At 61.4% G+C, this 57,671-nt stretch carries 48 protein-coding genes and 3 tRNA genes (1 of these 51 running past the window's edge); 22 read left to right on the top strand and 29 right to left on the bottom strand.

Going from position 1 to position 57,671, the window contains the following annotated elements; translation table 11 throughout:
• The 3 genes from AC1D1Z_RS07175 to AC1D1Z_RS07185 all read right to left on the bottom strand — a co-directional run.
• Positions 1-178, bottom strand: a 178-nt coding sequence (locus AC1D1Z_RS07175; RefSeq protein ID WP_477850018.1) for a GTP-binding protein, incomplete at its 3' end; no start/stop codon positions are given.
• Between the two features lie 348 nt (positions 179-526).
• Positions 527-600, bottom strand: a tRNA-Gly gene (locus AC1D1Z_RS07180).
• A gap of 24 nt (positions 601-624) precedes the next feature.
• Positions 625-709 (bottom strand) — tRNA-Tyr (locus AC1D1Z_RS07185).
• 201 nt (positions 710-910) lie between these two features.
• Between AC1D1Z_RS07185 and rlmB the strand changes: the two genes are divergently transcribed.
• The 3 genes from rlmB (at position 911) to AC1D1Z_RS07200 (ending at position 2,483) form a co-directional block, all read left to right on the top strand.
• The gene (gene rlmB, locus AC1D1Z_RS07190; RefSeq protein WP_477849972.1) at positions 911-1,795 is read left to right on the top strand and encodes a 23S rRNA (guanosine(2251)-2'-O)-methyltransferase RlmB; all 885 of its coding nucleotides are present in this window, start codon (positions 911-913) and stop codon (positions 1,793-1,795) included.
• Between the two features lie 327 nt (positions 1,796-2,122).
• Positions 2,123-2,281 (top strand): hypothetical protein, encoded by a 159-nt coding sequence (locus AC1D1Z_RS07195; protein WP_003558513.1) that lies wholly within the window; start codon positions 2,123-2,125, stop codon positions 2,279-2,281.
• A gap of 64 nt (positions 2,282-2,345) precedes the next feature.
• Positions 2,346-2,483 carry a hypothetical protein gene (locus AC1D1Z_RS07200; protein ID WP_003547501.1) on the top strand — a complete coding sequence of 46 codons (138 nt, stop codon included), beginning with the start codon at positions 2,346-2,348 and terminating at the stop codon, positions 2,481-2,483.
• 32 nt (positions 2,484-2,515) lie between these two features.
• Here AC1D1Z_RS07200 and AC1D1Z_RS07205 read toward each other — a convergent pair whose 3' ends face one another.
• The gene (locus tag AC1D1Z_RS07205; protein WP_172643992.1) at positions 2,516-2,935 is read right to left on the bottom strand and encodes a hypothetical protein; all 420 of its coding nucleotides are present in this window, start codon (positions 2,933-2,935) and stop codon (positions 2,516-2,518) included.
• Between the two features lie 193 nt (positions 2,936-3,128).
• Positions 3,129-3,204, bottom strand: a tRNA-Thr gene (locus AC1D1Z_RS07210).
• Between the two features lie 158 nt (positions 3,205-3,362).
• Between AC1D1Z_RS07210 and AC1D1Z_RS07215 the strand changes: the two genes are divergently transcribed.
• From AC1D1Z_RS07215 to AC1D1Z_RS07225, 3 genes are read left to right on the top strand one after another with little or no spacing between them, the layout of a single operon-like run.
• Complete coding sequence (locus AC1D1Z_RS07215; RefSeq protein WP_168298171.1) at positions 3,363-4,136, top strand: NAD kinase; 774 nt, start codon at positions 3,363-3,365, stop codon at positions 4,134-4,136.
• Between the two features lie 4 nt (positions 4,137-4,140).
• On the top strand, positions 4,141-4,656 hold the full coding sequence (locus AC1D1Z_RS07220) for a hypothetical protein (protein ID WP_047622607.1): 516 nt from the start codon (positions 4,141-4,143) through the stop codon (positions 4,654-4,656).
• Positions 4,657-4,689: 33 nt separating this feature from the next.
• Positions 4,690-5,706 (top strand): alpha/beta hydrolase family protein, encoded by a 1,017-nt coding sequence (locus AC1D1Z_RS07225; protein WP_477849976.1) that lies wholly within the window; start codon positions 4,690-4,692, stop codon positions 5,704-5,706.
• Positions 5,707-5,763: 57 nt separating this feature from the next.
• Here AC1D1Z_RS07225 and prfB read toward each other — a convergent pair.
• The 3 genes from prfB to AC1D1Z_RS07240 form a co-directional block, all read right to left on the bottom strand.
• Positions 5,764-6,895 (bottom strand): peptide chain release factor 2 gene (gene prfB, locus AC1D1Z_RS07230; protein ID WP_112902571.1). Its coding sequence is split into 2 segments (ribosomal slippage): positions 5,764-6,825 and positions 6,827-6,895, totalling 1,131 coding nucleotides; the frame shifts between segments, so codons are not numbered across the junction.
• 100 nt (positions 6,896-6,995) lie between these two features.
• Positions 6,996-9,455: a penicillin-binding protein 1A gene (locus AC1D1Z_RS07235; protein ID WP_018241626.1), complete on the bottom strand. Its 2,460-nt coding sequence runs from the start codon at positions 9,453-9,455 to the stop codon at positions 6,996-6,998.
• A gap of 376 nt (positions 9,456-9,831) precedes the next feature.
• A complete protein-coding gene (locus tag AC1D1Z_RS07240; protein ID WP_028733679.1) occupies positions 9,832-11,088 on the bottom strand; it encodes an N-acetylmuramoyl-L-alanine amidase in 1,257 nt (418 codons plus the stop codon).
• A gap of 624 nt (positions 11,089-11,712) precedes the next feature.
• Between AC1D1Z_RS07240 and AC1D1Z_RS07245 the strand changes: the two genes are divergently transcribed.
• Both AC1D1Z_RS07245 and AC1D1Z_RS07250 read left to right on the top strand, forming a co-directional pair.
• The gene (locus AC1D1Z_RS07245; protein ID WP_477849979.1) at positions 11,713-14,586 is read left to right on the top strand and encodes an Rne/Rng family ribonuclease; all 2,874 of its coding nucleotides are present in this window, start codon (positions 11,713-11,715) and stop codon (positions 14,584-14,586) included.
• Between the two features lie 144 nt (positions 14,587-14,730).
• On the top strand, positions 14,731-14,841 hold the full coding sequence (locus tag AC1D1Z_RS07250) for a type II toxin-antitoxin system VapB family antitoxin (protein ID WP_018447561.1): 111 nt from the start codon (positions 14,731-14,733) through the stop codon (positions 14,839-14,841).
• Between the two features lie 162 nt (positions 14,842-15,003).
• On the opposite strand, the gene AC1D1Z_RS07255 is transcribed toward AC1D1Z_RS07250, so the two are convergent.
• Complete coding sequence (locus AC1D1Z_RS07255) at positions 15,004-16,662, bottom strand: acyl-CoA dehydrogenase family protein (RefSeq protein WP_018241623.1); 1,659 nt, start codon at positions 16,660-16,662, stop codon at positions 15,004-15,006.
• A gap of 179 nt (positions 16,663-16,841) precedes the next feature.
• Between AC1D1Z_RS07255 and AC1D1Z_RS07260 the strand changes: the two genes are divergently transcribed.
• The 9 genes from AC1D1Z_RS07260 (at position 16,842) to rpmG (ending at position 28,683) form a co-directional block, all read left to right on the top strand.
• On the top strand, positions 16,842-17,798 hold the full coding sequence (locus tag AC1D1Z_RS07260; protein WP_018241622.1) for an aspartate carbamoyltransferase catalytic subunit: 957 nt from the start codon (positions 16,842-16,844) through the stop codon (positions 17,796-17,798).
• Positions 17,795-19,084: a dihydroorotase gene (locus AC1D1Z_RS07265; protein ID WP_446961275.1), complete on the top strand. Its 1,290-nt coding sequence runs from the start codon at positions 17,795-17,797 to the stop codon at positions 19,082-19,084. The genes AC1D1Z_RS07260 and AC1D1Z_RS07265 overlap by 4 nt, the downstream gene beginning before the upstream one ends.
• A 293-nt stretch (positions 19,085-19,377) precedes the next feature.
• Complete coding sequence (gene plsY, locus AC1D1Z_RS07270; RefSeq protein WP_446961274.1) at positions 19,378-19,998, top strand: glycerol-3-phosphate 1-O-acyltransferase PlsY; 621 nt, start codon at positions 19,378-19,380, stop codon at positions 19,996-19,998.
• Positions 19,998-21,140: a DNA-processing protein DprA gene (gene dprA / locus AC1D1Z_RS07275; protein WP_018447560.1), complete on the top strand. Its 1,143-nt coding sequence runs from the start codon at positions 19,998-20,000 to the stop codon at positions 21,138-21,140. Before plsY ends, dprA begins: the two co-directional genes overlap by 1 nt.
• 243 nt (positions 21,141-21,383) lie before the next feature.
• Positions 21,384-24,038, top strand: a complete 2,655-nt coding sequence (gene topA, locus AC1D1Z_RS07280; RefSeq protein ID WP_047622599.1) for a type I DNA topoisomerase — start codon at positions 21,384-21,386, stop codon at positions 24,036-24,038.
• A gap of 1 nt (position 24,039) precedes the next feature.
• Positions 24,040-26,412, top strand: a complete 2,373-nt coding sequence (gene rnr / locus AC1D1Z_RS07285) for a ribonuclease R (RefSeq protein WP_477849983.1) — start codon at positions 24,040-24,042, stop codon at positions 26,410-26,412.
• Between the two features lie 118 nt (positions 26,413-26,530).
• Positions 26,531-26,983, top strand: a complete 453-nt coding sequence (locus tag AC1D1Z_RS07290) for a DUF983 domain-containing protein (protein ID WP_018447557.1) — start codon at positions 26,531-26,533, stop codon at positions 26,981-26,983.
• Between the two features lie 255 nt (positions 26,984-27,238).
• On the top strand, positions 27,239-28,423 hold the full coding sequence (locus AC1D1Z_RS07295) for an MFS transporter (RefSeq protein WP_018241615.1): 1,185 nt from the start codon (positions 27,239-27,241) through the stop codon (positions 28,421-28,423).
• 92 nt (positions 28,424-28,515) lie between these two features.
• Positions 28,516-28,683: a 50S ribosomal protein L33 gene (gene rpmG / locus AC1D1Z_RS07300; protein WP_003547442.1), complete on the top strand. Its 168-nt coding sequence runs from the start codon at positions 28,516-28,518 to the stop codon at positions 28,681-28,683.
• 747 nt (positions 28,684-29,430) lie between these two features.
• Here the strand turns inward: rpmG and AC1D1Z_RS07305 are convergent.
• Entirely contained in the window at positions 29,431-30,804 is a 1,374-nt protein-coding gene (locus tag AC1D1Z_RS07305; protein WP_477849986.1) for a PleD family two-component system response regulator, read from the bottom strand.
• Between the two features lie 18 nt (positions 30,805-30,822).
• Positions 30,823-31,194: a response regulator gene (locus AC1D1Z_RS07310; protein WP_003547430.1), complete on the bottom strand. Its 372-nt coding sequence runs from the start codon at positions 31,192-31,194 to the stop codon at positions 30,823-30,825.
• A gap of 133 nt (positions 31,195-31,327) precedes the next feature.
• On the opposite strand from AC1D1Z_RS07310, the gene AC1D1Z_RS07315 reads away from it, so the two are divergent.
• Together AC1D1Z_RS07315 and AC1D1Z_RS07320 are read left to right on the top strand one after the other, a co-directional pair.
• Positions 31,328-31,636, top strand: coding sequence for a DUF3572 domain-containing protein (locus AC1D1Z_RS07315; RefSeq protein ID WP_018241613.1), 309 nt, complete (start codon positions 31,328-31,330; stop codon positions 31,634-31,636).
• 2 nt (positions 31,637-31,638) lie between these two features.
• Positions 31,639-32,313: a hypothetical protein gene (locus tag AC1D1Z_RS07320; protein ID WP_018447554.1), complete on the top strand. Its 675-nt coding sequence runs from the start codon at positions 31,639-31,641 to the stop codon at positions 32,311-32,313.
• Here the strand turns inward: AC1D1Z_RS07320 and AC1D1Z_RS07325 are convergent.
• A complete protein-coding gene (locus AC1D1Z_RS07325; RefSeq protein ID WP_018447553.1) occupies positions 32,288-32,875 on the bottom strand; it encodes a GNAT family N-acetyltransferase in 588 nt (195 codons plus the stop codon). The two genes, AC1D1Z_RS07320 and AC1D1Z_RS07325, sit on opposite strands and share 26 nt — an antisense overlap.
• 76 nt (positions 32,876-32,951) lie before the next feature.
• On the opposite strand from AC1D1Z_RS07325, the gene AC1D1Z_RS07330 reads away from it, so the two are divergent.
• Together AC1D1Z_RS07330 and AC1D1Z_RS07335 are read left to right on the top strand one after the other, a co-directional pair.
• A complete protein-coding gene (locus tag AC1D1Z_RS07330) occupies positions 32,952-34,244 on the top strand; it encodes a DNA polymerase IV (protein ID WP_028733671.1) in 1,293 nt (430 codons plus the stop codon).
• Between the two features lie 191 nt (positions 34,245-34,435).
• The gene (locus AC1D1Z_RS07335) at positions 34,436-35,695 is read left to right on the top strand and encodes a L,D-transpeptidase family protein (protein WP_477849990.1); all 1,260 of its coding nucleotides are present in this window, start codon (positions 34,436-34,438) and stop codon (positions 35,693-35,695) included.
• A gap of 236 nt (positions 35,696-35,931) precedes the next feature.
• On the opposite strand, the gene dnaE is transcribed toward AC1D1Z_RS07335, so the two are convergent.
• On the bottom strand, positions 35,932-39,429 hold the full coding sequence (gene dnaE, locus AC1D1Z_RS07340) for a DNA polymerase III subunit alpha (RefSeq protein ID WP_018447550.1): 3,498 nt from the start codon (positions 39,427-39,429) through the stop codon (positions 35,932-35,934).
• A gap of 502 nt (positions 39,430-39,931) precedes the next feature.
• On the opposite strand from dnaE, the gene AC1D1Z_RS07345 reads away from it, so the two are divergent.
• A complete protein-coding gene (locus AC1D1Z_RS07345) occupies positions 39,932-40,396 on the top strand; it encodes a DUF5680 domain-containing protein (RefSeq protein ID WP_477849992.1) in 465 nt (154 codons plus the stop codon).
• 111 nt (positions 40,397-40,507) lie between these two features.
• Here the strand turns inward: AC1D1Z_RS07345 and AC1D1Z_RS07350 are convergent, their stop codons facing one another.
• The 16 genes from AC1D1Z_RS07350 to AC1D1Z_RS07425 all read right to left on the bottom strand — a co-directional run.
• Entirely contained in the window at positions 40,508-41,191 is a 684-nt protein-coding gene (locus AC1D1Z_RS07350) for an ABC transporter ATP-binding protein (protein ID WP_018241607.1), read from the bottom strand.
• Positions 41,192-41,205: 14 nt separating this feature from the next.
• Entirely contained in the window at positions 41,206-42,510 is a 1,305-nt protein-coding gene (locus AC1D1Z_RS07355; RefSeq protein WP_477849995.1) for a lipoprotein-releasing ABC transporter permease subunit, read from the bottom strand.
• A gap of 14 nt (positions 42,511-42,524) precedes the next feature.
• Positions 42,525-43,847, bottom strand: coding sequence for a proline--tRNA ligase (proS, locus tag AC1D1Z_RS07360; protein WP_018241605.1), 1,323 nt, complete (start codon positions 43,845-43,847; stop codon positions 42,525-42,527).
• A gap of 588 nt (positions 43,848-44,435) precedes the next feature.
• Complete coding sequence (locus tag AC1D1Z_RS07365) at positions 44,436-44,711, bottom strand: DUF1467 family protein (protein WP_018241603.1); 276 nt, start codon at positions 44,709-44,711, stop codon at positions 44,436-44,438.
• 131 nt (positions 44,712-44,842) lie between these two features.
• A complete protein-coding gene (gene mce, locus AC1D1Z_RS07370; RefSeq protein ID WP_446983329.1) occupies positions 44,843-45,247 on the bottom strand; it encodes a methylmalonyl-CoA epimerase in 405 nt (134 codons plus the stop codon).
• Positions 45,248-45,249: 2 nt separating this feature from the next.
• On the bottom strand, positions 45,250-46,920 hold the full coding sequence (locus AC1D1Z_RS07375; protein ID WP_018241601.1) for a ribonuclease J: 1,671 nt from the start codon (positions 46,918-46,920) through the stop codon (positions 45,250-45,252).
• A 17-nt stretch (positions 46,921-46,937) separates the two neighbouring features.
• Complete coding sequence (locus AC1D1Z_RS07380; RefSeq protein WP_327209630.1) at positions 46,938-47,702, bottom strand: biotin--[acetyl-CoA-carboxylase] ligase; 765 nt, start codon at positions 47,700-47,702, stop codon at positions 46,938-46,940.
• Positions 47,702-49,147, bottom strand: a complete 1,446-nt coding sequence (gene nuoN / locus AC1D1Z_RS07385; protein ID WP_018241599.1) for an NADH-quinone oxidoreductase subunit NuoN — start codon at positions 49,145-49,147, stop codon at positions 47,702-47,704. Before nuoN ends, AC1D1Z_RS07380 begins: the two co-directional genes overlap by 1 nt.
• Positions 49,148-49,165: 18 nt before the next feature.
• On the bottom strand, positions 49,166-50,677 hold the full coding sequence (locus AC1D1Z_RS07390) for an NADH-quinone oxidoreductase subunit M (protein WP_446983328.1): 1,512 nt from the start codon (positions 50,675-50,677) through the stop codon (positions 49,166-49,168).
• Positions 50,677-52,677: an NADH-quinone oxidoreductase subunit L gene (gene nuoL, locus AC1D1Z_RS07395; RefSeq protein ID WP_193444406.1), complete on the bottom strand. Its 2,001-nt coding sequence runs from the start codon at positions 52,675-52,677 to the stop codon at positions 50,677-50,679. Before nuoL ends, AC1D1Z_RS07390 begins: the two co-directional genes overlap by 1 nt.
• A gap of 7 nt (positions 52,678-52,684) precedes the next feature.
• Complete coding sequence (gene nuoK / locus AC1D1Z_RS07400) at positions 52,685-52,993, bottom strand: NADH-quinone oxidoreductase subunit NuoK (RefSeq protein WP_003547388.1); 309 nt, start codon at positions 52,991-52,993, stop codon at positions 52,685-52,687.
• Positions 52,994-53,016: 23 nt separating this feature from the next.
• Positions 53,017-53,631 (bottom strand): NADH-quinone oxidoreductase subunit J, encoded by a 615-nt coding sequence (locus AC1D1Z_RS07405; RefSeq protein ID WP_003547387.1) that lies wholly within the window; start codon positions 53,629-53,631, stop codon positions 53,017-53,019.
• 144 nt (positions 53,632-53,775) lie between these two features.
• Complete coding sequence (nuoI, locus tag AC1D1Z_RS07410; protein WP_003547385.1) at positions 53,776-54,267, bottom strand: NADH-quinone oxidoreductase subunit NuoI; 492 nt, start codon at positions 54,265-54,267, stop codon at positions 53,776-53,778.
• Positions 54,268-54,307: 40 nt separating this feature from the next.
• Positions 54,308-55,351: an NADH-quinone oxidoreductase subunit NuoH gene (gene nuoH, locus AC1D1Z_RS07415; RefSeq protein ID WP_018241596.1), complete on the bottom strand. Its 1,044-nt coding sequence runs from the start codon at positions 55,349-55,351 to the stop codon at positions 54,308-54,310.
• A gap of 12 nt (positions 55,352-55,363) precedes the next feature.
• The gene (gene nuoG / locus AC1D1Z_RS07420; RefSeq protein WP_446951640.1) at positions 55,364-57,445 is read right to left on the bottom strand and encodes an NADH-quinone oxidoreductase subunit NuoG; all 2,082 of its coding nucleotides are present in this window, start codon (positions 57,443-57,445) and stop codon (positions 55,364-55,366) included.
• A 223-nt stretch (positions 57,446-57,668) separates the two neighbouring features.
• A protein-coding gene (locus AC1D1Z_RS07425) for a 5' DNA nuclease (RefSeq protein WP_065276886.1) crosses the window boundary here: on the bottom strand, positions 57,669-57,671 show its 3' end. Its footprint extends 696 nt past the window's final position; only the last 3 of its 699 coding nucleotides appear in the window; its start codon lies beyond the right edge, outside the window; the stop codon is at positions 57,669-57,671.

Below are 57,671 nucleotides of genomic sequence, written 5' to 3' on the forward strand. Positions count from 1 at the left end.
TCGAGATGGTGATGCCACGGGCCTTTTCTTCCGGAGCCGCGTCGATCTGATCGTACGCCTTGTACTCACCGAAGTACTTCGTGATCGCTGCCGTCAGAGACGTCTTGCCGTGGTCAACGTGGCCAATCGTGCCAATGTTGACGTGCGGCTTGTTGCGCTCAAACTTACTCTTTCCCATTTGAATGCTTCCTGTGAACGAAAATGGTGGCCCCGGCGAACCGGTTTAGTGCCGCCGTTTAAGGCTTTCGGCGACATTGCGCAAGACTTAATTGCAGACGCCATTCTTGGCCTGAGAGCGCATATGGGAGACAATTCGCCGCCTGCAAGGCGATTCGCCAAAGCCCCCTCGAAAATCGCTGAAATCTTAAAGAAAATCGCATTGACCGCCGGAGACGCGCCATAGCCGTTCCGCGTCGAGCGCCCTTCCCTGCCAGTCGACAATCGCAATCGTCAGCTTCTCCGCTAGCGCCGGAGACATCTCGGGGACTACGGCAGCAGCGGTCGAATAAAATAGTGTAACGGAAACTGGAGCGGGTAGCGGGAATCGAACCCGCGTATTCAGCTTGGAAGGCTGCTGCTCTACCATTGAGCTATACCCGCGGGGTGGTCCGATCCGATGACGAATGGTGGAGAGAGTTGGATTTGAACCAACGTAGGCTGAGCCAACGGATTTACAGTCCGTCCCCTTTAACCACTCGGGCATCTCTCCAGTTTTCGTCCGGATCGCAAGACCAAGTTCGTCAGACTTCGAAGCGTTGCCGCCCGTCGTCTGCGCCGCGTATATGACCGGAGCATTTCAGTCTGTCAACACGATGACAACGGAAAAAACACGAAAAATTTCATTCGCCACCGAAAGCCGGCATATGAAAGAAAGCCTATGCGGCAGCGAGCGCCATGGCTATAAAGCTGCATGAGCAAAGACAACAAATCCGGCGGCAAGACCGCGACAGACCCATCCGCCAAGGATACGCATTACGCCACTCTGCGGCGCGCCCACCGCGACGCCAAGCGCGAACGCGGGGAGATTCCGACGCCTCAGCCGCGAAAGCGCGGCGGCGAAGACTGGAAGCCGCCGGCGCTTGCGCCCGACCAGGTGCATCTCTATGGCCTACATACGGTGCGCGCGGCGCTCGATAATCCCGAGCGCAAGAAGATCAAGCTGTTCGTGACGCAGAACGCGCTCGCGCGCCTCGAAGTCGACGTCGAAACGCTCGGCATGCCTTTCGAGATCGTCTCGCCGCAGGATATCGACAAGGTGCTCGGCCCCGAGGCGATCCATCAGGGCGTGATGCTGGAAACAAGGCCACTCCCGGTACGCCGGCTCGAAGCTCTGAAGGACAGCCCCCTCCTGCTCGTCCTCGACCAAGTCACGGATCCGCACAATGTCGGCGCGATCATGCGCTCGGCCGTCGCCTTCAATGCGGGTGCGGTGATCACCACACAGCGACACAGCCCGACCGAATCGGGCGTACTCGCCAAGTCCGCCTCGGGCGCGCTGGAACTGATACCTTATATACAGGTTACCAATCTCGCCGATGCGCTCGGTGAATTGCACAAACTTGGCTTCTCCACCATCGGCCTCGATTCGGAAGGACCGGCGCCGCTCGAAGGCACCTTCTCCGGCGAGAAAGTGGCGCTGGTGCTTGGCTCGGAGGGCAAGGGGCTTCGGCAGAAGACGCGGGAAACCGTCAACGCACTTGCCCGTCTCGACATGCCGGGCGCGATCAAATCTCTCAACGTCTCCAATGCGGCGGCGATCGCACTTTACGCGGCGCGGCTCCACCTGAAGGCATAGGCCGGCCCAAGCAAGGGCAGCGGGTCGGATCCGTCCATCGGCCCGCGCCGTATCGCCTGCATAGGCCAGTTCGACGGGATAGGCGATCATCCGTGACATGCCGGCGTCGCGCGTCTTTTCTGACGCGCTATCGATTCGGATTTAAGGAGTTACGCAGGAGCTCGATCCGGCGCGACAAACGGAAACGGACACGCACAACGCTCGTGCAACGCCCGACCGATGCCAGAAAAATCCATTTTTGCCTTGGAATGACGCCCCGGGGCACTATGATCGGCCGATGATCGGTTGTAGCGACCGGCTCAGCAGCAAGAAGGAACGATCCCTATCATGGCCATTCGACCGCTGATTTTCGGTATCCTCTTCATCGCGGTCTTCGTCGTGATTATCATCAGTATCATCTGGGTGGACACGTCGCACCCCATCCACCAGCCCGATCCTCTGTCGCCGACGGCGCCCGGCCCAGCAACGCCGGGACAGGTGCAATAATACTGGCAGGAACGCCGACGGCGATCATGCGTTAATCCCGGAATCGAACGAGGATTGAACGCTTATGCGCATAATGATCGCCGTCGTCGCCTTCATGGTCGCCTCCGTGCTTAGCATCGCAATGATGTCGCCCTCCGGCGCCGGACAGACCGGCAATGGCGATCGGATCGAGGCGAGCGTCAACGAACCCGTCACTCATTAAAATAACGGCCCGGATCACCCGGGCCGTTATTGTCAACCGCGGTAGAGCCAGAACGGCATACCGCGATCACGATCACGCCACTCGCGGCGCTCCTGCCAACGCTCGGCACGCCACCGCCGCCAGTGACGGCGATCATCGCGCCAGTCGGACCGGCGCCAATCGCGCTCATCGCGCCAGCCACGGTCGTCACGGTCGCGATCACCTCGCCAGCCACGGTCGTCGCGGTCGCGATCACCTCGCCAGCCATCACGAATTTGAACGATATCGCCCTGCGCCGTCACCGCCGGCCGCTCGGCCGGCATGGCGGCAGCCGGTGCGACGGACGCGAAAGCCGCACCGACGGAAATGGTTGCGGCGAGAAAGAGATGTGCGAGCTTCATGGCTGTTTCCTCATTGCTGATGAGGCGAAGATAAGCGGTCGCGGCTGAATTGGCGGTGAAGCAGCCCTTCAGACGCGGTTCATCAAGCGATACGTGCCATCTGAAAAGCCGGTGCGATTGAGCGAGGCAGCCGTGAACCCAGCTCTGTTTAGAAAGACGGTATCGTGGGGGAAGATGGTGCAGCTAACGGAGCATTCTCGAACCAGTCCGCCTTCGCTTAGTTGCTCTCTTCGGCTCGCCGAGCCGAAGCTCACAGAGCGTAGGCTGGTGCCCCCGCCAGGGTTCGAACCCGGGACCCCCTGATTACAAATCAGGTGCTCTACCAACTGAGCTACAAGGGCAATAGTTGCCCAACTAGCAGATTCTGTGATTCTGTAAAGGGAAAATCCGTGCCTGCGCGGACAGTTCGGCTGCAGCTCAAAACGCTTCGCGATAGAAAACGTCCTTGTCGCGCAAGGCCTTTATCCTTTAGCTAGGGCAACATCATAAAGGGCATTGCATGGGCCGTTCATTTCAGACGCTTTCCTTTCTCGCCTCACCAACGACGGAGGCGCTTGCCGCGCGCGAGGAGTTGATTCGCATCTATGGCGACGTCCCGGCCGACGAAGCCGACGTCATTGTCGCACTCGGCGGCGACGGATTCATGCTGCAGACGCTGCACAACACCATGAACTCCGGCAAGCTGGTTTACGGCATGAATCGCGGCTCGGTCGGCTTCCTGATGAACGACTATCGCACCGACCAGCTTCAGGAGCGCATCTGCGTCGCCGTCGAAAACGTCTTCCGGCCATTGCAGATGACGACGGCCAACGCCGACGGCACCAACTCGACGGCGCTCGCCATCAACGAGGTCTATCTTTTTCGCCAGTCCTATCAGGCCGCGAATCTAAGGGTTATGGTGGATGGGCGCGTCCGTCTGGAAGAACTGATCTGCGACGGGCTGATGGTGGCGACACCTGCCGGATCGACGGCGTATAATCTTTCCGCCCATGGCCCGATCCTGCCGCTCGAGGCGCCGCTGCTCGCCATGACGCCGGTCAGCGCTTTCAGGCCTCGGCGCTGGAGGGGCGCTCTGCTTCCGAACAAGGTGACCGTCGATATCGACATTCTCGAGCCGGAGAAGCGACCGGTGAACGCAGTGGCCGACAATACCGAGGTCAAGTCGGTGCTGCATATTCGCATCGCCCAGTCGGAGCATGTGACGGCGCGCATCCTTTCTGATCCCGACCGCTCCTGGTCCGACCGGATTCTAGCCGAGCAGTTCAAGGATTGAGACGATGGCAATGCGACGGATATTGATGACCAGCCTCCTGCTTGCGGGATGGAGCATTGCAGCGGAGGCCGGCCCGGCGCAGGATGCCCTCCTGCCGGCATCGGTGATTTTCGCGACCAGTACCGGCTACTGGGAGGACGATGGCAACGCACCGGCGGTCGAGCGGGTGCCGACGAGCGCCGAGAGCGTCGCCAATCCCGAGGGAAAGGCCGCGCAGCGCCACGGCTACTACAAGCTCTTTGCCGTCCGCCAGCCGGACAGGACCTCGAAGATCTATCTGCAGCAGATTGCCCAGACCGAGACCGGCCCGGCGATCGCCTCAACCATCGAGCTGCAGGAGTTCAGCGACCTGAAGCCTTACGTTACCGATATACGCCCCGAGAATTCGAACGGCATCATCAAGGAACCGGGGCTCTTCGCCACAGTCTATCTGAAGACCGACCCTGCCGCGGAGCCGGATGGCTGGACCGTGCTGATCGACGAATTCGGCGACATCACCGTCGAGAAAGCGACGAATTGAACGGCTGGGACGTGTTCGAAGGGCATTCAAGAGATGAAACTGGGCTTTCGCGACGGCGTCCTCTACGACGAGAAAAGGTCGAACTGGGACGCCGCCGGCCCTAGACCGATCAGTTGGTCCCTCTGGTACCCCGCCGCCGATGACGCACAAAGCGACGTCCCGGAAAGAAGCTGGTTCCAGAGGGCGGCCGTCGCCTGCGATGCACCCATCCGGCCGGAGGCCGGGCCCTATCCCCTCGTTCTGTTGTCGCATGGCACCGGCGGATCCGCGGCCGGGCTGGAGTGGCTGGCGCGACGCCTGGTCGATCGCGGGTTTGCAGCGCTCGGCGTCAGTCATCACGGCAATACCGGCATCGAGCCTTATCGCGCTGAAGGCTTTGCCTGCCTTTGGGAGCGGGCGCCTGACCTAAGCTACATGCTCGACCACCGCGATGCATGGCTCAGCGATCTCTCTGGCGATATCGATACGAACAGTGTCTTCGCAGCCGGATTTTCGGCCGGGGCCTATAGCGTGATGCTGCTTCTTGGGGCTGTCGCACAGTTCTCGCAGTTCGAACCATCGAGGATGAAGCCTGGTGGCGCGCGCGGACCAAGGGAATTTCCCGACCTTGCAGACTATATCCCGGCATTGCTGCGCACCAGCGATGTGTTTCGCGATTCATGGTCCCGGATGTCGAACTCCTACCGAGACGACAGAATCAAGGCCGCACTCATCTGCGCGCCAGGTCGGTCGGTTCTCGGTTTCAGCGAGGAAAGCCTGAAAGCTGTCGATGCGCCTGCCCTTATCCTGGTCGGTGACGCCGACAGGGCGGCACCGGCCGAAGAATGTTCGTCGTGGCTGCATGCGCGGCTCCGGCGCAGCGCCCTTAAAATCTTCAGCGGCGGCCTTGGACATTATGTCTTCGTGCCAGAGGGCACGGCGCTCGGCCTTGCCTTTGCGGCAGAACTCTTTACCGATCCCCCAGGCATCGAGCGCGCAGTCATTCATGAGGAGATTGCCAATCTGTCGGCAGCGCTGTTTCAAGTCAGCGGTATAAGCGCGATGGCTTGAGCAAAACAAAAGCCCCGTCTCCGGGGCTTTTGTTATCTCAATGCATCGATAATCCGATCAGTCGACATCCTCGACGACCGCGTCGGCGGCGCCGCTGATGCGGTGGGCAAGTGCTGCTTCCATAAACTCGTTCAGGTCGCCGTCGAGAACGTCGTCCGGCGCGCTGCTGGCGACACCAGTGCGAAGGTCCTTGACCAGCTGGTAGGGCTGCAGCACGTAGGAGCGGATCTGGTGACCCCAGCCGATCTCCGTCTTCGAAGCGGCTTCGGCGCTGGCAGCGTCCTCGCGCTTCTTCAGTTCCGCTTCGTACATGCGGGCGCGCAACATGTCCCAGGCCTTGGCACGGTTCTTGTGCTGCGAACGCTCCTGCTGGCACTGCACGACGATGCCCGTCGGGATATGCGTGATGCGCACGGCCGAGTCGGTGGTGTTGACGTGCTGGCCGCCGGCGCCCGACGAACGGTAGGTATCGATGCGGCAGTCGCTTTCGTTGATCTCGATCTGGATCGAGTCGTCGACAACCGGATAGACCCAAATCGACGAAAAGGAGGTGTGGCGACGCGCATTGCTGTCGTAGGGCGAGATCCGCACCAGGCGGTGCACGCCCGATTCCGTTTTCAGCCAGCCATAGGCATTGTGGCCCTTGACGAGCAGGGTCGCGGACTTGATGCCAGCCTCTTCGCCGTCATGAACTTCGAGAAGCTCGACCTTGAAACGCTGGCGTTCAGCCCAGCGGGTGTACATGCGCAGAAGCATGTTCGCCCAGTCCTGGCTTTCGGTGCCGCCGGCGCCGGAATGGACTTCGAGATAAGTGTCGTTGCCATCGGCTTCGCCGGAGAGCATGGCTTCCACCTGGCGGCGTGCAGCCTCGGCCTTCAAGGCCTTCAGCGTGTCCTCGGCTTCCTTGACGACGCTCTGGTCGCCCTCTTCCTCGCCAAGCTCGATCAGCTCGATATTGTCGTTCAGCTGCTGTTCGAGCTGCTTGACACCGTTAATGCCGTCATCCAGCTGCTGGCGCTCGCGCATCAGCTTCTGCGCTTCGGAAGCGTCGTTCCAGAGGTTCGGATCCTCTGCCTTGTTGTTCAACCAGTCCAGCCGTCTTATCGCCTGGTCCCAGTCAAAGATGCCTCCTCAGCAGGGTGATAGCCTGCTTGGTTTCATCGACCACGTTTTCGATTTCCGCTCGCATTTTCCTGCTTCTCTGTCGGTCTTATTCAGGTGCTGGTGACATAGAGACGCCCGCCGCGGATGTAAAGGGCCGCGGCGGGCGTGCAAAATTCAGGCCTCGGTCAGAACAGGCCGGGCGTGCCGGTCTGGACGGCCTGGTTCGCCTGCGGCGAGGTCTTCAGGATCTCTTCCGGCGCCATGGTGCTGTCCATGCCGATCACGGAGAAGCTGTCGGCCGGGCCGGTGCCGGGCTTGAAGGCCTCGACGATGGTGTTCGGATCGCCGTCGCCAGCCGCCATGCCGGTTTTGCGGTCGATCGAAATCAGGTTCATGCCTGACGGAATGACGAACTTCGATTCCGGCGTGTCCTTGACGGCAGCCTGCATGAATTCGTTGAAGATCGGGGCGGACAAGACGCCACCGGTGCCGCCGCGGCCGAGCGGGGCCGGCGTATCGAAGCCCATATAGAGGCCTGCAACCAGATCCGGCGTGAAGCCGACGAACCAGGCATCCTTCTCGTCGTTGGTGGTGCCGGTCTTTCCGGCGACGTCGCGACCGCCGAGATCAATCTTGCCGGCAGCGGTGCCGCGCTGGATGACGCCCTGCATCATCGAGGTGATCTGGTAGGCGGTCATCGGGTCGAGAACGGTTTCCCGATTGTCGACCACATTCGGCTCTTCCTGGTTCTGCCAGTCGCCGGCATTGCAGCCCTCGCACACACGCTCCTCATGTTTGAAGATCGTCTTGCCGTAGCGGTCCTGGATGCGGTCGATCAATGTCGGCTTGATCTGCTTGCCGCCATTGGCGATGACCGAATAGGCCGAGACCATGCGCAGCACAGTCGTGTCGCCGGCGCCGAGCGACATGGAAAGAACTGGCAGCATGTGATCGTAGATGCCGAAGCGCTCGGCATATTCGGCGACGATGTTCATGCCGAGATCGTTGGCGAGGCGCACCGTCATCAGATTGCGCGAATGCTCGATGCCCGAACGCAGCGTCGACGGGCCGCCGGATTCGCCGCCGTAGTTTTCCGGCCTCCAGACCTGGCCGCCCGAGACGATTTCGATCGGCGCATCCATGATGACGGAGGCCGGCGTATAACCATTGTCCATTGCCGCGGCGTAGACGAAGGGCTTGAACGAGGAGCCTGGCTGGCGCATCGCCTGGGTGGCGCGGTTGAATTCGGACTGGGCGTAGGAGAAACCGCCGACCATGGCGAGCACGCGGCCGGTCTTTGGGTCCATCGCGACCAGTCCACCCTGGACCTTCGGCGGCTGCTGCAGGCGGTAGGAAGTCGACGCGTCGTCGCCGAGCTTTGCGACATAAACGACGTCACCAGGCGCTACGGCGCCGACCGGCGATTTCGTGGTCTTGCGGGCGCCGTCGGCCGAACGGAAGGCCCATTGCATGTTCTTGGCGTCGATGGTGCCGCGTTGACGGTCGGCCGCAACCTTGCCGCTTCCATCCTTGGCCGGCTGCAGGCCGATGTCGACGGTCGAGTCGGACACGGCGAGCACGACGGCAAGCCGCCATTCCGGAACGTCGGACAGGGTGGGAATATCGGCTAGCGCCTTGCCCCAATCACCGCTTGCATCGATCTGCTTGATCGGGCCGTGGAAACCGCGGCGCTCATCATAGGTGACCAGACCGTCCTGCAGGGCCTTGCGGGCAGCGAGCTGCATCTGCGGATCGAGCGACGTGCGCACCGAAAGTCCGCCCTCATAAAGGACCTTTTCGCCGTACTGGTCGATCAGCTGGCGGCGCACGGCTTCGGCGAAATAATCCGAAGCAAAGAGCGATGGGCCAGTGGTGCGAGCGGTGACGCCGAGCGGCTGCTTCTTGGCTTCCTCGCCGTCGCTCTGGCTGACATAGCCGTTCTCAACCATACGGTCGATCACCCAGTTGCGGCGCTCGAGTGCAGCCTCGGGATGGCGGAACGGATGATAATTGGCAGGCCCCTTCGGCAGCGATGCCAGATAGGCGGCTTCGGCGACGGTCAGTTCGGTGACAGATTTGTTGAAATAGGTGAGTGCTGCGCCGGCGATGCCATAGGAATTCAGACCGAAGAAGATCTCGTTCAGGTAGAGTTCGAGGATCTTGTCCTTGCTGTAGGCCTGCTCGATACGGAAGGAAAGGATCGCTTCCTTGATCTTGCGGTCGATGGTCTGGTCCGAGCTCAGAAGGAAATTCTTGGCCACCTGCTGGGTGATTGTGGAGGCACCGACCGGGCGGCGGCCGGAACCGAAATTCTGCAGGTTGACGAGAATTGCGCGGCCGAGGCCGGTGAGATCAACGCCCGGATGATTGTAGAAATTCTTGTCTTCGGCCGACAGGAAAGCGGCCTTCACGCGGTCGGGAATAGCCTGGATCGGCAGGAAGAGACGCTTTTCCTTGGCGTATTCGGCCATTAGAGCGCCGTTTCCGGCATGGACGCGGGTCGTCACCGGCGGCGCATAGCTGTTCAGAACGGCATAGTCCGGAAGATCCTTCGCGACATTGGCGAGATAGATGGCAATACCCGCCGCCGCGACCAGAAACAGGACGCAGGCCATTCCGAAGAAATATCCAAAAAGTCTAACCATATTTCAGCTACCGGTCTTTCCGATCTTCAATCGGCGCAGCCGCAACGATTGTACAGATCAAGGCAATTTGCACGTTGCGCGGCTTACTCCATGAGCGTTACCGCCACAAGCCGATTCCGCGCTCAAGGCTTACGAAACATAAGCCGGAGTAACGGCGCGAATGTGAGCAAAATAGGGCTGTCTGCGCCGCATTCACCGCTGCCGCCGCGTTTCATTAGAACTGTCACATCCAAGCAACGCCTGTCGCCGCCGCCAACCTGAGGTATCTTCCTCAGAATTTGATTCATGCAGCGCACTTAAATCTTTGTTTTTATGAATCTTTGTTTTTATGCAGGCCGCCGCGCCGCAACCGCTGCAGATTTTTAGGCGGTGACCGTCAGCCGCCATTCGCCATGACGGCGGCGCGGTATCGCTTGACCGCGTCGGTCAAGAGACCGGCAATCTTCCCGCGCCAGGCCTCGTCGAGCAGCAGTTTCTCGTCCTCGGCATTCGAAAGGAACCCGATCTCGAGAAGGATCGATGGCACGTCAGGAGCCTGCAGTACGCGGAAGCCGGCATGACGGTGCGGATTGTTGATGGTGCCGACCTGATCCTTGAAAGAATTCAGCACGCTCTCGGCCAGGGAGATCGAGAAGGCCTGCGTTTCGCGCCGTGTCAGATCGAGCAGGATGTCGGCAACCTCCGGCGGCTCGGCAACCGTCTCCTTCCCGGCGATCTGGTCGGAGAGGTTTTCCCGTTCGGCAAGGTCGGCGGCGAGCTTGTCGGATGCCTTGTCGGAGATCGTGTAGACGGTGGCGCCGCGGATATCCTTCTGCTTCAGCGTGTCGGCATGCAGCGAAATGAAAAGGCCGGCATGGTTCTGGCGGGCGATCAGCACACGCTGCGAAAGCGACAGGAACTCGTCATCCTCACGCGTCAGGAAAGCCTTGATGCCCGGCTCCTTGTTCAGCCGGTCGGTCAAAGCCTTGGCGAAGGCAAGCGTCACCTGCTTTTCCTCGGTCTTGGTGTCGACGCCGATCGCGCCGGTGTCGATGCCGCCATGGCCTGCATCGACGGCGATGACGAAATCGCCGGGAGCAGCTTTTTCCGGTGCCGGAATGGCGCTGGTCGTCTGAGCCGCCTCACCTCGATCGCTCCAGGATTGCGTCTTCACTAGTTCGGCAAAGGCCCGCTTGTCGATCATCTCGGCATCGAGCACGAGGCGATGACCCCTGCCGGCCTCGTCGGCCTGCACTTTGGCAAGCGCCAGCTTCACCGGCCCTGCCGTCGTCAGCACGATACGGGCGCTCTCCTCGTCCATCTTGCCGTAGCGGATATCCTTGAACAGGCCGCGGGCGGCAAGATCCTTCGCCGGAAAACCGAAGGCGGTCGCCGGAAGGTCGACGACGATGCGTTCCGGATTGGCGATATAGTGGACCGAGAAGCGCGGCTCGCGATCGAAATCGATGACGATGCGCGTCCTTGCATCGTCGCCGACGATGCGCGCGCCATAGGCAAGCAGCGGATCCCCGGCCTCGACGGAGCTGGCAGCGACCGGCAGGAGACTAGCAGCCAAAAGCGCCGCCAGAACCCGCCTTGCGATTGTCGATCGCCGCGCTGCGGATTTCGCCGCGATCTGAGCCCTCTTAAACAATAAACCGCCACACCCTATTTGTATTGCGATGGACCCGACGCAGCTGCGGCCAGCGTCCCTGTGACGAAACACCCGCTGTGGCCTGCCGAATCGCGATCACTTTATCCCCAGTTTCTATGCGTTGCGAAATCCATCAATATTATGGCACATTTGGCTTTTCCCTTGCTATTGTGACACAGAAAACATACAACGAATTTCAGGGTAAAGTGTTGACGGGATAGAGTCGCCGCAAAGGCTGCCAGCCAGATCAGGACCTGGCGCCACACCGGTCATCGTCCGCCGTCTCATGCGCTTAATCCCTAGAACTGGATCCTGATTTTCCGGCTCATTGTCGGAATTCATTGGTGGATCAGCCACCACGCTCTCAGGGAGCAAACTCATCGGACCCGAACGGGTCTTCGTATTTGTCGATCACGCTTGGTTGTTGATGGTTTCGCAGCAGGTTTTATCTGAAGTGTACAGGCCCCGGACCGAAATGGTTCCGGTTGCGGTCTGGCTGCTGCCCTCCCCCTCGCATCAGGCGCGACTTTCATTATCCGGCGCGGCCACTGCGGACCGCATTCTTTCTGTCTCAACAGCAGTCGGGAATGCGCTCTCGCGGCCACGCCGAGGAGCACAGCTTACATGGCAGACAAAATGCTTATCGATGCGTCTCACGAGGAAGAGACGCGCGTCGTTGTCGTTCGCGGGAACCGCATAGAAGAATTTGACTTCGAGTCCCAGCACAAGAAGCAGATCCGCGGCAACATCTATCTTGCAAAGGTAACGAGGGTCGAGCCCTCGCTGCAAGCCGCCTTCGTCGACTACGGCGGCAACCGGCACGGCTTCCTGGCCTTCGCCGAAATCCATCCCGACTATTATCAGATACCGCTTGCCGACCGTCAGGCATTGCTTCGGGCCGAAGCCGAGGAGCATCGCCGCGACGAGGACGTCGAGCATGTCGAAACCGCACCGATGGTCGATCTTTCCAAGCAGGATCAGCCGGATGTCGGCATCGTGCCGGCAGAGGCGCCGGAAACGGCTGCCGTAACGGAAGAGACGGCAGCGGTAGAAGCCGCAGCATCTCCCGCGGCCGCCGAGGAAGCGCCGGCGAAGAAGGCAAGGCCGCGTCGCAGCCGCAAGAAGGCCGTAGAACCGGCCGCCGAAACGACGGCGACCGAAGACGCTGTTCCCACAGACGTTGAAGCCGAAGGCGCGTCGAGCGTCGACAACGAGGATGACGGCTCGACCGGCGGCGCGATGGCCGCCATGGTGGAAACCGACTCGATCTCCGAGGACGTCGATACCAGCAAGCGTCGCCACGATGATGACGACGATGATGACGATCACGGCGAAGAGGAAGTCATCGAATCCGTCGGCGCCGAAGACGCCATGGAAGAAGTGCCGGACCGCGTGCAGCGCAAGCCGCGCAAGCAGTACCGCATCCAGGAAGTCATCAAGCGCCGCCAGATCCTGCTCGTGCAGGTCGCCAAGGAAGAGCGCGGCAACAAAGGTGCAGCCCTTACCACCTATCTCTCGCTCGCCGGCCGCTATTCCGTCCTGATGCCGAACACGGCGCGCGGCGGCGGCATTTCCCGGAAGATCACCAATCCTGCCGACCGCAAGCGCCTGAAGGAAATCGCGCGCCTGCTCGAGGTGCCGCAGGGCATGGGCGTCATCCTTCGCACCGCCGGTGCCAACCGCACCAAGGTCGAGGTCAAGCGTGACTTCGAATATCTGATGCGCCTGTGGGAAAATGTGCGCACGCTGACGCTGGCGTCGACCGCTCCCTGCCTCGTCTATGAGGAAGGCTCGCTGATCAAGCGCTCGATCCGCGACCTCTACAATAAGGATATCAGCGAAGTCATCGTTTCCGGTGAAGAAGGCTATCGTGAAGCGAAAGACTTCATGAAGATGCTGATGCCGAGCCATGCCAAGGTGGTTCAGCCTTACCGCGACATCCACCCGATCTTCTCGCGCTCCGGCATCGAAGCTCAGCTCGATCGCATGTTGCAGCCGCAGGTGACGCTGAAGTCCGGCGGCTACCTGATCATGAACCAGACCGAAGCGCTGGTCTCGATCGACGTCAACTCCGGCCGCTCGACCCGCGAACATTCGATCGAAGACACCGCGCTGCAGACGAATCTCGAGGCTGCAGACGAAGTCGCCCGCCAGCTTCGCCTTCGCGACCTTGCCGGCCTGATCGTCATCGACTTCATCGACATGGAAGAGAAGCGCAACAACCGCGCTGTCGAGAAGAAGCTGAAGGAATGCCTGAAGAACGACCGCGCCCGCATCCAGGTCGGCCGGATCTCGCATTTCGGCCTGCTCGAAATGTCGCGACAGCGCATCCGCGCGTCGGTTCTCGAATCGACCACGCAGGTCTGCTCGCATTGCGGCGGCACCGGGCATGTGCGCTCGCAGTCCTCCGTCGCGCTGCATGTCCTGCGCGGTATCGAAGAATATCTGCTGAAGAACACCACGCACAACATCACCGTGCGCACCACGCCTGACATTGCGCTCTATCTGCTCAACCACAAGCGCCAGACGATCATCGATTACGAAAGCCGTTTCGGCGTCGCTATCGTCATCGATGCGGACGGTTCGGTCGGAGCACAGCATTTCGCGATCGATCGCGGCGAGCCGGTGGAAAACCCGGTCAAGATCGAAACGCTCTTCAACTTCGCAGCCATTCCCGAGGATGACGACGACGACATCGTCATCGAAGTGGATGAGGAGGAAGACGAGGAACTCGAGGAAAAGCCGGCCGTTGCCGAACGGCCGGTCGCAGCACGCTCGGAAGGCGAAGCTGACGGCAACCGCAAGCGCAAGCGCCGCAGGCGCCGCCGTGGCCGCAACGGCAATGCCGAGCAGCCGGCATCGGCAGCAGGCGAAGCCGGCGACGAGGATGAGGACGGTGACGACGAGGGCAGCGAAGGTGATGAAACCACCGAAGCTACGCCCGAGACAGGCGCTGAAAGCGAAGAATCGCAGCGCCGCAAGCGGCGCCGTCGCGGCAAGCGTGGCGGCCGTCGCAATCGCGCCGAAGATGGCTCCGAACTGACAGCCGGCGAAGCCGGTGAAGACAATGGCGGCGACGAGGAAGAAGGCGACGACGTTTCGAACGACGGCGCTCCAAGCGAAGCCGTAGCGGTCGAGGCGATTGCCGAGCCGGCCGACGAAGGCCAGGCAGCGATGGCAGCCGTCGAGAGCGCAACCGTCATAACCGAAGATGTGAAGCCCGCCCGCAGCCGCGGCCGCCGCAAACCGGCCGCAGCGCCGGTCGAGGAACCGGTTGCCGAGACTGCACCTGTGGCCGAGGCCGAACCGGAATTGGTTGAAGCCTCCGCCGATCTCGAAACATCCGTTCAGGAAGAGGCAAAGCCGGTTCGCGCCAACCGCGAATCCAACATTTCCTCCTCCGAGCCGACGGTGAAATCCACCCGCGTCGAGAATGGCGAAGGCGATGACGGCAAGCCGAAGAAAGCCGGCTGGTGGCAGCGCCGTGGCTTCTTTTGAACGCTGATTTTCGGACGTAAACACTGAAATCCGGCCGCGGCGACGCGGCCGGATTTTCGTTTATGGCGATGACATCGTCGCCGAGCTTGGACCGCCGTGACGTGGATGTGTATCTCTTATGATGATTACACTTGGGGCGCGATCATGCGGACGAATATCGATATCGATGATGCCTTGCTCGACGCGGCAATGACCGCCACGGGGATTGGCGACAAAAAAGGCCACCGCCGACCGGGCCTTGCGAAGTCTCGTTGAGAGGCACCGCCGGAAAATGCGATCGCAGATCTCGCAGGGATAGATTGGGAAAGCGACCTCGGCGCGATACGTCGCGACCGGCCGGAGACGATCTGTGATCGTCGTCGACAGGGCCCGATGGTCGAGCGTCGCGGCCTCGGGACCGCCTCAGCGCACTTGCGATCAGGCCGCCGGCGGATAGAGCAGGTCGACGATGTAGCTGGCGTCGAAGCGGGAATCGAGCATGCCGTAGGTGGAGCGCCAGCCGCCGGCAAGACGCGTCTCGATGAAGGCATCGGCAATGCGCCCAGCGCCCAGCCGATAGAGTTCGGCGGCACCGGCGGCGAGCGCCAGCTGCTCGACGAGCAGGCGGGCGGCGCCCTCATCCTGTTCACAGAGCGCGATTGCGGCGCGCAGCACGTCGATCGTCTTCTTGCCGGCAGGGCCGAGATCGCGGGCTAGGCCGGCGAAGACCGTTTCGAACAGATCCTTGCCGCGGTTGAGCACGCGCAGCACGTCGAGCGCCATGACGTTGCCGGAGCCTTCCCAGATGGCGTTGACGGGAGCCTCGCGGTAATGGCGGGCGATCGGGCGTTCTTCGATGTAGCCGTTGCCGCCAATACATTCCATCGCCTCGTAGATCAGCGCAGGCGCGATCTTGCAGCACCAGTATTTGGCGACCGGCGTCATGACACGGGCATAGGCCGCTTCCTCGGCATTGCCGCGCGCCTTGTCGAAGGCGTCGGCTAGACGGAAGGACAGTGCCGTCGCGGCGGCGACGTCGAGCGCCATGTCGGCGAGCACCCTCGTCATGATCGGCTGGTTGACGAGCATCTTGCCGAAGACGCTGCGGCCGCGGGTGTGGTGCACGGCTTCGGCGAGCGAGGCGCGCATGATGCCTGACGAGGCCAGCGCGCAGTCGAGCCGGGTGAGCGTCACCATATCGAGGATCGTGCGGATGCCGGCATCCGGACCACCGAGCAGGAAACCGAAGGTGTCAGTAAACTCGACCTCGGAAGAGGCGTTGGAGCGGTTGCCGACCTTGTCCTTCAGCCGCTGGAACTGCAGCCCATTGGCGGAACCATCCTCCAGAAGACGCGGCACGAGAAAGCAGCCCATGCCCTCCTTCGTCTGCGCCAGCATGATGAAGGCATCGCTCATCGGCGCCGACATGAACCATTTGTGCCCGGACAGCCGGTAGATGCCCTCGCTGACCTTTTCGGCAGCACTCCTGTTGGCGCGCACATCCGTGCCGCCCTGCTTTTCCGTCATGCCCATGCCGATGGTCACGGCGGATTTCTGCATGGCGGGCTTGTTCGACGAATCATATTTGCGCGAGAGAATTTTGGGCGCCCAGTCCTTCTGGACCGCGGGCGAGGCCGAGAGTGCCGCAACGGAGGCGCTCGTCATCGTCAGCGGGCAGAGATGGCCGGATTCCAGCTGCGACGTCAGATAAAACCGCGCGGCGCGAACCTTATGGGCCTCGTCCTTGGCATCGGTATCGGCCTGGGGATCCCAGACGGAGGAATGCAGGCCGACCGACATGGAGCGGCGCATCAGCGCATGCCAGGCGGGGTGAAACTCGACGACGTCGACGCGCTCACCGCGCGGACCGTGGGTGCGCAGCTGCGGCGCGCCCTGGTTCGCCATGCGCGCCATCTCCTGCGCCTCCGGCGAGGTGACGTAGCGGCCCATGTTTTCCAGGTCTTCGCGGATGCCGCGTGGCAGGGCCGCCGTCAGGTCGACGATCAGCGGATCGGACCGATAGGCGTTGATGCCGGACCACAGGCTCGGCTGGTTGAGTTCTGCGAGTTTGTCGTCAGTCCGGTTGGCGGAGGTCATAATTCGCTTCTAGTGTAAGAACCCGGCAAAGGGAAACCGGAAGTTATGATTCGGTTCATTCTGCTCTATCGGAATTCGGGCGAAAATGCATGGGGACATAAGCCTTTGCCCACAGCACATGCTTGCCCCGGCGGGCAGCACTCTTTATAGACCCGCCAGAGACAGCAAGAGGCAGGGTCATGGTCTTTTTCCCCCACCGCCACCTCATCGGCATCAAGGGCCTCACCGAGCAGGATATCACCTATCTTCTCGACAAGGCGGACGAGGCCGTCAAGATCAGCCGCCAGAGAGAAAAGAAAACGTCGACGCTCCGCGGGCTGACGCAGATCAACCTCTTCTTCGAGGCATCGACCCGCACGCAGGCCTCCTTCGAGCTTGCCGGCAAGCGGCTCGGCGCCGACGTCATGAACATGTCGGTCGGCAATTCCTCGGTGAAGAAAGGCGAAACGCTGATCGACACGGCGATGACGTTGAATGCGATGCGCCCAGATGTGCTGGTGATCCGCCATTCAAGCGCAGGTGCGGCCGCCCTTCTCGCCCAGAAGGTCTCCTGCTCGGTCGTCAATGCCGGTGATGGGCAGCATGAACATCCGACCCAGGCGCTGCTCGACGCGCTGACGATCCGCCGCGCCAAGGGCAAGCTGTCGCGCATCATCGTGGCGATCTGCGGCGACGTGCTGCATTCGCGGGTGGCGCGCTCCAATATCCTACTGCTCAACGCGATGGGCGCCCGCGTGCGTGTCGTCGCGCCTGCGACCCTCCTGCCGGCCGGCATCGCCGAGATGGGCGTCGAGGTCTTTCATTCGATGCAGGAAGGGCTGAAGGACGCCGACGTCGTGATGATGCTGCGGCTGCAGCGCGAGCGCATGTCCGGCGCCTTCGTGCCTTCGGTGCGCGAATACTATCACTTCTACGGGCTCGACGCCGAAACGCTGAAAGCGGCGAAGGACGACGCGCTGGTCATGCATCCCGGCCCGATGAACCGCGGCGTCGAAATCGCTTCGGAAGTGGCGGACGGGCCGCAGAGCGTGATCGCCGAACAGGTGGAGATGGGGGTCGCAGTGCGCATGGCCGTCATGGAGACGCTGCTCGTCTCGCAGAACCAGGGTCCCCGAAGCGATGGAATGATGGCATGAGCAACCCGATCGTCCTCAAGAACGTCCGCATCATCGATCCGTCGCGCAATCTCGACGAAGTCGGGACGATCATTGCCGAAAACGGCGTGATCCTTGCCGCCGGCGGCAAGGCGCAGAACCAGGGTGCACCGGAAGGCGCCGTCATCCGCGACTGCACGGGCCTTGTCGCCACGCCCGGGCTCGTCGACGCGCGCGTCCATGTCGGCGAACCCGGCGGCGAGCACCGTGAGACGATCGCCTCGGCGAGCCGGGCGGCGGCGGCCGGCGGCGTCACCTCGATCATCATGATGCCGGACACCGATCCTGTTATCGACGACATTGCGCTTGTCGAATTCGTCAAGAAGACGGCGCGGGATACGGCCGCCGTCAACGTCTATCCGGCGGCCGCCATTACCAAGGGCCTTTCCGGCGAGGAGATGACGGAGATCGGCCTCTTGATGCAGGCAGGCGCCGTCGCCTTCACCGATGCCCATTCCAGCGTCCACGACACGCAGGTGCTGCGCCGGATCATGACCTATGCGCGCGAATTCGGCGCCGTCATCTCCTGCGAAACGCGCGACAAATATCTCGGCGCCAACGGCGTCATGCATGAGGGGCTTTTCGCCAGCTGGCTCGGGCTCTCCGGCATTCCAAGGGAAGCCGAGCTCATCCCGCTCGAACGCGATCTCAGGATCGCGCAGCTGACGCGCGGCCGTTATCACGCCGCGATGATCTCGGTGCCGGAATCGGTCGAGGCGATCGAACGCGCCCGCAGCCGTGGCGCCAAGGTGACCTGCGGCATCTCGATCAACAATCTGGCGCTCAACGAAAACGACATCGGTGAATACCGCACCTTCTTCAAGCTCTATCCGCCGCTGCGCCCGGAAGATGACCGGGTGGCCATGGCCGACGCCCTTGCGAGCGGCGCGATCGATATCATCGTCTCCTCGCACGACCCGCAGGATGTCGATACGAAGCGCCTGCCCTTCGGCGAGGCGGAGGACGGCGCGATCGGCCTCGAAACCATGCTGGCGGCAGCCCTCAGGCTTCACCATGGCGGCCAGGTGAGCCTGATGCGCCTGATCGACGCCATGTCCACCCGCCCCGCGCAAATCTTCGGCCTCGCCGCCGGCACGTTGAAGCCGGGCGCTGCGGCCGATATCGCGCTGATCGATCTCGATGAGCCTTGGCTTGTCGCCAAAGACATGCTTCTCTCCCGCTCAAAGAATACGCCGTTCGAGGATGCGCGTTTCAGCGGGCGGGCGGTCGCGACTTACGTCTCGGGAAAGCTTGTCCACGCACTCTAGAGCAATTCCTGATTTCTCTGAGTGACGGAAATGCTCTATCTTTTTGTTTTTACGCAATTCGGCACGCAAAACCGCTGCGCAGTTTTGCTGGAATTGCTCTAGAATTGGATGGTTTTAGGCCGGGTCGGCCTAAAATCTGAATCCTCTTCTAAATTATATAGTTAGAGCATGAGGTCGTCCGAAAACCGCTCACAGTTTTCGGCATCATGCTCTAGGATCGACACCATCGCCGTCCATCCCGAAGCGGGAGAAGGCTGACTCGAGGATAGGCCACGGAGGGGCTGAGGGGGCATATGTTATCCAATCTCATGTCATGGCAGATCACGCTGCCGATCGCGCTTGCCGCCGCCGTTATCGGCTATCTCTTCGGGTCGATACCCTTCGGCCTGATCCTCACGCGTGCCGCCGGCCTCGGCGACGTGCGCAGCATCGGCTCCGGCAATATCGGCGCAACCAATGTGCTCAGAACAGGAAACCGGACGCTCGCCGCGGCGACGTTGCTGCTCGATGCGCTGAAGGCATCGGCCGCAGCCTGGATCGTCGGCTATTTCCTCGGTGACGAGGCCGCGATCATCGCCGGCTTTTTCGCCTTCATCGGCCATCTCTTCCCGGTCTGGATCGGCTTCAAGGGCGGCAAGGGTGTCGCCACCTATATCGGTACCCTGCTCGGCGTCGCGCCGATCATGGTCGTGCTCTTCGCCGCCGTCTGGCTAGCGGTGGCTTTCACCACCCGCTACTCCTCACTGTCGGCGTTGGTTGCCATGCTTGTCATTCCGGTTGCACTGTGGATACTGGGCAACGAAAAGGTTGCGGCAGTGATGGCGATCATGACCCTCATCTCCTACTGGAAGCACAAGGCGAATATTTCGCGCCTGATGAGCGGGACGGAAAGCAAGATCGGGGCAAAGGGATAATGGATGCGCTGAGCGCCGGACCAAAAGGCGTTGTTCTGACCGAACGGCAAAGAATTGCCTGGTTGCGCCTCATCCGTTCCGACAATATTGGCCCTGCCACCTTTCGCGACCTCATCAATCATTTCGGTTCGGCCGAGGCAGCACTTGCCGCACTGCCGGAGCTTTCGGCGCGTGGCGGCGCCACGCGGGCAATCCGCATCGCCAGCGAGGCCGAGGCACATCGGGAACTCGAGGCGGCGCGTCGCTTCGGCGCCCGCTTCGTCGGCATCGGCGAGCCGGACTACCCGCAAGCTCTGAAGCAGATCGACGGCGCGCCGCCGCTTCTGGCCGTCAAGGGCGCGCTTGCCGCCGCCAAGCGACCGGCCGTCGGCATCGTCGGCTCGCGCAACGCCTCGATCGCCGGTGCGAAATTCGCGGCGATGGTGGCACGCGACTGCGGCCGGGCTGGATATACCGTGGTCTCCGGCCTGGCGCGCGGCATCGATACATCAGCCCACCGGGCAAGCCTCGACACAGGCACGATCGCGGCGCTCGCCGGTGGCCTCGACCAGCCCTACCCGCCGGAGAATGTCGGCCTACTCGAAGAGATAACCGACGGCAACGGCCTGGCGGTGAGCGAGATGCCCTTCGGCTGGGAGCCCCGCGCCCGCGACTTCCCGCGCCGCAACCGGCTCATCGCCGGCATCGGGCTCGGCCTCGTCGTCATCGAAGCGGCATCGCGTTCGGGCTCGCTGATCACGGCACGGCTTGCCGGCGAGTTCGGCCGTCTGGTGTTTGCCGTGCCCGGCTCACCGCTCGATCCGCGTTGCCATGGCACCAACGGCCTGCTGAAGGACGGTGCTTCGATCGTCACCGCACCCGCCGATGTCATTGAGGCCCTGGCGCCGCTTGCGCAATTCGACCTGTTCCCGTCATCGATGGCGGAAGAGCCTGCGCGTGACGGCAAGTCGATATCGGTGCCACCCGGCGATTCCGATCGAAACCGCATCATCGATGCGCTCGGGCCGACGCCGGTCGAGATCGACGACGTCATCCGCCATACGGGCCTGTCGGCATCCGCGGTCTATCTGATCCTTCTGGAGCTTGATATTGCCGGCAGGCTGCACCGGCAGCAGGGCGGCCTCGTCTCGCTTTCCGATTGAACCTTGCGCGACATCAGGCGGCGGCTACGCGAATTGCCGAACCCTGTATCGAAATGATAACCTATCTAAAATTGTATTTTCCCGATAATCTCCCCTCGGCTGCAACAGATGCAAGAGGTAAAATTGTAGCAAACCCCTTGACCGCGGCGATTTCCCTGTCCATGTCGGAGGGCCGATATCCAAGTTGCGGTATGTGTTGCGCTGGTTTCAACGCTGGCGTCGCTTCCTTTTTAGAGAATCATCATGAATGTTGTAGTGGTGGAATCGCCTGCCAAGGCCAAGACGATCAATAAGTATCTGGGTCCGGGATACAAAGTGCTCGCCTCCTTCGGTCATGTGCGCGATCTGCCTGCCAAGGATGGCTCAGTCCTCCCCGATCAGGATTTCGAAATGCTTTGGGAGGTCGACAGCGCCTCCGCCAAGCGGATGAAGGACATTGCCGACGCGGTGAAATCCGCCGATGGCCTGTTTCTCGCAACCGACCCGGATCGCGAAGGCGAAGCGATTTCCTGGCACGTTCTCGACATGCTGAACAAGAAGCGCGTGCTGAACGGCAAGCCGGTCAAGCGCGTCGTCTTCAATGCGATCACCAAGAAGGCGGTGCTCGACGCGATGGCCGATCCGCGCGACATCGACGTGCCGCTGGTCGACGCCTATCTCGCGCGCCGCGCGCTCGATTATCTCGTCGGCTTCAATCTTTCGCCAGTGCTGTGGCGCAAGCTGCCCGGTGCGCGGTCGGCCGGCCGCGTTCAGTCTGTGGCGCTTCGCCTGGTCTGCGACCGCGAATCCGAGATCGAGCGCTTCATTTCCGAGGAGTACTGGAACATCTCGGCGCTTCTGAAGACGCCGCGCGGCGACGAGTTCGAGGCAAGGCTGGTTTCGGCGAACGGTAAACGGCTGCAGCCGCGCGCAATCGGCAACGGCGAAGATGCCGGCCGGCTGAAGGCCTTGCTCGAAGGTGCGAGCTATGTCGTCGACACGGTCGAGGCGAAGCCGGTCAAGCGCAACCCCGGACCGCCGTTTACGACCTCGACGCTGCAGCAGGCCGCCTCCTCCAATCTCGGCTTCTCCGCCTCGCGCACCATGCAGATTGCCCAGAGACTCTATGAGGGCGTCGATATCGGCGGCGAGACGGTGGGTCTCATCACCTACATGCGAACCGACGGCGTTCAGATGGCACCCGAGGCGATCGATGCGGCTCGCAGCGCCATCGTCGACCAGTTCGGCGAACGCTATATGCCGGAAAAGCCACGCTTCTACTCGACCAAGGCGAAAAATGCCCAGGAGGCGCACGAGGCGATCCGCCCGACCGATTTCTACCGCTCGCCCGACCGTGTGCGCAAATTCCTCGATGCCGACCAGATCCGGCTCTACGAGCTGATCTGGAAGCGCGGTATCGCCAGCCAGATGGCGTCGGCCGAGATCGAGCGCACGACGGCTGAAATCACCGCCGACAACAAGGGTGAGAAGGCCGGGCTTCGCGCCGTCGGCTCCGTGATCCGCTTCGACGGCTTCATCGCCGCCTATACCGACCAGAAGGAGGATGGCGAGCAGAGCGACGATGGCGACGAGGATGGCCGCCTGCCGGAGATCATTGCGCGCGAAACGCTCGCCAAGCAGAAGATCAATTCGACCCAGCATTTCACCGAGCCGCCGCCGCGTTATTCGGAAGCCTCGCTCATCAAGAAGATGGAAGAGCTCGGCATCGGCCGCCCCTCCACCTATGCTGCGACCCTCGCGACGCTGCGCGACCGCGACTATGTGACGATCGACAAACGCAAGCTGATCCCGCAGGCCAAGGGCCGGCTGGTGACGGCTTTCCTCGAAAGCTTCTTCACCAAATATGTCGAATACGACTTCACCGCCGACCTCGAGGAAAAGCTCGACCGGATTTCGGCCGGCGAGCTGAACTGGAAGCAGGTGCTGCGCGATTTCTGGAAGGATTTCTTCGCCCAGATCGAGGACACCAAGGAACTGCGCGTCACCAACGTGCTCGATTCTCTGAACGAGGCGCTGGCACCACTCGTCTTCCCGAAACGGGAAGACGGCAGTGATCCCAGAATCTGCCAAGTCTGCGGCACCGGCAACCTGTCGCTGAAACTCGGCAAATACGGCGCCTTCGTCGGCTGCTCCAACTATCCGGAATGCAACTACACCCGCCAGCTCTCTTCTGAAAACGGCGGAGAAGCAGACGGCGCAGCACTTAACGAGCCGAAGAACCTCGGCACCGATCCGACCACCGGCGAGGAGCTGACGCTGCGTTCCGGCCGCTTCGGCCCCTATATCCAGCGCGGCGACGGCAAGGAAGCCAAACGCGCTTCGCTGCCGAAGGGTTGGAAGCCCGAGGACATCGACTATGAAAAGGCGATGGCGCTGATCTCGCTGCCGCGCGATATCGGCAAACATCCAGAATCCGGCAAGATGATCTCGTCCGGCATCGGCCGCTATGGGCCGTTCCTCCTCCATGACGGTTCCTACGCCAATCTGGAAACCGTCGAGGACGTGTTCTCGGTCGGCCTCAACCGCGCCGTGACTGTTATCGCCGAAAAGGCAAAACAGGCCCCGGGCCGGGGCGCGCGCGGCACGCCGGCGGCGCTGAAAACACTCGGCGATCATCCTGATGGCGGCGCCATCACCGTTCGCGACGGCAAGTACGGCCCCTATGTCAACTGGGGCAAGGTCAACGCCACACTGCCGAAGGGCAAGGATCCGCAGGCGATCACCGTCGAGGAGGCGCTTGCGCTGATCGCCGAAAAGGCCGGCAAGGCACCTGTGGGCAAGGCGGCCAAGGCGAAAGCCAAGCCGAAGGCGGCAGCCGCGGAAGCCAAGGCCACCAAGACGGCCGCCAAGCCGAAGGCAACGAAGGCGAAAGCGCCCGCGAAATCGAAAAAGAGCTGACGTGAGCAGGATACCGCGCGACAGAACGAACCCTGCGGGCAAGCGTCCGGGCAAGATCGGCCGCGCCGGCAAGGATGCCCCCGCCGTCGAGCCGCTGAACATCGTCCACGGCGCGCTGCCTTCGCGCGAGGTGATCTTGCGCTTCATCGCCGATCACCCGCAGAAAGCGTCTAAACGCGAACTCGCCAAGGCTTTCGGCCTGAAGGGCGACAACCGCGTCGAGCTCAAGCACATGCTGCAGGAGCTCGAGCAAGAAGGCATGCTGCAGAAGAACCGCAAGTCGCTGATCCGTCCCGGTGCGCTGCCGCCCGTCACGGTTCTCGATATCACCACGCGCGACAAGGATGGCGATCTGATCGGCCGGCCGGCGGAATGGCCGGAAGACCAAGGCGTAGCACCCGCCGTCGCCATCCGCCAGCAATCGCCCGCAGGCCGCCAGGGCAAGGGCAAGGCGCCCGTCGCCGGGCTCGGCGACCGCATCCTGGCGAAGATCTTCCCGGCTGTCGATCGTGGCGGGCCGGCCTATACGGCGCGGATCATCAAGGTGATCGACAGGCGCCGCGGCGCATCGATGGGCGTTTTCCGCACTGCACCGGGCGGCGGCGGCCGTCTGCTGCCGATCGAACGGCGCGGCGAGGAGATGGTGATCGATCCCGACTTCACCGGCGGCGCCACGGACGGCGATCTGGTCGAAGTCGAAATCGCCCGTCTCGGCCGTTTCGGCCTGCCGCGCGCCAAGGTTCTTTCCGTCGTCGGCTCGGTCGGTTCGGAAAAGGCGATCTCGATGATCGCGATCCATGCACACGGCATCCCGCATGTCTTCCCGCCGGCCGTCATCGCTGAGGCGGACGCCGCAAAACCGGCCAGCATGTCGCATCGCGAGGATTGGCGCGACGTGCCGCTGATCACCATCGACCCGGCCGATGCCAAGGACCATGACGACGCCGTCTATGCCGAGCTCGACCCCTCGCCCGACAATCCCGGCGGCGTCATCGTCACTGTCGCGATTGCCGACGTCTCCTGGTATGTCCGCCCCAATTCACCGCTCGACCGCGAGGCGCTGAAGCGCGGCAACTCGGTCTATTTCCCGGATCGCGTCGTGCCGATGCTGCCGGAGCGCATCTCCAACGATCTCTGCTCGCTGAAGGAAGGCGTCGACCGTCCGGCGCTCGCCGTGCGCATGAGCTTTTCCGGCGAAGGCCGCAAGATCGGCCACACTTTCCATCGCATCATGATGAAGAGCGCGGCCAAGCTGTCCTACCAGCAGGCCCAGGCAGCGATCGACGGCAAACCGGACGATCAGACCGGACCGATGCTCGAGCCGATCCTGAAGCCGCTCTGGCACGCCTATGAGGTGATGAAGTGCGGACGCGACCGGCGCCAGCCGCTCGAACTCGACATGCCGGAGCGCAAGATTCTACTGAAGCCCGACGGTACGGTTGACCGGGTCGTCGTGCCGCCACGGCTCGACGCGCACAAGCTGATCGAAGAGATGATGATCCAGGCGAATGTCTGCGCCGCCGAGACGCTGGAAAAGAAGCGGCAGCCGCTGATCTATCGCATTCATGACGGCCCGACGCTTGCCAAGCAGGAGATCCTGCGTGAGTTCCTGGCCACGCTCGGCATCTCGCTTGCCAAGGGCGGCAACATGCGCGCCAACAACTTCAACGGCATCCTGGCGAAGGCGGACGGCACGCCGCACCAGACCATGGTCAACGAGATGGTGCTGCGTTCGCAGAGCCAGGCGATCTACGGCCCCGAGAATATCGGCCATTTCGGCCTCAACCTGATGAAATACGCCCACTTCACCTCGCCGATCCGCCGCTATGCCGATCTCATCGTGCACCGCGCGCTTGTCGGCTCGCTCGGCTTCGGCGAAGGCGGCATCACGCCCGACGAAGAGGCGGCTCTCGACGATATCGCCGCCGAAATCTCGACCTTCGAGCGCCGGGCGATGGCAGCCGAGCGCGAGACCGTTGACCGGCTGATCGCGCATCACCTCAGCGGCCGCGTCGGCGAGGAGTTTGCCGGACGGGTCTCGGGCGTGACGAAATCCGGGCTTTTTGTCGCCCTGCCAGACTATGGCGCCGACGGTTTTGTCCCTATATCGACGCTCGGCACTGATTATTTCATCTATGACGAGGCGCATCAGGCACTCGCGGGTGAACGAACGGGGCTCGGTTATCGCCTGGGCGATAGCGTTACCGTGAAGCTTGCCGAAGCGATCCCGCTTGCCGGCGCGCTGCGTTTCGAGATGATCAGCGAGGGCCGCGAGATGCCTGCAGCGGTGCGCTCCTTCCACAAGGCGGGCCGCCGCGACAGAGGCCAGGTCCGCAAGAAACCTGGAACAAGGCCGCCACGCGGACGCCACTAAGCATCGCGCCGAAAGCGGACGCTGGTTTTCGGCAAAACGCTGCAACAACGAAGATCGCCGGCGTTGGACGTGGTTCACAAAACGAATCCGATGCTTTCGGCTGAAAGAGGAACATGCGATGAGCACACCGACCGATCCGGTTGCCCGCTACGGGGATGCGCCCGAGGTCGAGCGTCCGCTTGGGCGCTCCATCATGCGCGGGCTGATGAACCGGTGCCCGGCCTGCGGCAACGGCAAGCTCTTTCGTGCCTTCCTGAAACCGGTCGATCATTGCGCGGCCTGCGGCGAGGCGATGCATCACCAACGCGCGGACGACCTGCCGCCTTATATCGTCATCCTCGTCCTCGGCCACGTCGTGGTCGGCGGCTATATGCTGACCGACATGACTTTCGTGCTGCCGGTCTGGGTGCATATCGCCATCTGGGCGCCGATCACCGTCATCACCGCGCTTGCCTCGATCCAGCCGATCAAGGGCGGGGTCATCGGTCTGCAATGGGCGCTGCGCATGCACGGCTTCGGTGGCGAGAGTGACGGTCCGGACGATTATGACATCCCCGGCCGGCCGAATTAGCGCCTTCACCTTCCAGACATATTTAACGTGTAGTGCCAGCCCTCCACCGACCACCACCCGAATGCGAGAGCCGAAGATCCTCAAGACCTGACATGGTAAGCATTTCTTGCCCGAACGGGCTTTACATTCCGCAGATGGTCACTCACATCGGAAATACTGCGAAGCGGCATCCGTCACCTGGATTTGGCACGTCTGTGTCTATCTATCTGACGGGAATCGGCCGTTTCGTTCGCGCAGCTTTCTAAGGATGGATAAATGTCTCAGCCGAGAACCGGCACACCGGGCGATGTCGAAGAAATCCATTGGCCTTCTCTGGTGGCAGCCATCTCGTCCATATCTGCCGTTGGCATAGCAATCGGCCTCGGTCTCCCGCTTCTCAGCATCATCCTCGAAAAACGCGGCATCTCGTCCACCCTGATCGGGCTCAACACGGCGATGGCCGGGGTCGCGGCGATGGCCGCCGCACCGATCACCACCAAACTCGCCCATAAATACGGCGTTGCGCCGACAATGCTCTGGGCCGTGCTGATTTCGGCGCTGAGCGCGCTCGGTTTCTATTACGCCCAGGATTTCTGGATGTGGTTTCCGCTGCGCTTCGCCTTCCATGGCGCGACGACGACGCTGTTCATCCTCTCCGAATTCTGGATCAACGCCGCTTCGCCGCCTTCCAAGCGCGGTTTCGTGCTCGGCATCTATGCGACGGTGCTTTCCCTTGGCTTTGCGGCCGGACCTCTGCTCTTTTCGGTCCTCGGCAGCGACGGCATCTTCCCATTCCTGATCGGCGCCGCCGCCATCCTGCTTGCGGCCATCCCCATCTTCATCGCCCGCGACGAGAGCCCGGTGCTCGAGGAAAAACCGGAGCTGCATTTCATGCGCTACGTTTTCCTGGTGCCGACGGCGACGGCGGCGGTCTTCATCTTCGGCGCGGTGGAGGCCGGCGGGCTGTCGCTTTTCCCGATCTTTGCCGTGCGCGCCCATTTCACCGAATCGCAGGCCGCGCTGCTGCTCACCATGATGGGCGTCGGCAACGTCATCTTTCAGATCCCGCTCGGCCTGCTTTCCGACCGCATCGCCGACAAGCGGCCGCTTCTGGCCGGCATGGCGCTGATGGGCTTCATCGGCTCGATGATGTTGCCGCTACTGCTCGACAACTGGCTTCTGATGGCCGGGCTCCTGCTTTTCTGGGGCGGCTGCGTCTCAGGCCTCTATACGGTCGGCCTCAGCCATCTCGGCTCGCGGCTGACCGGCTCCGATCTTGCGGCAGCCAATGCTGCCTTTGTCTTCTGTTATGCGATGGGGACCGTGGCCGGTCCGCAGGCGATCGGCGCGGCGATCGATGTCGCTGGAAATAACGGGTTTGCCTGGGCGATTGCCGCTTTCTTCGGTCTTTACGCCCTACTTTCGGGCATCAGACTGATGTTCATTCGAAAACGGGCTTGACTTTTCGGGCGGGATTCGTAGTTTCGCGCCAGGATTTGCCGTGGAGCCCATCCGGCTTCCACGGCTTTCATTTTCTTAAAGGCAGGACGACCATGGCCAAGGCTACAACAATCAAGATCAAGCTGCTGTCGACAGCCGACACCGGTTTCTTCTACGTCACCACGAAGAACAGCCGCACGATGACGGACAAGATGACGAAGACGAAGTACGACCCGGTTGCAAAGAAGCATGTCGAGTTCAAGGAAACCAAGATCAAGTAATCACTTGGCCTGACGGATTTCACAAAAGCGCGCGCTTTCGGGTTGCGCGTTTTTTATTGTCCGGCTTTATGGTTTTCAAGATGATAGCGCAAACAGACAAAACGCCGCCCTTCCATCGTCGGGAAGTGGCGGCGTTTTCTTGAAAGGGGGTCGGCCAGCATGCAAAACGGCACGAGGAACCGCTATAACTTGCCTACTAGCCGACCGACCCCACGACCCAGGAGATGCGGCGGACCTGAGCATCATGGGGTATCGACAACTCCTCAACGGGAGCGCTTCTCTTATGAGCCGATAATTTGCGCAAAAATGAAAGAAAATCAACAAATTCTTAATGATGAATTTTCTCATCTTGATTCTATGGTTAAAAGTCCAGATTTGGGACATACAAAGATTTGTCGTCTCTGCTTTGGATCGAAGCGTAGCACCTGCTCTTTCCAAGAAATTCGACAATATAACTTAATAACTTACGCCACCCCTCCCCTTACGTGAGGTGACGTCGCCGCAATCTATTTGACCCTGTCGGCGGCAGGCATTTTTTATAGTCTTCATTTCATTTTGAGCTACGGCCTGACGCTCTCAAGACTATCGCGCGGCGCCACGTCCGCGGCAACGCGGCGAGTCCATTTTTGAGCTATTGACCTGCAATTTTTTCGCCCCGCAGTGCACAGGCGAAGATTAAAAATCGGTAACAATTCGCTTACCGCAGTGGAAAACCCGCAAATGGCGCATATGGCGGCAAGTGATTCGTCAGGCGGCTGCGGCGACCACACGGTTGCGGCCGGTATTTTTGGCCTCGTAAAGGGCCAGATCCGCCTGTTTCATCAGCTGGTCTGGTGTCAGCACCGACGTAATGCGCGAGGCGATGCCGAACGAAGCAGTGACATTCAGCGCTTCTCCGGCGTGTTTCAGCATGAAGGGAGCGTTTTCGATCGCCGCACGCAGGCGCTCGGCGACGGCGGCGGCAATTTCCGGCGAGGTGTCGGGCATCACAACAACGAATTCCTCTCCACCGTAGCGGCAGGCGAGATCGGCACCGCGGATGGTCGAACGGACGCGATTTGCGAATTCCCGCAGCACCTCATCGCCGCCGTCATGGCCGTAGGTGTCGTTCACATGCTTGAAGCGGTCGATATCGGTGATCAGCACCGAAAGCGGCCGGCCCCGCGCCATAGAACGGTTGAAAAGCACGTTCAGGTGATTGTCGAGATAGCGCCGGTTATAAAGGCCGGTCAGCGGATCGGTCACGGCAAGCTCGATCGTCTGCTTGACGCTGGCGCGCAGCCGGTCGTTGTAGCGCTTGCGGCGGATCTGCGTCAGGCTACGGGCGACCAGTTCGTTGGGATCGACCGGGCGGATGATGTAGTCGTTGACGCCGAGATCGAGCGCGCGCACGACCATGTCGTCAGCGCCTTGCTCAGTGATGATCAGGACCGGCAGAAAGCGCGTGCGCTCCAGCGAACGCAGCTGCGAGCAGAGGCGAAGCGGATCGTAATCGTCGAAGTTGGCATTGACGATGACGAGATCGAAGGCGCTTTCGGCCGCCTCGAAGAGGGCGGCCTGCGGATCGGAGAGGGCAAGCACGTCGGCGACGGGCTTCAGCGCCTTGATGATGCGCTCCTGCGAATTGGCGCGGCCGTCGACGAGCAGGACCTGAGCGGTCTCGTCGGCGCGGCCCTCGCCTGCCCGCGTGAGGTCGTCGATGCCCATCGTATGGGCGGTGTCGGCGCGGATGCGCAGCTCATCGCTCAACGTCTTCAGCCGCAGCAGGCTCTTCACCCGGGAGATCAGCTGCAGATCGTTGACCGGCTTGGTGAGAAAATCGTCAGCGCCGGCCTTCAGGCCGCGTACGCGATCGGTCGGCTGGTCGAGCGCAGTGACCATGACGACTGGAATATGGGCGGTCTTCTGGCTGGCCTTCAGCCGCTCGCAGACCTCGAAACCGTCTATGCCGGGCATCATGATGTCGAGCAGAATGAGATCGACTTGATTGCGCTCGCAGATCGCCAGTGCCGTGTAGCCGTCCGCTGCGGTTATCACGTCGAAATACTCCGCAAGCAGCCGCGCTTCGAGCAGCTTCACGTTGGCCGGAATATCGTCAACCACCAGTATTCGCGCAGTCATAAGCGTCTTTCCGATGCGTCAGGCATCGCCCAGATAGGTCTTGATCGTCTCGATGAATTTCGGAACCGAGATCGGCTTTGAAACATAGGCCTCGCAGCCGCCTTGGCGGATCCGCTCCTCGTCCCCCTTCATCGCGAAAGCCGTAACGGCGATGACGGGAATCACGTGCAGCTCGTCGTCTTCCTTCAGCCACTTCGTAACTTCGAGGCCGGAGACCTCGGGAAGCTGAATATCCATCAGGATGAGGTCGGGACGATGCTTGCGCGCCAGATCGAGCGCCTCCATGCCGTTTCTGGTCTGGATCGTCGTATAGCCGGACGCCTCGATGAGGTCGCGAAAGAGCTTCATGTTGAGCTCGTTATCTTCTACAATCATCACCTGTTTGGGCATGACAAGCTGTCCCTACGTCCGTTCGCGCAGCGGTTCGTCCCATGACAAAGGCACATGCGGACAAATAGCTCCGTGAAACCGATAGCGCACGCTACCGGTATTTGGTTGAAGAAAAGGTAACTTACCCAGCGAAATGCAAAGCAACTTCAAGACTTCGAAACAACAGGCTGCCGACCCGCACGAGACGGCGATCGCCGTGCTCGGCTGGCTTGCCGATGATCCCGAAATGTTCGGCCGCTTTCTCGCCCTGACGGGTGTGGCGCCCGGCCAGGTGCGCAACGCCGTCAACGATCCCGGATTCCTCGCCGGCCTGATGGATTTTCTGATGAACCACGAACCGACAGCCATGGCCTTCTGCGCGGCGAGCGGCATAAGCCCGGAGACGGTGACCGGCGCCTGGCAGCATTTCTCTTCGCCGGGCCTCGATTCCGGAGAATACTGATCGTGGCCTCCGAAGAATTCGATATCTCGCACATCCGCCTCGGCAAGCGGCCGTTGATCGTCTGTGACGTCGACGACGTCGTGTTGCAGTTCATCGGTCCCTTCCAGCTTTTCCTTCAGAGCCGGGGCCACACGTTTCTGCCGCGATCGTTCCGGCTTCATGGCAACATCGTCTCGCAAGCCGACGGCGTGGAGATCGAAGATCATGAGGTCAGCCGGCTGATCGAGGAATTCTTCGAGGCCCAAGAGCTGTGGCAGACGCCGCTCGACCGCGTGGTCGAAACGCTCGACCGACTTTCGGAAGAGGCCGACATCCTTTTCCTGACAGCCATGCAGCCGCGGTTCCAGGACCAGCGCCGTCGGCTGCTGGACAGGATGGGCCTGCTCTTTCCGCTGCTTGCCACCGAACAACCCAAAGGGCCGATCGTTCACGCATTGCATGCCAGCCGCTCCCTTCCCGTCGTCTTCATTGATGATATGGCGCGCAATCTGCATTCCGTTAGGGAACACGTCGCCGATTGCCTGCTGATTCATCTGATGCCGAACTCGCCCGTCCATCGTTTCGCGCCAGCGGCGGCCGACGACATCACCCGCGCCACCGACTGGACGCACGCGGCCGAGCTCATCGAGGCGCATTTTGTTTCCGGCACGTTCACGCGCGCAGTTCCAGCCGCATGAGCGGACGACCGTCCTTGCGCCGCGCTACCGTCTCGAAACCGGCCGCATCGAAGATCGCCGTCGAGCCGATGCAGAGCGTCACTGATTTCGACTGCTTCACATGATCGATCGGACAGGCTTCGAGCAGCCGTGCTCCCTGGCGCCGCGCATGGTCGATCGCGCCGGCGAGCAGGCGGTGGCTCATTCCCTTGCCGCGCAGTTTGGGCAGCAGGAAGAAGCAACTGACGGCCCAGATGGATGGATCCTGCGCATCTCCCTCTTCCAGCGGCCGCGAGACGGTGCGCGGCGAATTGAACTGCGGCACGTCGTGGCGCGGCCCGACCTGCACCCAGGCGACCGGCGCGCCCTCGGCATAACAGAGGATGCCAGGCGGCGGACCCGCCTTGATCCGTCCCCGCATATGCGCCTTGCGTTCGTCGGCCGCCATCTCAGTCCTTATCGCATGCGGCAGGCGCAGCGCCACGCACCAGCAATTATAGAAGGCACCCTGCGGCCCGAACACGATTTCGAAATCGTCCCAGCGTTCTGGCGTTACCGGCTCGAAACGAAGATCGTTATCCAAAGGCAAAGCTCCCGCCCTCTCTTGAGACTCGGAAGCTTAAGGCGTAACCTCGCCACGTTCAATCTTTGTTCTCATCATGACACCCGCCCCTGACAAGACACCCGGCTTCTGTCGCGACTGCCTTGCCGAGCAGAAGGGCGAGGCGCGCCGCTGCGTTTCATGTGGCAGCCCCCGTCTCGTGCGCCATCGCGAACTCTACGCATTGACGCTTGCACATATCGATTGCGACGCCTTCTACGCAGCAGTGGAGAAACGCGACAATCCGGAGCTTGCCGACAAGCCTGTCATCATCGGCGGCGGCAAACGTGGTGTGGTTTCCACTGCCTGCTATATCGCCCGTATCCACGGCGTGCGTTCGGCCATGCCGATGTTCAAGGCGCTGGAGGCATGCCCTGAGGCGATCGTCATCCGCCCCGACATGGAGAAATATGTCCGTGTCGGGCGCCAGGTGCGCGCAATGATGCAAGATCTGACGCCGCTGGTGCAGCCGCTATCGATCGACGAGGCCTTCCTGGAGCTCGGCGGTACCGAGAGGCTGCATCACGATCCCCCGGCGCGTACGCTGGCCAAATTCGCTCGTCGCATCGAAAGGGAGATCGGCATCACCGTTTCGGTCGGGCTTTCCTACTGCAAATTCCTCGCCAAGGTCGCCTCCGACCTGCAGAAGCCGCGCGGCTTTTCGGTCATCGGCCGCGAGGAAGCGGTAGAGTTCCTGGCACCGCGTCCCGTCACCACGATCTGGGGCGTCGGCAAGGCCTTTGCGGCGACGCTGGAGGCGGACGGCATCCGCACCATCAGCCAATTGCAGCAGATGGAGGAAAACGACCTGATGCGCCGCTACGGCAGCATCGGTCAGCGGCTCGCCCGGCTGTCGCGCGGCATAGACGACCGCGAAGTGCATCTCAACGATGCGGCCAAGAGCGTCTCGTCCGAGACGACTTTCTTTGACGATATCTCACGTTATGACGATCTGGTGCCGATCCTGCGCAACCTCTCCGAAAAGGTCTCCTGGCGGCTGAAAAAAAACGGCATTGCCGGCCAGACCGTGGTTCTGAAGATGAAGAGCGCCGATTTCAAATCGCGCACCCGCAACCGCAGGCTCGAAGACCCGACCCAGCTTGCCGACAAGATCTTCCGCACCGGGCTCGAGCTTCTCGAAAAAGAGACTGACGGTACGAAATTCCGCCTGATCGGCATCGGCGTCACCGATCTCGGCGATGCCGCCCGCGCCGATCCGCCCGATCTGATCGACCAGCAATCGGGCCGGCGAGCCGCCGCCGAAGCGGCGATGGACAAGCTGCGCGACAAGTTCGGCAAGCGGACGGTCGAGACCGGCTATACGTTCGGCAACAGCAAGCGCGATCACTAGCGCATAATCCCGAAAATCTGCATCGATTTTCGGGGTTATGCGCAGATTCAAAGTGATAGAGCGTCCTTAGCGCGTCAGAAAAGACGCGCGGCGCTCTAACGCGTGAGGCCTGTCAGCCAGGCGGCCTATAAAATCTTCCTTAAACTTCGTCCCATAATGTGCCGGGCAAGTATTGCGTATGGTTGGGTATCATGTTCTCGCGTCTCGTCTTCGGCCTCGGCTTGCTGTCGGCCACCGCACTCGTGCACCCTGCTCTTGCCGCGGATGCTGCGCGCACGCTGCAGATCTTCGTCTCGAAGGACAAGCAGTCGCTTGCGGTCTATGACGGCACCGAGGTCGTCGCGACCTCAAAGGTCTCGACCGGCAAGGACGGCCACACGACGCCGAGCGGCATCTTCTCGGTGCTGGAAAAGCAGAAATACCACGAATCCAATCTCTATTCGGCGGCCCCGATGCCGTTCATGCAAAGGCTGACCTGGTCCGGCATCGCCCTGCACGAATCCAATTCCGTGCCGCGTTATCCGGCCTCGCATGGCTGCGTGCGCATGCCCGGCGCCTTCGCAAAAATGCTCTATGGGATGACCGATCCCGGTGTCCCCGTCATTATCAGCGACGGTGAACTGGTGCCGCAGCCGATCGACCATCCGACCCTTTTCCATCCGGAGGCACCGGCGGCGATGCCACTGCTTTCGGACGTCGAACTGCGGCCCTCCATGCCCGACAGCCCCGAGAAGCCGGTGCAGGTGGCGATGAACGATACCGCTGCAATGCCGATGCCGGCAGCGCAGCCGATTGCGGCGCCCGAACCCGAGCCGCCGTCCGAGCCGATCAGCATGCTGATTACGCGCCGGACGCTGCGCGAGACGGTGATCGACATCCAGGCCCTGCTCAACCAGCTCGGTTTTTCCGCCGGCAATCCGGACGGCCTGCTCGGTCCGTCGACCGTGCAGGCGATCAAGGCTTTCAAGACGCTGCGGCCGGCGGAATTTGCCGCCGACAAGAGCCTGGTCTCCGACACGCTCCTCAGAGAAGTCTATGCCGCGGCTGGCAAGGGCGAGCCGCCGAACGGCGTCATCATGGTGCGGCAGGCCTTCAAGCCGATCTTCGAAGCGCCGGTGACGATCACCGATCCGGGACTGGCGCTCGGCACACATTTCTTCACGCTGCATGCAGTCGATGAAAGGGTCGGCACGGCCGACTGGCTCGGCATCACGCTCGAGAACAATCTGTCTGGCGAGACGATGAAGCGGCTCGGCATTACCAATCAGGAAAGCTCGATCATTACAGGCAAGCCGATCGCCCGTTCGCTCAGCCGGATTACCATCCCCGATGAGACCCGCCGCAAGATCGATGCCCTCATCGCGCCCGGCTCGACGCTGACAATCTCCGATACCGGCCTCGGCCGGGAGACCGGCGAAGGCACGGATTTCATCACAATCACCCGCGGGTGATGGCCATCACGCTAGAACAGGATGATTTTGGGCCGGGTCGGCCTAAAATCTGAATCCTGTTCTACATCATATGGTTAGAGCATGATGTCGCCCGAAAACCGCTCACACTTTTCGGCATCATGCTCTGATGCGTGTCGCCCAAAACTGCGCAGTGGTTTTTGGATAAAGACCTGCACAAATCAAAGACTTAAAGCGCGTCGCATGAATCCGGATTGTCGCGGCGCGCTTTAGGCTGATCAGACAAGCTCGACGTCGACGACGCCGGGGGCGGCGCGAAGGGCGGCGGCGATCTCCGGCGTGATGCGGTATTTCTCCGGCAGCGCCACTTCCACCTCGCGTTTGCCCTCCTCCTTGATGACGATGAAGGAAACGAGGCCGTCGCCCTTGGCGTTCAAATGGCCGGCAACCATTCTCAGCGGTCCGGAATCGCGGACATAGACGCGCAGCGCCTTCTGCATCTGCAGCGACTTTTCCTCCAGCGACTGGATCGTCTGGATGCGCAGGCCGATGCCCTCGGGCCGCTCCTCGCCCGTCGCGGTCAGCACGAAGGATTTTCCTGACTCCAATACGTCGCGATACTGGTTCAGCATTTCCGAAAACAGCACCGCTTCGAACTGGCCTGAAGAATCGGAGAAGACGATGATGCCCATCTTGTTGCCGGTACGAGTCTTGCGCTCCTGTTTGGAGATGACGGTGCCGGCAAGGCGCGCATTGGCCGCGCCCTGTTTGATGGCGGCGGAAAATTCGGCAAAGGTCTGCACCCGCATCTTCTGCAGGATATTGTTGTAGGAATCGAGCGGGTGGGCTGTGAGATAGAAGCCCAGCACCTGGAATTCCTTGAGCAGCCGCTCGGAGGGGAGCCAGGGCGAGAACGGCGGCAGGGAGATCTTCTCAGGCCCCGACGTCAACGTACTGCCGAAAATGTCCGACTGGCCGCTCAGCTTGTTCTCCTGGGCGCGCTGGGCATAACCGAGAATGCGGTCGAGGCCGGCTGCTAGCTGGGCGCGGTCCATGTCGAAACAATCGAAGGCGCCGGCATAGATCAGGCTTTCGAGCACGCGGCGATTGACCTGACGCGGATCGATGCGCAGGCAGAAATCCTCGATGCTGGCAAAGGGCTTGTCGCCACGCACCTCGACGATATGGTCGACGGCGGATTCGCCGACGCCCTTGAGGGCGGCGAGCGCGTAATAGATGCGGTTGTTGCCGGTCTCGAAATGGCGGAAGGAGGTCTGCACCGAGGGCGCGATCACCTCGATGCCGAGTCGCTTGGCATCCTGGCGGAAATCATTGACCTTTTCCGTGTTGGACATGTCGAGCGTCATCGAGGCGGCGAGGAATTCGACCGGATAATGCGCCTTCATGTAGGCCGTCTGGTAGGAGACGATGGCATAGGCGGCGGCATGCGACTTGTTGAAGCCGTAATTGGCGAACTTCGCCAGCAGTTCGAAGATATTGTCGGCCTGCGGCTTCGATACGCCATTCTTGACGGCGCCAACGACGAAGCGTTCGCGCTGCTGGTCCATCTCGGCCTTGATCTTCTTACCCATGGCGCGACGCAGAAGGTCGGCTTCGCCCAGCGAATAGCCGGACAGCACCTGGGCGATCTGCATCACCTGTTCCTGATAGACGATGACGCCCTGGGTTTCCTTGAGCAGGTGGTCGATCATCGGATGGATCGATTCCAGCTCTTCGTCGCCGTGCTTGCGGGCATTGTAGGTTGGGATGTTCTCCATCGGGCCGGGACGATAGAGCGCCACCAGCGCGATGATGTCCTCGATGCAGTCCGGCTTCATGCCGATCAGCGCCTTGCGCATGCCGGCACTTTCCACCTGGAACACGCCGACCGTCTCGCCGCGCGACAGCATCTCGTAGGTCTTCTTGTCGTCTAGAGGAATGGCTGCGAGATCGACCTTGACCCCGAGCTTGGCGACGAAATCGACCGCGACCTTCAGTACGGTCAGCGTCTTCAAGCCGAGGAAGTCGAACTTGACGAGGCCCGCCTGCTCCACCCATTTCATGTTGAACTGGGTGACCGGCATGTCCGAGCGCGGATCGCGATACATCGGCACCAGCTTGGAAAGCGGCCGGTCGCCGATGACGATGCCGGCGGCATGTGTCGAGGCATGGCGATAAAGCCCCTCGATCTTCTGGGCGATGTCGAGCAGCCGCGCGACAACAGGTTCTTTCGCCGCCTCCTCCTGCAGCTTCGGCTCCTCCTCGATCGCCTTGGACAGCGGCGTCGGATTGGCGGGATTGTTCGGCACCAGTTTGCAGATCTTGTCGACCTGGCCATAGGGCATTTCCAACACGCGGCCGACGTCGCGAAGGGCGGCGCGCGCCTGCAGCGAACCGAAGGTGATGATCTGCGCCACCTGCTCGCGGCCATACTTGGCCTGGACGTAGCGGATCACCTCTTCGCGGCGATCCTGGCAGAAGTCGATGTCGAAATCGGGCATCGAGACACGTTCCGGATTGAGGAAGCGCTCGAACAGCAGCGAAAAACGCAGCGGGTCGACGTCGGTGATCGTCAATGCATAGGCGACCAGCGAACCGGCGCCCGACCCGCGGCCGGGACCGACCGGAATGTCATGCTGCTTGGCCCATTTGATGAAGTCGGCAACGATCAGAAAGTAACCGGGGAAACGCATGCGCTCGATGACGCTGAGCTCGAATTCCAGCCGCTCGCGATAATCCTTCTCCTCGTAACCCGGCGACATGCCGAGCGTCGAAAGCCGCATGTCCAGCCCTTCGACCGCCTGGCGGCGCAACTCGCTCGCCTCGGCGCGCTCGGCCTCCTCGGCATCGTCGGTCGCACCGGTGAAGCGCGGCAGGATCGGCTTTCGCGTCTTCAGCACGAAGGAGCAGCGCCTCGCGATCTCGATCGTATTTTCCAGCGCTTCCGGCAGGTCGGCGAAGAGCTTGGCCATCTCGGCCCGGCTCTTCAGATAATGATCCGGCGTCAGCCGGAAGCGGCTGTCGTCGGAGACGATGGCGTTGTGCGCGACCGCCATCAGCGCATCATGGGCGTCGTAGTCGTCGCGTGTCGGAAAGAACGCCTCGTTGGTCGCAACCAGCGGCAGGTCGTGGGCATAGGCGAGCCCGACAATCTTCTGCTCGTGCCGCTTGTCGTAAGTGCCGTGCCGCTGCAGCTCGACATAGAGCCTGTCGCCGAAGAGACGCTTCAGCGTCAGCAGCCGGGCTTCCGCCTGAGCGGGATGGCCTTCCTTGATCGCCACGTCGACCGGCCCGGTCAGGGCGCCGGTCAATGCGATCAGCCCTTCCGTGCCTGCCTCCTCCAGCCAGGAGGCACTGATATGAACGGCCTGATTGCTCTCGCCGCCGAGATAGGCGCGGCTGACGAGATCGACCAGCCTTTCGTAACCGGCATCCGTCGCAGCGAGAAGAACGATCGCCGGCAGCTTGACCAGGGCCTGCTGGCCGCCGCGCTTTTCCGTTTCCAACCCGTCTTCCATGTCGATCGAGACCTGGCAGCCGATGATCGGCTGCAGGCCATCCTCCATCGCCTTCTGGGAGAATTCGAGGGCGACGAACAGATTGTTGGTGTCGGTAATCGCAATTGCCGGCTGGCTGTCGCCGGTCGCCTTGTAGAGAATCTTCTTCAGCGGCAGTGCGCCCTCGAGGAGCGAATAGGCGGAATGGACCCTCAGGTGGATGAAGCCCGGCGTGCCGCCGGTCGCCTCACCCGTTGAACCCTTTGCCGTATCCGCCATGACATGCCTTCCCAATCACCCGAATGAATCGGACGCATTGTCGGCATAGAGGGCGATGATGTCCAGAAGAAGTCCCGCATCCGGACCGCATGATGACCATGCGGTCCCCTGAAAACTTTAGAGCGCCATGACGATGAGCGAGAAGCTGGCAACGAACATTGCGATGGAGGTGAATGCTGCGATATCACGGATCATGTCAGTCATCGGGCTCTCCTTTACTCGTTATGTTGTCATTTTGTTCCATGTATGTTCTGTTGTCAACAGGAATCTTTTCCTTCTTTCTTGTGTTTGAAAAATGCCGGGATGCGCACCTTCGAATCGCTGGGAGCCCGTACCTGATGATATGGGCGGCAGCTGTCCCTTCTGGCCTGCCACAGATCGGTCATGGCGCCTAGGTGGCCAGCCTCATCGAGACGACCCCGTTTATTTCAAGCCTTCGTTTCTCTTTTGTTCTTTACACATCGCAGCATATTTGCCAGCATCGGACTGCGAGGAGAACGAGATGTTTGATAATCCGATGCTGAACGAATTCGTCGTGGAGGCGAAGGCTGCGACCTATGTCGGCGGCGGCGTGGCGCGCGTACCCTGCCGGCCGAGCTCCCACGATATCGGTTACGAACGCGGCGACTGGCGCTATCTCGACAGCTATTTCGGCGGCACCGATTTCGCCGGACAGGAGGTGGTGTGGCTTGCCGACGAGCCCATCTGGGCGATGAATTATTTCGGCTGCGTCATCGCGCCGAAGCTCATCGACGGCACAGTAGCCGGGACGGTGATCAAGGCTGCACTTTCGGCGATGTATCGAGAGGGCCGATTTCTTGGCGGAATGGAATTCGACCATCCGTTCGGCCGCTATCTCGATCGCAACGAAGGCGGCTGCGAGCGGTTCAGCGGCCACGAATGCATCATGGTCGGCGGCCAGAAGGCCTATGCGCTTGATTATCGCGGCGGGCTGATCGTGCCCTGATCACAGCCTTAAAGCGCATCGCGTCAATCTGGATTCATGCGATGCACATTAAGTCTCTGATTTATGCATGTCGTTATCCCAAAACCACTGCAGGCTTTTGGGCGACATGCATCAGAAATCGACGATCTTGCCGTCGGAGATCGTCACGCGGCGATCCATGCGGCGGGCGAGCTCGTGATTATGGGTGGCGATGAGGGCAGCAAGGCCGGACTGGCGCACCAAAGCTTCCAGCGCATCGAAGACGTAGCTTGCCGTTTCGGGATCGAGATTGCCGGTCGGCTCGTCGGCAAGAAGAAGAGTCGGCGCATTGGCGACGGCACGGGCAATCGCAACGCGCTGCTGCTCGCCGCCGGAAAGCTCGCCCGGGCGATGCGAGCCACGATGGCCGATGCGCATATAATCGAGAAGCTGGCCTGCCCGCTCTCCGGCTTCCTTCCAGGACAGCCCGGCGATCAGTTGCGGCATCATGATATTTTCGAGCGCCGAGAATTCCGGCAGCAGGTGGTGGAACTGGTAGACGAAGCCGATTTCGCTGCGGCGGATCGCGGTGCGTTTCTCGTCGCTAAGGCCGTCACAGGCATGGCCGTTGATGTTGACTTCACCGCCGTCCGGATGCTCCAGCAGGCCGGCGATATGCAGCAGCGTCGATTTGCCGGTGCCGGAGGGCGCGACAAGAGCGACGATCTCGCCCTTCGACATCGAAAAATCCGCGCCCTTCAGGATCGGGAGCAGCGTATGGCCCTGCCCGTATTGGCGCTCGACGCCGGTAAGCTTGAGAACGACGTTGCGATTCATGAAGGCGGCATTCCTTATTCGTAGCGCAGGGCCTGCACCGGATCGAGCCTGGAGGCACGCCAGGCCGGGAAAATGGTCGCGATGAAGGAGAGCGTCAGCGCCATGACGACGATCGAGATCGTTTCGCTGAGATCCATCTCGGCCGGCAGCTGGCTGAGGAAATAGACCTGCGGATTGAAGAGCACGGTGCCTGAGATCCAGGAGAAGAACTGGCGGATGGATTCGATGTTGACGCAGACGAGGACGCCGAGCAGAACGCCGGCAATGGTACCGACGATGCCGATCGCCGCCCCAGTCATGAAGAAGATGCGCATGATCGCACCGGCGCTGGCGCCCATGGTGCGCAGGATGGCGATATCGCTGCCCTTGTCCTTCACCAGCATGATGAGGCCGGAGATGATGTTCAGCGCCGCCACGAGCACGATCAGCGTCAGGATCATGAACATGACGTTGCGCTCGACCTGCAGCGCCGAGAAGAAGGTCTGGTTGCGCTGGCGCCAGTCGGTGATGGCGATCTGGCGGCCGGCTGCCTCCTCCACCTTGGGCCTTAGATTGTCGATATCGTCGGGGTTGTCGACGAAGAGCTCGATCGACTGCACCAGTCCCTCTGCATTGAAAAAGAGCTGCGCTTCCTCGAGCGGCATGAAGATGATCGAGGAGTCATATTCCGACATGCCGATCTCGAAGAGCCCGGAGATCTTGTAGGACTTGATGCGCGGATTGACGCCCATCGGCGTGATGTCGCCTTCCGGCGAGGTCAGCGTGATGAGGTCGCCGACGCGCAGACCGAGCTGGTCGGCCATGCGGGTGCCGATCAGCACGCCTTCGCCGGAGGCATAACCCACCATGTCGCCTGATTTGATGTTGTCGGAGATCGTCTTGAGCTTGGTCAGGTCCTCGGCGCGGGCGCCGCGCACCAGCGCACCGGTGCTACCGCCGGCCTGGGCGGAGGCGAGCACCTGGCCTTCCACCAGGGGTAGCGCCATCTTGATGCCGGGTACGGTGGCGAGCTTGCCGCTGAGGACAGGATAATCGGTGAAGGGGCCGTCGACCGGCTGGACGATCATGTGGCCGTTGATGCCGAGAATACGCGAGACGAGTTCGGTGCGGAAGCCGTTCATCACGGCCATGACGATGATCAGCGTCGCAACACCCAGCATGATGCCGACGAAGGAGAAGCCGGCGATGACTGAAATGAAGGCCTCCTTGCGGCGGGCGCGCAGATAACGCCACGCCACGAGGCGTTCAAAGGTGGAAAATGGCTTGCCAGCCGGACCCAAGCCGGATTTTGAACTCCGGTCCACTGCTGCCTCTGCCATTTCGCCTCCGTTTCCTAAGCCACAAACCGATTGATCGCCGCTTCGATGGTCATCGTTTCGCGGGCGCCGGTCTTGCGGTCTTTCACCTCAACTTCGCCGTTTGCGACCGCGCGCGGGCCGGCGATGATCTGGACAGGCACACCGATCAAGTCGGCGGTCGCGAATTTGGTGCCGGCCCGGTCGTCGGTATCGTCGTAGAGCACATCCTTGCCGGCCTTGGTCAGCGCGGCATAGATCAGCTCGCAGGTATCGTCGCAGGCCTGATCGCCCGCCTTCATGTTGATCACAACGATATCGAAGGGCGCGACCGATGCCGGCCAGATGATTCCGTTATCATCATGCGATGCTTCGATGATGGCGGGAACAAGGCGTGTCGGGCCGATACCGTAGGAACCCATGTGAACGAAGTGTTCCTTGCCATCAGGTCCCTGCACTTTCGCGCCCATCGGCTCGGAATATTTCGTGCCGAAATAGAAGATATGGCCGACCTCGATGCCGCGTGCCGACAGGCGGTCGCCTTCTGGAACGGCGTTGAAGGCCGCCTCGTCGTGCATTTCCGAGGTCGCCGCATAGAGCGAGGTCCACTTGTCGAAGATCGCCTGCAAACCCTCGACACTGTCGAAATCGGTATGTTCACCAGGAATATCGAAATCGACGAAATCCTTATGGCAGAAGACCTCGGATTCGCCCGTGTCGGCGAGGATGATGAATTCATGGCTGAGCTTGCCGCCGATCGGGCCGGTGTCGGCGCGCATCGGTATGGCGCGCAGGCCGAGCCGGTCGAAGGTTCTGAGATAGGCGGCGAACATCTTGTTATAGGAATGCTCTGCCCCTTCGCGCGTCAGATCGAAGGAATAGGCATCCTTCATCATGAATTCGCGCGAGCGCATGGTGCCGAAGCGCGGACGGATCTCGTCACGGAACTTCAGCTGGATATGATAGAGATTAAGCGGCAGGTCCTTGTAGGACTTGATGGAGGAGCGGAAAATATCCGTCACCATCTCTTCGTTGGTGGGGCCGTAGAGCATCGGCCGATCCTGACGGTCCTTGATGCGCAGCATCTCCTTGCCGTAGGCGTCATAGCGGCCGCTTTCCTGCCAGAGCTCGGCCGATTGCAGGGTCGGCATCGAAAGCTCGATGGCGCCGGCACGGTTCTGCTCCTCGCGGATAATGGCGTTGACCTTGTCCAACACGCGTTTGCCCAGCGGCAACCAGGAATAGATGCCCTGTGACTGCTGGCGGATCATGCCGGCGCGCAGCATCAGCCGGTGCGAGACGATTTCCGCCTCCTTGGGATTTTCCTTGAGGATGGGCATGAAATAACGGGACAGACGCATGGCGGATTCCGGAGCAGTTGAGATCCCGCGGCAGGCGGAATCGAAGGCAAGTGTTGATGTGGGAGCGTTCATAGCCGCTTCGCGGCAGGAAGGAAACCCGCAACGGATGTCGGCAACCTCCCGGAAGCGCATGTTCGCACCCGCAAAATGGAAGGGCGTGAAAAAGCGCGTGTTTATAAGGACTTGAACGAAAATCTTGTCAACAGAAAAATTTTGCTAGAGTGTAGCAAAAATGCAAAAAAAGCTGATGACAAAGCCCAATGTTTGAGCTAGTTTTAGCTCACAAAACAGGCAGGGAGTTAAATTCTTGCCGAATTCGCGGTCAAGTCTTGGGAGGATCAGATCTTAGGCGCGCTCGTCGCAGCCCCGGCAACGGTTACAGATCACGCGATACTTAAAACAAGGCTTTTAGCCTTGTTTTTTTTTGGCATTTCGGCCTCGCCCCATCCAAAAGTCCCGCCGACTTCCGTAACGGGATGATCCTCATTCCGTTACGCGAGCTCTTTGCCGCAACAGCATGACGCTGGTATGACGAAGTTCGCTTTCATTAAGCTTGCATCTGCTCAAAGTTTGAGCAAAAGCCACAGTTCAATAGAAGCTGGGGCCGAGTTGCGGCAGTGCGTCGAAGCCCCAGCCGAAATAGGTGTCGCAGACATACCATAGGCCGTAGATCAGAGCCGAAATCAGCGTCGTCAGTGAAAACACGAAAGCAGCGCGAAACCGGGTGGGCGCGCTCGGAACGGTGCCGAGCACCACGTCGTTGTCGTCCGCCTGGGTGCGCAGGCCGATCGGCAGGACGGCAAAAAGCGTCATCCACCAGATGATGAAGTAGACGGCAAATCCCTGAAGAAAGATCTGGAGCATTATGGTTCCCGTTGATGCCGCGCTGATATCGCGTCCTTATACGGCGGAATGGCGACCAACTCAAAGCAGGCGAAGCGTTTAACCGCCTTCTGGTCACTCTGCCGCAGCAGGGCTATCACTCTGCCGCAGGCTCAGGCCTGTTCGAGTTCGATCAGCGTGCCGAAGAAATCCTTGGGATGCAGAAAGAGCACCGGCTTGCCATGCGCGCCGGTTTTCGGCTGGCCGTCGCCGAGCACCCTGGCACCCGCCTCTACCACTCGGTCACGGGCGAGAAGAATATCGTCCACCTCGTAGCAGATGTGGTGCATGCCGCCGGATGGGTTCTTTTCGAGGAAGGCTGCGATCGGCGAAGTATCGCCGAGCGGCTGCAGCAATTCGACCTTGGTGTTCGGCAATTCGACGAAAACGACGGTGACGCCATGCTCCGGCAGAGCCTGCGGCTGCGATACGGCAGCACCCAGCGTATCGCGATACGCCGCCGTCGCCGCGGCCAGGTCGGGCACGGCGATGGCGATATGGTTGACCCGGCCGAGCATGGTCAGACCCTGGTGACGAAGGCGGTGACGACGGGCTTCTTGCCCCAGGCCTGGTTCGCAGCAGATCGAATGGCGCGGCGCACGGCCTCCTGCAGCATATCGATATCCTTGCGACGGGCGCGCGGAATGCTCTCGATGGCGCTGATCGCGGCGTCGAAGAGGGTGTCCTCCATCTCCTCGCCCTCGTCGTCATATACCGGCAGGCCGATCGAAACGAGATCGGGATCGCCGACGATGTCATAGCGGGCGTCGAGCACGACGTTAACAGCGACATGGCCGACATAGGAGAGCTTCTTGCGCTCGCCGATACCCATCTCGTCGAAATCGCCGATCAGCGTGCCGTCCTTATAGATGCGGCCATGCGGCGCCTCGCCGATCACCTCGACGGGACCGGGCGCCAGCCGTAGGATATCGCCGTTGCGCACGCGCGGCACCACGGCGATGCCGGATTGCTCGGCAAGTTCCTTGTGCGCCGTCAGATGCGTCGCCTCGCCGTGCACCGGCACGACGATCTTCGGCCGCGTCCACTCGTACATCCTCTGCAACTCGTTGCGGCGCGGATGGCCTGAAACGTGGACCAGCGCCTCGGTATCGGTGATGATGTGCACACCTTGCTCGACGAGGCCGTTCTTGATGTCCTGGATCGCCTTCTCGTTGCCGGGAATGGCGCGCGAGGAAAAGACGACGATATCGCCTGCCGCAAACGCCACATTGCGCATCTCGTCGCGGGAGAGCTTGGCAAGTGCTGCCCGCGCCTCGCCCTGGCTGCCGGTCAGGATGACGACGACCTTGTCGCGCGGGATATAGCCGTATTCGTCCTCGGAGATGAAGGGCTTCACGCCTTCCATCAGGCCGATGTCCTGGGCGACGTTGACGACGCGCTTCAGCGAACTGCCGAGCAGCAGCACTTCACGGCCTGCCGCCTCGGCAGCCTCGGCAACGGTACGGATGCGCCCGACATTCGACGAGAAGGTGGTGATCGCCACCCGGCCCTCGGCATTCTCGATGATCTTACGCAGGCTTTCGGACACATCCTTCTCGGAGGGCGAAACACCGTCGCGCAGCGCATTGGTGGAATCGCACATCAGCGCCAGCACGCCCTCGTCGCCGAGCTGGCGGAAACGTGTCTCATCGGTCAGGGGGCCGAGCGAAGGCTCGTGGTCGATCTTCCAGTCGCCGGTATGGATGACATTGCCGACCGGCGTGCGGATCATCAGCGACATCGGCTCGGGGATCGAATGGTTGACGGCCACACCTTCGATGCTGAAGGGGCCGACATTGATCGTATCGCCTGCCTTGAACGGCGTCACCGGCACTTCGCCGATCGTCGCCTTCTCGAAATTGCGCTTGGCTTCGAGCAGGCCTGATGTAAAGCCAGAGGCATAGACCGGCACGTTGAGGCCGGGCCAGAGGTCGGCGAGCGCACCATAATGGTCTTCATGCGCATGGGTGATGATGATCGCCTTGAGGTTCTTTCGTTCGCTGGCGAGGAAGCGGATATCGGGCAAAACGAGGTCGACACCCGGCAGGTCGGGCCCCGGAAAAGTGACGCCACAATCGACCATGATCCACTGGCGATGCTCGGGCGGGCCGTAGCCATAGAGAGCGAGATTCATGCCTATCTCGCCAACGCCGCCCAGAGGCAGGAATACCAGTTCGTCCTGTTTCGCCATAATTTTCGTTTGTTCCGCTATCCAAAAAACACATCACCGGCAGCAATGGGCATTATCCTGCCAGCGCCGGTATCGAGCATCAACAAGCCATTATCATCAATTCCCGCGAATTGTCCGGAAATCGATCTGTCCGGCAAATTCACCGTAATCTTTTCGCCGATACCGCAGGCGATCGCGCGCCAGAGCGCCGTGATCTCGCCGATGCCGCGGCCCTGGTCCCATATTTCAAGCACTTCCGCCGTGGCGGCGAAGAGATGTGCGAAGAGTTCCTCCGGCGAAGCCGCGCTTCCCTGCTGGCGCAGGCAGGTGACCGGGTAAAGCGGATTGTCCGGCATCACAGAGATATTGATGCCAATACCGACGATCAGCGCGTAACGTCCGTCCGGCAGCCCCTCACCTTCGACGAGAATGCCGCAGGTCTTCTTTCGACCGATGAGGATATCGTTCGGCCATTTGACTTCGAGCGGTTCGGCACCTGGCGGCAGCACCCGGCGGATCGCCTGATGCACCGCAACGGCGATCGCCAGCGGCAGGGAGCCCAGGCGTTCCATCGGGGCCGGGTCGATCAGAAGAAGAGAAGCGTAGAGATTGCCGCGCTCGGAAACCCAGAGCCTGCCGCGGCGGCCGCGGCCGCCCGTCTGCCTCTCGGCGGTCACCCAGAGATTGCCGCCATCGCCCGCCCGAGCCCGGGCGAGACATTCGCTGTTGGTGGACGATGTTTCCGACAGAGCCTCGTGCCTGAAATCGCCGAGCGATATCCGGCGCCGCCCGTCGGAAGCCATCAAAAGAGCGTCGCAGCGGCAAGCTCTGCCGCACCGCCGATCGGGCCGCCGATGAGGACATAGGCGGTGACGAAAAGGCCGGAGAGACCGAAGACCAAACGCAACGTTCCGGAGACACGGGCGAATTCGCCGGTCGCCTCATCGAACCACATCAGCTTGATGACACGCAGATAGTAGTAAGCCCCGACGACCGAGGCGAGAACGCCGATGATGGCGAGCGCATAGAGCTTGGCTTCGATGGCGGCAACGAAGACGAAGTACTTCGCGAAGAAGCCGGCGAGCGGCGGGATGCCGGCGAGCGAGAACATCAGCGCCGTCAGCACCACGGCCATGAACGGGTTCGTTGTGGAGAGGCCGGCGAGATCGTTGACCTCCTCGACGACGGTGCCGTCCTTGCGGCGCATCGACATGATGATCGCAAAGCTGCCGAGCGTCATGACCATGTAGATGACCATGTAAAGCATGACGCCGGTGACGCCGGTCTGGTTGCCGGCGGCAAGGCCGACCAGCGCATAACCCATATGACCGATCGAGGAATACGCCATCAGCCGCTTGATATTCTTCTGGCCGATCGCCGCAAACGAGCCGAGCAGCATCGAGGCGATCGAGATGAAGACGACGACCTGCTGCCAGTCCGCCAGAACCGGCTGGAAGGCAGTGATGACAATGCGGGTCATCATCGCCATGGCGGCGACCTTGGGTGCTGCGGCAAGGAAGGCGGTGACCGGTGTAGGCGCGCCTTCATAAACATCCGGCGTCCACATGTGGAAGGGAACGGCCGAGATCTTGAAGGCGATGCCGGCGAGGATGAAGACCAGGCCGAAGATCAGGCCGAGCGAACGCGCGCCCTCGACGGACAGCGCCTGGGCGATTTCGGAGAAATGGGTGTGGCCGGTGAAGCCATAGACCAGCGACATGCCGTAGAGCAGCATGCCGGAGGAAAGCGCGCCGAGGACGAAATATTTCAGGCCGGCTTCGGTCGACTTCAGGCTGTCGCGGTTGATCGCGGCGACGACATAAAGCGCCAGCGACTGCAGTTCCAGCGCGAGATAGAGCGAGATCAGGTCGTTGGCCGAGATCATCAGCAGGATGCCGAGGGTCGCAAGCACCAGGAGAACCGGGAACTCGAACTTGTCGAGCTGATTTTCGCGGGCGTGGCCGATCGACATGAACATGGCGACCAGCGAACCGATGAGCGCCACCAGCTTCATGAAGCGCGAGAAGCCGTCGGCCATGTAGACGCCGCCATAGGCAAGGCCTTCTGCGGGCACGAAGAGCAGCCACAGGCCGGAGGCCAGGAGCAGGACGATGGCCAAGCCGGTGACGACAAGGCCCGACCGCTCGCCTGAGAAGACGCCGACCATCAACAGGACAAGGGCGCCGACCGCGAGGATGAGCTCCGGCGCGGAAAGATGCAGACTGAGGAGAATTGTTTCAGCGGTCATGTCCAATAAGTCCCGTCATCATTTCATAGACAGCGCAACATTCTGCGCTGCGTGCACGGCGGCCGTGTAGTTGTTGACCAGCAGATCCACCGAGGCGGCCGTCGCATCGAAGACCGGAGCCGGATAAACGCCGAAGAAGATGGTCAGCGCGACCAGCGGGTAGAGGATCAACTGTTCGCGTCTGGAAAGATCGAGCAGCGCCTTCAGCTTCTCCTTCTCCAGCGCGCCGAAGATCACCCGGCGATAAAGCCAAAGCGCGTAGGCGGCCGAGAGGATGACGCCAGTGGCGGCAAAGAGCGCCACCCAGGTGTTGACACGGAAGACGCCAATCAGCGTCAGGAATTCGCCGATGAAGCCCGACGTGCCGGGAAGCCCAACATTGGCCATGGTGAAGACCATCATCGCCACGGCATATTTCGGCATGTTGTTGACGAGGCCGCCATAGGCGTTGATCTCGCGTGTGTGGGTACGGTCGTAGACGACGCCGACGCAGAGGAAGAGCGCGCCGGAGACGATGCCGTGCGAGAGCATCTGGAAGATCGAGCCCTGGACGCCCTGCATGTTGGCGGCAAAGATGCCCATGGTCACGTAGCCCATGTGCGCCACGGAGGAATAGGCGATCAGCTTCTTGATATCGTCCTGCATCATCGCCACCAGAGAGGTATAGATGATGGCGATGACAGACATGGCGAAGACGAGCGGCGCGAAATAATCGGACGCCACCGGGAACATGCCGAGCGAGAAGCGGATGAGACCGTAGCCGCCGAGTTTCAGCAGCACGCCGGCCAGGATCACCGAACCTGCCGTCGGCGCCTGAACGTGGGCATCGGGAAGCCAGGTATGGACCGGCCACATCGGCATCTTCACCGCGAAGGAGGCGAAGAAGGCAAGCCATAACCAAGTCTGCAGCGCCGGCGGGAACTTGTAGGCAAGCAGCGCGGTGATATCGGTCGTGCCGGCCTGCCAGTACATCGCCATGATGGCGAGCAGCATCAGCACCGAGCCGAGCAGCGTATAGAGGAAGAACTTGTAGCTCGCATAGACGCGGTCCTTGCCGCCCCAGACGCCGATGATTAGGAACATCGGAATGAGGCCCGCCTCGAAGAAGACGTAGAAGAGCACGATATCGAGCGAGACGAAGACGCCGATCATCATCGTTTCGAGGATGAGGAAGGCGATCATATATTCCTTCAGGCGCTTCTCGATCGAGAGCCAGCTCGCCAGCACGCAGAAGGGCATGAGGAAGGTCGACAGGATGACAAACAGCATCGAGATGCCGTCGACGCCGACGTGGTAGCCGATGCCGGTGCCGAGCCAGTCACGCTTTTCGAGCATCTGGAAGCCCGGATTGGCATTGTCGAAGCCGGTCCAGATGAAGAGCGAAACGACGAAGGTGAAGACGGTGGTGATCAGCGAGATCCACAGCACGTTCTTCCGGCCGGTTTCGCTCTCACCGTTCATCAGTAGCAGGAGCACCACGCCGACCAGCGGCAGGAAGGTGACCGTTGAAAGAATAGGCCAATCGGTCATCAGAAGGAACTCCCGAGCATCATCCAGGTAACGAGCGCCGCAATGCCGATCAGCATGGCGAAGGCGTAGTGATAGAGGTAACCGGTCTGCAGGCGAACCACGCGATCGGTGACGGCGACGACGCGGGCGGCGACGCCGTTCGGGCCGTAGGTGTCGATGACGCCGACATCACCCTTCTTCCACAGGAAGCGGCCGAGCGCCTTGGCGGTGCGGACGAAGAGGAAGTCGTAGAGTTCGTCGAAATACCACTTGTTCAGCAGGAACTGGTAGAGCACGCGGTGCTGCTGCGCCAGGATACGCGGCGTCTGCGGCGAGCGGATATACATGTACCAGGCGGTGACGAAGCCGAGCACCATGGCGATGAAGGGGCTCAAAGCCACAAGCGCCGGCACATGGTGGAACTCTTCGACCAGTTCGTTCTCGGCGCCGGTAAAGAGCGCACCCTTCCAGAACTCGGCATATTCCTCGCCGTAGAACCGGCCCTCGAAGAAGTAGCCGGCGAAAACTGCTCCAATTGCGAGGAGATAGAGCGGCACCAGCATGACCTGGGGCGACTCGTGGACGTGGTGCATCACCTCGTGCGAGGCGCGCGGCTTTCCATAGAAGGTCATGAAGATCAGGCGCCAGGAATAGAAGCTGGTGAACAGAGCCGCGATGACCAGCAGCGAGAAGGCAAAGCCCGAGACCGCCGAATGCGAAGCATAGGTCGCCTCGATGATCACGTCCTTCGAATAGAAGCCGGCAAGACCGAATGGTGTGAAAGGAATGCCGACGCCGGTGATTGCCAGCGTACCGACAATCATCATACGGAACGTCCACTTAATATGCGGCCGCAAGCCGCCCATGTAGCGCATGTCCTGCTCGCCATCGACGGCATGGATGACCGAACCGGCGCAGAGGAAGAGCAGCGCCTTGAAGAAGGCGTGGGTGAAGAGATGGAAGATCGCCGCGCCATAGGCCCCTACCCCGAGCGCCACGAACATGTAGCCGAGCTGCGAGCAGGTGGAATAGGCGATGACGCGCTTGATGTCGTTCTGCACGAGGCCGACGGTTGCCGCGAAGAAGGCGGTGATGGCGCCGATCACGGTAACGACAACCAGCGCATCCGGCGACAGTTCGAAGAGCGGCGACATGCGGGCGACGAGGAAGACGCCGGCGGTGACCATGGTGGCGGCATGGATGAGAGCCGAGACCGGGGTCGGGCCTTCCATGGCGTCAGGCAGCCAGGTGTGCAGCAGGAACTGCGCCGACTTGCCCATCGCGCCCATGAAGAGCAGCAGGCAGATGCCGGTCAGCGCATGCGCCTTGTCGAGCTGCATGCCGAAGAGGTTGAGGAACACCTCGCCCGCTTCGCCGCCGCCTTCATGCGGAGCGAAGTTCGATGCATTGGCGAAGATCGTGTCGAGGTTGATCGAGCCGAACAGCACGAAAACGCCGGCAATGCCGAGCACGAAGCCGAAGTCGCCGACGCGGTTGACGATGAAGGCCTTCATTGCCGCAGCCGTCGCCGACGGCTTCTTGAACCAGAAGCCGATCAGCAGATAGGAGGCGAGACCGACGCCTTCCCAGCCGAAAAACATCTGGGCAAGGTTGTCAGCGGTCACCAACATCAGCATGGCGAAGGTGAAGAGCGAGAGATAGGCGAAGAAGCGCGGGCGATGCGGATCGGTATGCATGTAGCCGATCGAATAGACATGCACCAGCGTCGAGACCGTGTTGACGACGATCAGCATCACTGACGTCAGCGTATCCACACGCAGCGACCAGGAGACGTCGATGCCGCCGGACTGGATCCAGCGCAGCACCTCGACCTTGATCGGGCCACCTTCGGCATGGCCCATGCCGACGGTGAAGAAGACGACCCAGGACAGGATGGCGGCGATGATCATCAGGCCGCTGGTGACATATTCCGAAGCCTTGGCGCCGATGGCGCGGCCGAAAAGGCCGGCGACGATCGCACCGATCAAGGGAAGAAAGACGATAGCCTTATAGAGGAACATGAGCCACTCAGCCCTTCATCATATTGACGTCTTCGACCGCGATCGAGCCGCGGTTGCGGTAGAAGACAACGAGAATTGCAAGACCGATCGCCGCTTCGGCAGCCGCGACCGTCAGGATGAACAGCGCGAAGACCTGGCCGACGATGTCGTTCAGGAAGGAGGAGAAGGCGACCATGTTGATGTTGACGGCGAGCAGGATCAGTTCGATCGACATCAGGATGACGATGACGTTCTTCCGGTTCAGGAAGATGCCGAAGACGCCGAGCGTGAAGAGGATGGCGCTGACCGTCAGGTAGTGGGAAAGTCCGATGACCATGTTCTTTGTTCCTTGACCTGCCTTTAGACGCCCTGCCCGGGCTTGACCGAAACCACCTCGACGGCGGTGGCGGGCGTGCGGGCAACCTGCCTGGGAATATTCTGCCGCTTGATGTTGGTGCGATGCCGCAGCGTCAGCACGATCGCGCCGATCATGGCGACCAGCAGCACCAGACCGGCGATCTGGAAGAAATAGACGTAGTTGGTGTAGAGCACGTCGCCGAGAGCGGCGGTATTGGTGCGCTCGCTCAGCGCCGGGATCGGCATGGCGACTGATTTGGCGATCTCAGGCGAGATGACGCTGCCACCGATGACGACGATCAGTTCGGCTGCGAGGATCACCCCGATCAGCCCGCCAATCGGCGCATATTCGAGAACGCCGGCCCTCAGTTCGGTGAAGTCGATATCGAGCATCATCACCACGAAGAGGAAGAGCACGGCGACGGCGCCGACATAAACGACAAGCAGGATCATCGCCAGGAATTCGGCACCGAGCAGCAGGAAGAGGCCAGCCGCATTGAAGAACACCAGGATCAGGAAGAGAACCGAGTGAACCGGGTTCTTCGCCCAGATGACCATGAACGCCGACGCCACCGCGACAAAGGCGAAAAGATAGAAAAATAGAGCCTGCAGACCCATGTTGGTGCCTTTTTCATCTTCCCCCGGGCAGCCGGGAGTTTCCCTGCCCGATGGAGCTTTCCCCGGCGCTAACCGGCAAAGCTCCTGTGCATATTGACCACGACAGGAGCACCTGCGCTCCATCGCGGCATTTCAAAATCTCAATCAGCGGTACGGCGAGTCGATCGCGATGTTGCGAGCGATTTCGCGCTCCCACCGGTCTCCGTTGTCCAGAAGCCGCGCCTTGTCGAAATAGAGCTCTTCGCGGGTTTCCGTCGCAAATTCGAAATTCGGGCCTTCGACGATCGCGTCGACCGGGCAGGCTTCCTGGCAGAAGCCGCAATAGATGCACTTCACCATGTCGATGTCGTAGCGCACGGTACGGCGCGTGCCGTCATTGCGGCGGGGACCCGCCTCGATGGTGATCGCCTGGGCAGGACAGATCGCCTCGCAGAGCTTGCAGGCGATGCAGCGTTCCTCGCCGTTCGGATAACGGCGCAGCGCATGCTCGCCGCGGAAACGCGGGGAGACCGGGCCTTTTTCGAAGGGATAGTTGATCGTCGCCTTCTGGCGGAAGAAATAGCGCATCGACAGAAAGAACGCGCCGACGAATTCCTTGAGAAACAGCGAGCTGATGGAGCCGGACAAGCTTGCCATCTTCAACCTCCAATTTTGCCGGAAACAAGAGCGGGCATGATCATGCCCAACCCGTCAGTTTCAGCACGAATGCAACGATGACGACCATGGCGAGCGACAGCGGCAGGAAGACCTTCCAGCCGAGGCGCATGAGCTGGTCGTAGCGGTAGCGCGGAACGAAGGCCTTGACCATCGCGAACATGAAGAACACCAGGCAGGCCTTCAGCGTGAACCAGATGATACCTGGGACCCAATTGAGGATCCAGATATCGACCGGGGGCAGCCAGCCGCCGAGGAAGAGGATCGTCGTCAGCGCGCACATCAGGCAGACGGCCGCATATTCGCCGAGCATGAACATCATGTAGGGCGAGGAGCCGTATTCGACCATGAAGCCGGCAACGAGTTCCGATTCAGCTTCCGGAAGGTCGAAGGGCGGACGGTTCGTCTCGGCGAGTGCTGAAATGAAGAAGATGATGAACATCGGGAAGAGCGACAGCCAGTGCCAGTCGAGGAACGACGCCGGCAGGCCGAGCATGGTGCCGAGGCCGGTATGCTGCGCATTGACGATATCGGTCAGATTCAGCGAGCCGACGCAGAGAAGCACGGTGACGATGACAAAGCCGATCGAGACTTCATAGGACACCATCTGTGCCGCCGAGCGCAGCGCGCCGAGGAACGGATACTTCGAGTTCGAAGCCCAGCCGCCCATGATGATGCCGTAAACCTCGAGCGAGGAGATCGCGAAAATATAGAGGATGCCGACATTGATGTTGGCGATCACCCATCCGTCGGCCAGCGGCACCACCGCCCAGGTGGACAGCGCCAGAAGCACCGTCACGAGCGGCGCAAGCAGGAACACCGCCTTGTTGGCGCCGGCCGGAATGATCGGCTCCTTGAAGACGAACTTCAAAAGGTCGGCGAAGGACTGAAACAGGCCGAAGGGACCGACGACGTTCGGCCCGCGGCGCAGCTGCACGGCCGCCCAGATCTTGCGGTCGGCGAGCAGCACGTAGGCGATGAAGACGAGCAGGCAGACGAGAAGCAGCAGCGACTGACCGATCATGATGATCGCCGGCCAGACATAGGTCGAAAAGAAAGAATCCATAGTCCCCTGCCCTTACTCTGCCGCGACTTTGAAGTTGTTGCGGGCCAATGCCGAGCACTCCGCCATGACAGCCGAGGCACGCGCTATCGGGTTCGTCAAATAGAAGTCTTTCACCGGCGACGCAAACCCGGATTTGTTCATCTTGCCGGCTTTTTTCGCAACTGCGGCAATTTGGGCGCTATCGGTTTCGGCGATCTCGTCGATGGCGGCGAAATGCGGGAAAGCGGCATAGAGGCGGACACGCAATTCACTCAACGAATCGAAGGGAAGCTTCTTGCCGAGCACGTCGGAAAGGGCACGGATGATCGCCCAGTCCTCGCGGGCGTCACCCGGCGCAAAACCTGCGCGATTGCCCATCTGGACGCGGCCTTCGGTGTTGACCCAGGTGCCGGACTTTTCGGTATAGGCTGCCGCCGGCAGGATGACGTCGGCATGGTGTGCGCCGTTGTCGCCATGCGAGCCGATATAGACGGTGAGCTTGGCCTTCTTGGCGGTGAAGTCGAGTTCGTCGGCACCGAGCAGGAAGAGCACGTCCATCGCCGTCAGCATCTCGGCAGCGTTGACGCCCTTGGTGCCCGGCACGAAGCCGAGATCGAGGCCGCCGACACGCGAGGCAGCGGTATGGAGGACGGCAAAGCCGTTCCAGCCTTCGACGACCGCGCCGACCGAACCGGCGAGCTTGGCAGCACTGGCGAGAACGCCGGCGCCATCGGTGCGCGACAGCGCGCCCTGGCCGATGATGATCATCGGCTTGGCGGCGTTCTTCAGCACGTCGGCGAAGGCGTGGGTGCCGTCGACCAGATCCTTCAGCGTGTCGGGACCGCCGCCGAGGTAATCATAGCTGTAGCGCAGTTCGCCCGGCTCGCCGATCACGCCGATCGGGAACTTGCCGCGGCGCCAGCGCTTGCGGATGCGGGCGTTGAGGATGGCGGCCTCGAAGCGCGGATTGGCGCCGATGATCAACAGCGCATCGGCCTGGTCGATGCCCGCAATGGTCGGGTTGAAGAGGTAGCTTGCACGGCCGAGCGACGGATCGAGTGCCGCCCCATCCTGGCGACAGTCGAGATTGGCTGACCCCAGCGACTTCACCAGTTCGGAGAGCGCATACATCTCCTCGACGGAAGCGAGATCGCCGGCGATAGCGCCGATCTTGTCGCCCGAGGTCGCGCCGACCGCGGCCTTGATGGCGCCAAAGGCTTCGGCCCAGGTAGCGGGCTGCAGGCGGCCGTCGCGGCGAACATAAGGCCGATCGAGGCGCTGGGTCTTCAGGCCGTCCCAGATGAAGCGGCTCTTGTCGGAGATCCACTCTTCGTTGATCGTCTCATTGACGCGCGGCAGGATGCGCATGACTTCGCGGCCGCGGGTATCGACGCGGATCGCCGAACCGACGGCATCCATGACGTCGATCGATTCGGTCTTGTTCAATTCCCACGGGCGCGCGGTGAAGGCGAAAGGCTTGGAGGTAAGCGCGCCGACCGGGCAAAGGTCGACGACGTTGCCCTGCAGCTCGGAGGTCATCGCCTGTTCGAGATAGGTGGTGATCTCGGCATCCTCGCCGCGGCCGATCAGGCCGAGTTCGGAAATGCCGGCGACCTCGGTCGTGAAGCGGACGCAGCGCGTGCAGTGGATGCAGCGGTTCATCACCGTCTTGACGAGCGGGCCGATATACTTGTCTTCGACGGCGCGCTTGTCTTCCTGATAGCGCGAGGTGTCGATACCAAAGGCCATCGCCTGGTCCTGCAGGTCGCATTCGCCGCCCTGGTCGCAGATCGGGCAATCCAGCGGATGGTTGATCAGCAGGAATTCCATCACGCCTTCGCGGGCCTTCTTGACCATCGGCGTGTTGGTGAAGACCTCAGGCAGTTCGCCGTTAGGGCCGCCGCGGATATCGCGCACGCTCATGGCGCAGGAAGCCTGCGGCTTCGGCGGTCCGCCCTTTACCTCGACGAGGCACATGCGGCAATTGCCGGCAACCGACAGGCGCTCGTGGAAGCAGAAGCGCGGAACCTCGGCACCGGCATCCTCACACGCCTGCAATAGCGTGAAATGATCCGGAACTTCGATCTCGTTGCCGTCAATCTTCAGTTTTGCCATCGTCGCTCAGTCCTGTTTCCCGTTTGCCTGATGACGGCAAACAAACCTATTTTTGCAACACTCTCATTGCCAAGCCGGATCTTTCGTCCTGCCGACATCTGATGTCGCCCAAATTCTCTGTCGCGCATTCCAGACCCGGAACCCGCACCGGCATCTGCAGCTTGAGGTCCCCGCCCGTCCGCCGATCTGCCCATCCTTCCGGCCGATTGCACGGCCGGACAGTTCA

The sequence above is a fragment of the Rhizobium sp. P1_E1 genome (genome assembly GCF_056406015.1).

Coding starts and splice junctions, on each gene's coding strand:
- AC1D1Z_RS07225 (WP_477849976.1), top strand. CDS start 4,690: ATGAAACTGGGCTTTCGCGACGGCGTCCTCTACGACGAGAAAAGGTCG.
- AC1D1Z_RS07220 (WP_047622607.1), top strand. CDS start 4,141: ATGGCAATGCGACGGATATTGATGACCAGCCTCCTGCTTGCGGGATGG.
- AC1D1Z_RS07200 (WP_003547501.1), top strand. CDS start 2,346: ATGCGCATAATGATCGCCGTCGTCGCCTTCATGGTCGCCTCCGTGCTT.
- dprA (WP_018447560.1), top strand. CDS start 19,998: ATGGATGCGCTGAGCGCCGGACCAAAAGGCGTTGTTCTGACCGAACGG.
- AC1D1Z_RS07390 (WP_446983328.1), bottom strand. CDS start 50,677: ATGACCGATTGGCCTATTCTTTCAACGGTCACCTTCCTGCCGCTGGTC.
- AC1D1Z_RS07250 (WP_018447561.1), top strand. CDS start 14,731: ATGCGGACGAATATCGATATCGATGATGCCTTGCTCGACGCGGCAATG.
- AC1D1Z_RS07380 (WP_327209630.1), bottom strand. CDS start 47,702: ATGGCTTCCGACGGGCGGCGCCGGATATCGCTCGGCGATTTCAGGCAC.
- plsY (WP_446961274.1), top strand. CDS start 19,378: ATGTTATCCAATCTCATGTCATGGCAGATCACGCTGCCGATCGCGCTT.
- nuoN (WP_018241599.1), bottom strand. CDS start 49,147: ATGACCGCTGAAACAATTCTCCTCAGTCTGCATCTTTCCGCGCCGGAG.
- AC1D1Z_RS07295 (WP_018241615.1), top strand. CDS start 27,239: ATGTCTCAGCCGAGAACCGGCACACCGGGCGATGTCGAAGAAATCCAT.
- nuoI (WP_003547385.1), bottom strand. CDS start 54,267: ATGGCAAGCTTGTCCGGCTCCATCAGCTCGCTGTTTCTCAAGGAATTC.
- AC1D1Z_RS07315 (WP_018241613.1), top strand. CDS start 31,328: ATGCAAAGCAACTTCAAGACTTCGAAACAACAGGCTGCCGACCCGCAC.
- AC1D1Z_RS07265 (WP_446961275.1), top strand. CDS start 17,795: ATGAGCAACCCGATCGTCCTCAAGAACGTCCGCATCATCGATCCGTCG.
- AC1D1Z_RS07245 (WP_477849979.1), top strand. CDS start 11,713: ATGGCAGACAAAATGCTTATCGATGCGTCTCACGAGGAAGAGACGCGC.
- AC1D1Z_RS07290 (WP_018447557.1), top strand. CDS start 26,531: ATGAGCACACCGACCGATCCGGTTGCCCGCTACGGGGATGCGCCCGAG.
- AC1D1Z_RS07195 (WP_003558513.1), top strand. CDS start 2,123: ATGGCCATTCGACCGCTGATTTTCGGTATCCTCTTCATCGCGGTCTTC.
- nuoG (WP_446951640.1), bottom strand. CDS start 57,445: ATGGCAAAACTGAAGATTGACGGCAACGAGATCGAAGTTCCGGATCAT.
- dnaE (WP_018447550.1), bottom strand. CDS start 39,429: ATGGCGGATACGGCAAAGGGTTCAACGGGTGAGGCGACCGGCGGCACG.
- AC1D1Z_RS07365 (WP_018241603.1), bottom strand. CDS start 44,711: ATGCTCCAGATCTTTCTTCAGGGATTTGCCGTCTACTTCATCATCTGG.
- rpmG (WP_003547442.1), top strand. CDS start 28,516: ATGGCCAAGGCTACAACAATCAAGATCAAGCTGCTGTCGACAGCCGAC.
- AC1D1Z_RS07235 (WP_018241626.1), bottom strand. CDS start 9,455: ATGGTTAGACTTTTTGGATATTTCTTCGGAATGGCCTGCGTCCTGTTT.
- AC1D1Z_RS07345 (WP_477849992.1), top strand. CDS start 39,932: ATGTTTGATAATCCGATGCTGAACGAATTCGTCGTGGAGGCGAAGGCT.
- AC1D1Z_RS07305 (WP_477849986.1), bottom strand. CDS start 30,804: ATGACTGCGCGAATACTGGTGGTTGACGATATTCCGGCCAACGTGAAG.
- topA (WP_047622599.1), top strand. CDS start 21,384: ATGAATGTTGTAGTGGTGGAATCGCCTGCCAAGGCCAAGACGATCAAT.
- AC1D1Z_RS07355 (WP_477849995.1), bottom strand. CDS start 42,510: ATGGCAGAGGCAGCAGTGGACCGGAGTTCAAAATCCGGCTTGGGTCCG.
- AC1D1Z_RS07255 (WP_018241623.1), bottom strand. CDS start 16,662: ATGACCTCCGCCAACCGGACTGACGACAAACTCGCAGAACTCAACCAG.
- AC1D1Z_RS07375 (WP_018241601.1), bottom strand. CDS start 46,920: ATGGCGAAACAGGACGAACTGGTATTCCTGCCTCTGGGCGGCGTTGGC.
- AC1D1Z_RS07330 (WP_028733671.1), top strand. CDS start 32,952: ATGACACCCGCCCCTGACAAGACACCCGGCTTCTGTCGCGACTGCCTT.
- AC1D1Z_RS07405 (WP_003547387.1), bottom strand. CDS start 53,631: ATGGGTCTGCAGGCTCTATTTTTCTATCTTTTCGCCTTTGTCGCGGTG.
- mce (WP_446983329.1), bottom strand. CDS start 45,247: ATGCTCGGCCGGGTCAACCATATCGCCATCGCCGTGCCCGACCTGGCC.
- nuoH (WP_018241596.1), bottom strand. CDS start 55,351: ATGGATTCTTTCTTTTCGACCTATGTCTGGCCGGCGATCATCATGATC.
- rlmB (WP_477849972.1), top strand. CDS start 911: ATGAGCAAAGACAACAAATCCGGCGGCAAGACCGCGACAGACCCATCC.
- AC1D1Z_RS07310 (WP_003547430.1), bottom strand. CDS start 31,194: ATGCCCAAACAGGTGATGATTGTAGAAGATAACGAGCTCAACATGAAG.
- proS (WP_018241605.1), bottom strand. CDS start 43,847: ATGCGTCTGTCCCGTTATTTCATGCCCATCCTCAAGGAAAATCCCAAG.
- AC1D1Z_RS07335 (WP_477849990.1), top strand. CDS start 34,436: ATGTTCTCGCGTCTCGTCTTCGGCCTCGGCTTGCTGTCGGCCACCGCA.
- AC1D1Z_RS07350 (WP_018241607.1), bottom strand. CDS start 41,191: ATGAATCGCAACGTCGTTCTCAAGCTTACCGGCGTCGAGCGCCAATAC.
- nuoL (WP_193444406.1), bottom strand. CDS start 52,677: ATGTTCCTCTATAAGGCTATCGTCTTTCTTCCCTTGATCGGTGCGATC.
- nuoK (WP_003547388.1), bottom strand. CDS start 52,993: ATGGTCATCGGACTTTCCCACTACCTGACGGTCAGCGCCATCCTCTTC.
- AC1D1Z_RS07215 (WP_168298171.1), top strand. CDS start 3,363: ATGGGCCGTTCATTTCAGACGCTTTCCTTTCTCGCCTCACCAACGACG.
- AC1D1Z_RS07260 (WP_018241622.1), top strand. CDS start 16,842: ATGGTCTTTTTCCCCCACCGCCACCTCATCGGCATCAAGGGCCTCACC.